Annotated in this window: 51 protein-coding genes and 5 tRNA genes (2 of these 56 only partly in view); 41 read left to right on the top strand and 15 right to left on the bottom strand. The window is 62.5% G+C overall.

The annotated features are described in order from the left end of the window. From C8C93_RS11270 to C8C93_RS11215, 12 genes are all read left to right on the top strand, one after another. Positions 1–2,549, top strand: the 3' portion of a protein-coding gene (locus C8C93_RS11270; protein ID WP_121506950.1) for an efflux RND transporter permease subunit. The gene continues 634 nt to the left of window position 1, outside the view; 2,549 of the gene's 3,183 nt are visible here — the last part of the coding sequence; its start codon lies beyond the left edge, outside the window; the stop codon is at positions 2,547–2,549. A gap of 94 nt (positions 2,550–2,643) precedes the next feature. Next, positions 2,644–2,730, top strand: a tRNA-Leu gene (locus C8C93_RS11265). Between the two features lie 75 nt (positions 2,731–2,805). Beyond that, positions 2,806–4,119 (top strand): trigger factor, encoded by a 1,314-nt coding sequence (gene tig / locus C8C93_RS11260; protein ID WP_055399519.1) that lies wholly within the window; start codon positions 2,806–2,808, stop codon positions 4,117–4,119. A gap of 127 nt (positions 4,120–4,246) precedes the next feature. Continuing rightward, entirely contained in the window at positions 4,247–4,855 is a 609-nt protein-coding gene (gene clpP, locus C8C93_RS11255) for an ATP-dependent Clp endopeptidase proteolytic subunit ClpP (RefSeq protein ID WP_055399521.1), read from the top strand. A gap of 102 nt (positions 4,856–4,957) precedes the next feature. Next, positions 4,958–6,223, top strand: coding sequence for an ATP-dependent Clp protease ATP-binding subunit ClpX (gene clpX / locus C8C93_RS11250; protein WP_010460566.1), 1,266 nt, complete (start codon positions 4,958–4,960; stop codon positions 6,221–6,223). 188 nt (positions 6,224–6,411) lie between these two features. Beyond that, positions 6,412–8,844 (top strand): endopeptidase La, encoded by a 2,433-nt coding sequence (gene lon / locus C8C93_RS11245; protein ID WP_055399523.1) that lies wholly within the window; start codon positions 6,412–6,414, stop codon positions 8,842–8,844. Positions 8,845–8,930: 86 nt separating this feature from the next. Then, positions 8,931–9,006, top strand: a tRNA-Gly gene (locus C8C93_RS11240). Between the two features lie 58 nt (positions 9,007–9,064). After that, positions 9,065–9,138, top strand: a tRNA-Cys gene (locus C8C93_RS11235). A 182-nt stretch (positions 9,139–9,320) separates the two neighbouring features. Next, a tRNA-Gly gene (locus C8C93_RS11230) sits at positions 9,321–9,396 on the top strand. A 156-nt stretch (positions 9,397–9,552) separates the two neighbouring features. Then, a tRNA-Leu gene (locus tag C8C93_RS11225) sits at positions 9,553–9,645 on the top strand. A 283-nt stretch (positions 9,646–9,928) separates the two neighbouring features. After that, positions 9,929–10,567 (top strand): DUF6806 family protein, encoded by a 639-nt coding sequence (locus C8C93_RS11220; RefSeq protein ID WP_121506949.1) that lies wholly within the window; start codon positions 9,929–9,931, stop codon positions 10,565–10,567. A gap of 163 nt (positions 10,568–10,730) precedes the next feature. Next, positions 10,731–11,267 carry a M48 family metallopeptidase gene (locus C8C93_RS11215; protein ID WP_055399527.1) on the top strand — a complete coding sequence of 179 codons (537 nt, stop codon included), beginning with the start codon at positions 10,731–10,733 and terminating at the stop codon, positions 11,265–11,267. 84 nt (positions 11,268–11,351) lie between these two features. On the opposite strand, the gene murI is transcribed toward C8C93_RS11215, so the two are convergent. The 3 genes from murI to C8C93_RS11200 all read right to left on the bottom strand — a co-directional run bounded on the left by murI (position 11,352) and on the right by C8C93_RS11200 (position 14,512). After that, positions 11,352–12,221, bottom strand: a complete 870-nt coding sequence (murI, locus tag C8C93_RS11210; RefSeq protein ID WP_121419599.1) for a glutamate racemase — start codon at positions 12,219–12,221, stop codon at positions 11,352–11,354. A gap of 167 nt (positions 12,222–12,388) precedes the next feature. Next, positions 12,389–13,954 carry a fumarate hydratase gene (locus tag C8C93_RS11205; RefSeq protein WP_121506948.1) on the bottom strand — a complete coding sequence of 522 codons (1,566 nt, stop codon included), beginning with the start codon at positions 13,952–13,954 and terminating at the stop codon, positions 12,389–12,391. A gap of 195 nt (positions 13,955–14,149) precedes the next feature. Beyond that, positions 14,150–14,512 carry a hypothetical protein gene (locus C8C93_RS11200; RefSeq protein WP_121506947.1) on the bottom strand — a complete coding sequence of 121 codons (363 nt, stop codon included), beginning with the start codon at positions 14,510–14,512 and terminating at the stop codon, positions 14,150–14,152. 336 nt (positions 14,513–14,848) lie between these two features. On the opposite strand from C8C93_RS11200, the gene fumC reads away from it, so the two are divergent. Continuing rightward, positions 14,849–16,234 (top strand): class II fumarate hydratase, encoded by a 1,386-nt coding sequence (gene fumC / locus C8C93_RS11195; RefSeq protein ID WP_121506946.1) that lies wholly within the window; start codon positions 14,849–14,851, stop codon positions 16,232–16,234. 112 nt (positions 16,235–16,346) lie between these two features. On the opposite strand, the gene C8C93_RS11190 is transcribed toward fumC, so the two are convergent. The 7 genes from C8C93_RS11190 to C8C93_RS11160 all read right to left on the bottom strand — a co-directional run bounded on the left by C8C93_RS11190 (position 16,347) and on the right by C8C93_RS11160 (position 23,092). Next, a complete protein-coding gene (locus tag C8C93_RS11190; RefSeq protein ID WP_121508750.1) occupies positions 16,347–17,120 on the bottom strand; it encodes a Crp/Fnr family transcriptional regulator in 774 nt (257 codons plus the stop codon). Between the two features lie 145 nt (positions 17,121–17,265). Next, entirely contained in the window at positions 17,266–18,441 is a 1,176-nt protein-coding gene (locus C8C93_RS11185) for a DNA topoisomerase IB (RefSeq protein ID WP_121506945.1), read from the bottom strand. Positions 18,442–18,654: 213 nt separating this feature from the next. Further along, positions 18,655–19,353, bottom strand: a complete 699-nt coding sequence (locus C8C93_RS11180) for a response regulator (protein WP_121506944.1) — start codon at positions 19,351–19,353, stop codon at positions 18,655–18,657. Continuing rightward, the gene (locus C8C93_RS11175; RefSeq protein WP_121506943.1) at positions 19,350–20,933 is read right to left on the bottom strand and encodes an ATP-binding protein; all 1,584 of its coding nucleotides are present in this window, start codon (positions 20,931–20,933) and stop codon (positions 19,350–19,352) included. Before C8C93_RS11175 ends, C8C93_RS11180 begins: the two co-directional genes overlap by 4 nt. A gap of 20 nt (positions 20,934–20,953) precedes the next feature. Continuing rightward, a complete protein-coding gene (locus C8C93_RS11170; RefSeq protein WP_233559342.1) occupies positions 20,954–21,256 on the bottom strand; it encodes a hypothetical protein in 303 nt (100 codons plus the stop codon). A gap of 165 nt (positions 21,257–21,421) precedes the next feature. Then, positions 21,422–22,282, bottom strand: a complete 861-nt coding sequence (locus tag C8C93_RS11165) for an intradiol ring-cleavage dioxygenase (RefSeq protein ID WP_121506942.1) — start codon at positions 22,280–22,282, stop codon at positions 21,422–21,424. Positions 22,283–22,483: 201 nt separating this feature from the next. Next, entirely contained in the window at positions 22,484–23,092 is a 609-nt protein-coding gene (locus C8C93_RS11160) for a TIGR00645 family protein (protein ID WP_055400484.1), read from the bottom strand. Positions 23,093–23,279: 187 nt separating this feature from the next. Between C8C93_RS11160 and acs the strand changes: the two genes are divergently transcribed. Together acs and C8C93_RS11150 are read left to right on the top strand one after the other, a co-directional pair. After that, positions 23,280–25,274, top strand: coding sequence for an acetate--CoA ligase (gene acs / locus C8C93_RS11155; protein WP_121506941.1), 1,995 nt, complete (start codon positions 23,280–23,282; stop codon positions 25,272–25,274). 269 nt (positions 25,275–25,543) lie between these two features. After that, positions 25,544–26,026: a LapA family protein gene (locus C8C93_RS11150; protein WP_121506940.1), complete on the top strand. Its 483-nt coding sequence runs from the start codon at positions 25,544–25,546 to the stop codon at positions 26,024–26,026. Between the two features lie 156 nt (positions 26,027–26,182). Here C8C93_RS11150 and C8C93_RS11145 read toward each other — a convergent pair whose 3' ends face one another. Continuing rightward, positions 26,183–26,488, bottom strand: a complete 306-nt coding sequence (locus C8C93_RS11145; RefSeq protein WP_055400490.1) for a c-type cytochrome — start codon at positions 26,486–26,488, stop codon at positions 26,183–26,185. A 113-nt stretch (positions 26,489–26,601) separates the two neighbouring features. Here C8C93_RS11145 and C8C93_RS11140 point away from each other — a divergent pair, with 113 nt between their 5' ends. The 6 genes from C8C93_RS11140 to C8C93_RS11115 are packed head-to-tail and all read left to right on the top strand — an operon-like array spanning position 26,602 to position 31,979. Continuing rightward, positions 26,602–26,844, top strand: coding sequence for a TIGR04438 family Trp-rich protein (locus C8C93_RS11140; RefSeq protein WP_055400492.1), 243 nt, complete (start codon positions 26,602–26,604; stop codon positions 26,842–26,844). A gap of 48 nt (positions 26,845–26,892) precedes the next feature. Then, a complete protein-coding gene (gmd, locus tag C8C93_RS11135; RefSeq protein ID WP_121506939.1) occupies positions 26,893–27,969 on the top strand; it encodes a GDP-mannose 4,6-dehydratase in 1,077 nt (358 codons plus the stop codon). A 49-nt stretch (positions 27,970–28,018) separates the two neighbouring features. After that, positions 28,019–29,140, top strand: coding sequence for a glycosyltransferase family 1 protein (locus C8C93_RS11130; RefSeq protein ID WP_121506938.1), 1,122 nt, complete (start codon positions 28,019–28,021; stop codon positions 29,138–29,140). A 42-nt stretch (positions 29,141–29,182) separates the two neighbouring features. Then, positions 29,183–29,980 (top strand): ABC transporter permease, encoded by a 798-nt coding sequence (locus C8C93_RS11125; RefSeq protein WP_158603267.1) that lies wholly within the window; start codon positions 29,183–29,185, stop codon positions 29,978–29,980. 26 nt (positions 29,981–30,006) lie between these two features. Then, positions 30,007–30,771, top strand: a complete 765-nt coding sequence (locus C8C93_RS11120) for an ABC transporter ATP-binding protein (protein ID WP_121506936.1) — start codon at positions 30,007–30,009, stop codon at positions 30,769–30,771. After that, positions 30,768–31,979, top strand: a complete 1,212-nt coding sequence (locus tag C8C93_RS11115) for a YncE family protein (protein ID WP_121506935.1) — start codon at positions 30,768–30,770, stop codon at positions 31,977–31,979. The genes C8C93_RS11120 and C8C93_RS11115 overlap by 4 nt, the downstream gene beginning before the upstream one ends. 103 nt (positions 31,980–32,082) lie before the next feature. Here the strand turns inward: C8C93_RS11115 and ilvD are convergent, their stop codons facing one another. Beyond that, positions 32,083–33,789, bottom strand: coding sequence for a dihydroxy-acid dehydratase (gene ilvD, locus C8C93_RS11110; RefSeq protein WP_121419613.1), 1,707 nt, complete (start codon positions 33,787–33,789; stop codon positions 32,083–32,085). A 121-nt stretch (positions 33,790–33,910) separates the two neighbouring features. On the opposite strand from ilvD, the gene C8C93_RS11105 reads away from it, so the two are divergent. The 9 genes from C8C93_RS11105 (at position 33,911) to C8C93_RS11070 (ending at position 43,771) form a co-directional block, all read left to right on the top strand. Then, the gene (locus tag C8C93_RS11105; protein WP_121506934.1) at positions 33,911–34,837 is read left to right on the top strand and encodes a LysR family transcriptional regulator; all 927 of its coding nucleotides are present in this window, start codon (positions 33,911–33,913) and stop codon (positions 34,835–34,837) included. A gap of 24 nt (positions 34,838–34,861) precedes the next feature. Next, complete coding sequence (gene lgt / locus C8C93_RS11100) at positions 34,862–35,689, top strand: prolipoprotein diacylglyceryl transferase (protein WP_121506933.1); 828 nt, start codon at positions 34,862–34,864, stop codon at positions 35,687–35,689. 368 nt (positions 35,690–36,057) lie between these two features. Further along, the gene (locus C8C93_RS11095) at positions 36,058–36,726 is read left to right on the top strand and encodes a GntR family transcriptional regulator (RefSeq protein WP_121508748.1); all 669 of its coding nucleotides are present in this window, start codon (positions 36,058–36,060) and stop codon (positions 36,724–36,726) included. Next, the gene (locus tag C8C93_RS11090) at positions 36,723–38,246 is read left to right on the top strand and encodes a malonyl-CoA decarboxylase (RefSeq protein WP_121506932.1); all 1,524 of its coding nucleotides are present in this window, start codon (positions 36,723–36,725) and stop codon (positions 38,244–38,246) included. Before C8C93_RS11095 ends, C8C93_RS11090 begins: the two co-directional genes overlap by 4 nt. A 172-nt stretch (positions 38,247–38,418) precedes the next feature. Further along, entirely contained in the window at positions 38,419–39,420 is a 1,002-nt protein-coding gene (locus tag C8C93_RS11085; RefSeq protein ID WP_055401430.1) for a tripartite tricarboxylate transporter substrate binding protein, read from the top strand. Positions 39,421–39,560: 140 nt separating this feature from the next. Then, on the top strand, positions 39,561–40,364 hold the full coding sequence (locus tag C8C93_RS11080; RefSeq protein ID WP_121506931.1) for an enoyl-CoA hydratase/isomerase family protein: 804 nt from the start codon (positions 39,561–39,563) through the stop codon (positions 40,362–40,364). Positions 40,365–40,414: 50 nt separating this feature from the next. Beyond that, entirely contained in the window at positions 40,415–41,968 is a 1,554-nt protein-coding gene (locus C8C93_RS11075) for a malonyl-CoA synthase (RefSeq protein WP_121506930.1), read from the top strand. 200 nt (positions 41,969–42,168) lie between these two features. After that, on the top strand, positions 42,169–42,828 hold the full coding sequence (locus C8C93_RS25000) for a hypothetical protein (protein ID WP_147433764.1): 660 nt from the start codon (positions 42,169–42,171) through the stop codon (positions 42,826–42,828). 127 nt (positions 42,829–42,955) lie between these two features. After that, positions 42,956–43,771 carry a hypothetical protein gene (locus C8C93_RS11070; RefSeq protein WP_121506929.1) on the top strand — a complete coding sequence of 272 codons (816 nt, stop codon included), beginning with the start codon at positions 42,956–42,958 and terminating at the stop codon, positions 43,769–43,771. A 543-nt stretch (positions 43,772–44,314) separates the two neighbouring features. Here C8C93_RS11070 and C8C93_RS11065 read toward each other — a convergent pair. Together C8C93_RS11065 and C8C93_RS11060 are read right to left on the bottom strand one after the other, a co-directional pair. Then, entirely contained in the window at positions 44,315–44,794 is a 480-nt protein-coding gene (locus tag C8C93_RS11065; protein ID WP_233559339.1) for a LysR substrate-binding domain-containing protein, read from the bottom strand. Positions 44,795–44,931: 137 nt separating this feature from the next. Next, entirely contained in the window at positions 44,932–45,375 is a 444-nt protein-coding gene (locus C8C93_RS11060; RefSeq protein WP_055395188.1) for a universal stress protein, read from the bottom strand. Positions 45,376–45,482: 107 nt separating this feature from the next. Between C8C93_RS11060 and C8C93_RS11055 the strand changes: the two genes are divergently transcribed. From C8C93_RS11055 to C8C93_RS11015, 9 genes are all read left to right on the top strand, one after another. Next, complete coding sequence (locus C8C93_RS11055) at positions 45,483–47,924, top strand: cation-translocating P-type ATPase (RefSeq protein WP_233559593.1); 2,442 nt, start codon at positions 45,483–45,485, stop codon at positions 47,922–47,924. Further along, a complete protein-coding gene (gene ccoS / locus C8C93_RS11050) occupies positions 47,924–48,061 on the top strand; it encodes a cbb3-type cytochrome oxidase assembly protein CcoS (protein ID WP_008906189.1) in 138 nt (45 codons plus the stop codon). The genes C8C93_RS11055 and ccoS overlap by 1 nt, the downstream gene beginning before the upstream one ends. A gap of 64 nt (positions 48,062–48,125) precedes the next feature. Continuing rightward, a complete protein-coding gene (gene ccoN, locus C8C93_RS11045; RefSeq protein ID WP_121506928.1) occupies positions 48,126–49,565 on the top strand; it encodes a cytochrome-c oxidase, cbb3-type subunit I in 1,440 nt (479 codons plus the stop codon). A gap of 17 nt (positions 49,566–49,582) precedes the next feature. Beyond that, positions 49,583–50,215 (top strand): cytochrome-c oxidase, cbb3-type subunit II, encoded by a 633-nt coding sequence (gene ccoO / locus C8C93_RS11040; RefSeq protein WP_055395192.1) that lies wholly within the window; start codon positions 49,583–49,585, stop codon positions 50,213–50,215. A 13-nt stretch (positions 50,216–50,228) separates the two neighbouring features. After that, entirely contained in the window at positions 50,229–50,366 is a 138-nt protein-coding gene (locus tag C8C93_RS11035; RefSeq protein ID WP_055395194.1) for a cbb3-type cytochrome c oxidase subunit 3, read from the top strand. Between the two features lie 24 nt (positions 50,367–50,390). Beyond that, complete coding sequence (ccoP, locus tag C8C93_RS11030) at positions 50,391–51,308, top strand: cytochrome-c oxidase, cbb3-type subunit III (protein WP_121506927.1); 918 nt, start codon at positions 50,391–50,393, stop codon at positions 51,306–51,308. 86 nt (positions 51,309–51,394) lie between these two features. Beyond that, positions 51,395–52,840 (top strand): cytochrome c oxidase accessory protein CcoG, encoded by a 1,446-nt coding sequence (gene ccoG / locus C8C93_RS11025; protein WP_121506926.1) that lies wholly within the window; start codon positions 51,395–51,397, stop codon positions 52,838–52,840. A 73-nt stretch (positions 52,841–52,913) separates the two neighbouring features. Further along, on the top strand, positions 52,914–53,195 hold the full coding sequence (locus tag C8C93_RS11020; RefSeq protein ID WP_055395201.1) for a FixH family protein: 282 nt from the start codon (positions 52,914–52,916) through the stop codon (positions 53,193–53,195). A 51-nt stretch (positions 53,196–53,246) separates the two neighbouring features. Next, positions 53,247–53,540, top strand: coding sequence for a hypothetical protein (locus tag C8C93_RS11015; RefSeq protein ID WP_055395203.1), 294 nt, complete (start codon positions 53,247–53,249; stop codon positions 53,538–53,540). 68 nt (positions 53,541–53,608) lie between these two features. Here C8C93_RS11015 and fnr read toward each other — a convergent pair whose 3' ends face one another. Next, positions 53,609–54,331 carry a fumarate/nitrate reduction transcriptional regulator Fnr gene (fnr, locus tag C8C93_RS11010; protein WP_121506925.1) on the bottom strand — a complete coding sequence of 241 codons (723 nt, stop codon included), beginning with the start codon at positions 54,329–54,331 and terminating at the stop codon, positions 53,609–53,611. 187 nt (positions 54,332–54,518) lie between these two features. Here fnr and hemN point away from each other — a divergent pair, with 187 nt between their 5' ends. Both hemN and C8C93_RS11000 read left to right on the top strand, forming a co-directional pair. Continuing rightward, positions 54,519–55,901 (top strand): oxygen-independent coproporphyrinogen III oxidase, encoded by a 1,383-nt coding sequence (gene hemN / locus C8C93_RS11005; RefSeq protein ID WP_121506924.1) that lies wholly within the window; start codon positions 54,519–54,521, stop codon positions 55,899–55,901. A 5-nt stretch (positions 55,902–55,906) separates the two neighbouring features. Beyond that, on the top strand, positions 55,907–56,367 hold the 5' portion of the coding sequence (locus tag C8C93_RS11000; protein ID WP_121506923.1) for a sulfite exporter TauE/SafE family protein. The gene runs 298 nt beyond the window's last position; only the first 461 of its 759 coding nucleotides appear in the window; its start codon is at positions 55,907–55,909; its stop codon lies beyond the right edge, outside the window.

The raw sequence follows: 56,367 nt of genomic DNA, 5'->3' as shown, positions 1-56,367 counted from the left end.
AGGTGCTGGCCCAGCTGGGCCAGCAAAACGCCGTGGAGAGCGCCGGAGCCATTCAGACCCCGCAAGACCAGGTGCAGGTGCGGGTGCAGGGTCAGTTCAACGCCATTGAAGACCTGCGCGCCATGCCGATCCGTGGCCCATCGGGCGCACAACTGCGCCTGGGCGATATCGCCGAGGTCAAGCGCGGCTATGTGGATCCGGCCACCGTGAAGGTGCGCCACCAGGGGCAGGAAGTGATTGCGCTGGGCGTCTCCATGGCCAAGGGCGGCGACATCATTGCGCTGGGCAAGGCGCTGCATGCTGCCACCGACCGCATCGGCGGCACGCTGCCAGCGGGAGTGAAGCTCGTTAACGTGCAAGACCAGCCCAAGGCGGTGTCCACCTCGGTGAATGAATTCGTCAAGGTGCTGATCGAGGCCGTGGTCATCGTGCTGGCGGTAAGCTTCATCGCGCTGGGCCTGCACAAGCGCCCCGGCAAGAACCCGCTGTGGAAGCGCTGGTACATCGATCCGCGCCCGGGGCTGGTGGTGGGCATCACCATTCCGCTGGTGCTTGCCGTGACCTTCCTGGCCATGTGGTACTGGGGCATCGGCCTGCACAAGATATCGCTGGGCTCGCTCATCATCGCACTGGGCCTGCTGGTGGATGACGCGATCATTGCGGTCGAAATGATGGTGCTCAAGCTTGAAGAGGGCTACGACAAGGTGCGTGCCGCTACCTTTGCGTATGAGATCACGGCCATGCCGATGCTGACGGGCACGCTGATCACGGCGGCGGGCTTTTTGCCCATCGGCCTGGCCAAGTCCACTACGGGCGAATACACCTTCGCCATTTTTGCGGTCACCGTGATCGCGCTGGTGCTCAGCTGGTTCGTGTCGGTGTACTTTGTGCCGTACCTGGGCACGCTGCTGCTCAAGGTGCCGCCGCATGTGCTGGCTGCCCAGGCCAACAAGGGCATCACCGACGATCCACACGAAGTGTTTGACAGCCCGTTCTACCGCACCTTCCGCCGCCTGGTGGACTGGTGTGTGTTGCACCGCTGGATCACCATTGGCGCCACGGTACTGACCTTTGCGCTGGGCATTGTGGGCATGGGCAAGGTGCAGCAGCAGTTCTTCCCCGATTCGAGCCGGCCTGAAATTCTGGTGGACATCTGGTTCCCCGAGGGCACCTCATTTGCAGGCAATGAAGAAGTGACCAAACGTGTGGAGCAGCGCTTGCTCTCTGAGCCTGGCGTCAGTTCTGTCAGCACCTGGGTCGGTTCCGGCGTGCCGCGTTTCTATTTGCCGCTGGATCAGGTGTTTCCCCAGAGCAACGTGTCGCAGTTCATCGTTCTGCCCCAGGATCTGAAGGTGCGTGAGTCCCTGCGCGTGAAGTTGCCTGCGCTGCTGGCTGAGGAGTTCCCGGAGGTGCGTGGTCGCGTCAAGCTGCTGCCCAATGGACCGCCGGTGCCTTACCCCGTGCAGTTCCGCGTGGTGGGGCCTGATCCGCTGGTGCTGCGTGAGCGCGCCGATGAAGTGAAAGCCCAACTGCGCAAGAACCCGGACATGCGCGGTGTGAATGACAACTGGAACGAGTCTGTAAAGGTGCTGCGTCTGGAAGTGGACCAGGCCAAGGCGCGCGCTCTGGGTGTCACCAGCCAGTCGATTGCCCAGGCGTCCAAGACTATCCTGTCGGGTACGCAGGTGGGCCAGTACCGCGAGGGTGACAAGCTCATCGACATTCTGCTGCGCCAGCCGCTGGACGAGCGCAACGCCATCACCGACATCGCCAACGCCTACCTGCCCACGGCCTCGGGCAAGTCGATCCCGCTCACGCAGATCGCAAAGCCGGTCTTCACCTGGGAGCCCGGTGTGATGTGGCGCGAGAACCGCGACTACGCCATCACCGTGCAGGGGGATGTGACCGAGGGGCTGCAGGGGGCCACGGTGACGGCGGCGCTGCTGCCTGCTCTCAAGGACATTGAGGCGAAGTGGCGCGCTGCCGGGCAGACCGGCTACCGCATCGAAGTGGCGGGTGCTGTGGAGGAAAGCTCTAAGGGCTCGGCGTCGATTGCAGCCGGCATTCCGGTCATGTTGTTCATCACCTTCACGCTGCTGATGCTGCAACTGCACAGCTTCAGCCGCGCGATGCTGGTGTTCCTGACCGGGCCGTTGGGCCTGGCAGGGGTGGCTGCGGCGCTGATTCTGCTCAACCGTCCGTTCGGCTTCGTGGCGTTGCTGGGGGTGATTGCACTCATGGGCATGATCCAGCGCAACTCGGTGATCCTGATCGACCAGATCGAACAGGACCGCGCGAGGGGTGTGCCTGCGTGGGATGCGATTGTTGAATCGGCAGTGCGCCGCCTGCGTCCTATCGTGCTGACGGCTGCGGCTGCGGTGCTGGCCATGATCCCGCTGTCACGCAGCGTGTTCTGGGGCCCGATGGCCGTGGCCATCATGGGCGGACTGGTGGTGGCCACCGTGCTGACGCTGCTGGCGCTGCCCGCGATGTATGCCGCGTGGTTCCGTGTGAAAAGGCCTGCGCCGGAGGTCCTTGGAGGGGTTTGATTCCCACCCCGCCCGCATCAGGGTAAAATAGAAGGTTGACCGATTTCACACAGGCGGCAGCTGAGGTTGCCGCCTGTTTGTTTGTTGTAGAACCGCGCGGGTGGCGAAATTGGTAGACGCACCAGGTTTAGGTCCTGACGCCAGCAATGGTGTGGGGGTTCGAGTCCCCCCCCGCGCACCACCCATGTGAGACTTTGCGGAACACGGCGCTGCTGCGCTGCAGCCAGCACGATCCACATTCATAAGAGGAATAGCCATGGCCGTTACTGTTGAAACCCTTGAGAAGCTCGAGCGCAAGATTACGCTGAGCGTGCCCGTCACCCTGATCCAGTCCGAAGTCGACACGCGCCTCAAGCGCCTGGCCCGCACGGTCAAGATGGACGGTTTCCGTCCCGGCAAGGTGCCCATGAACGTGGTGGCCCAGCGTTACGGCTACTCGGTGCAGTACGAAGTGCTGAACGACAAGGTGGGTGAAGCCTTTGCCGTGGCAGCCAACGAAGCCAACCTGCGTGTTGCTGGCCAGCCCCGCATCACCGAAAAGGAAGGCGCTCCTGAAGGCCAGGTCACTTTCGATGCCATTTTCGAAGTGTTCCCAGAAGTCAAGATTGCCGATCTGTCTGATGCCGAAGTCGAAAAGCTGTCGGCTGAAGTGACGGACGCCGCCATCGACAAGACCATCGACATCCTGCGCAAGCAGCGCCGCAGCTTCGCCCAGCGCGCCATGGATGCTGCTGCGCAAGACGGCGACCGCGTGACGGTCGATTTTGAAGGCAAGATCGATGGCGAGCCGTTTGAAGGCGGCAAGGCCGAAGACTTCCAGTTCCTGGTGGGCGAAGGCCAGATGCTCAAGGAGTTCGAAGACGCCGTGCGTGGCATGAAGTCTGGCGAAAGCAAGACCTTCCCCCTGGCATTCCCTGCGGAGTACCACGGCAAGGATGTGGCTGGCAAGACCGCTGACTTCCTGGTGACCATCAAGAAGATCGAAGCTGCCCACCTGCCCGAAGTGAACGATGCCCTGGCCAAGTCGCTCGGTATTGCCGATGGCTCCGTGGAAGGCCTGCGCGCCGACATCAAGAAGAACCTGGAGCGTGAAGTCAAGTTCCGTCTGCTGGCCCGCAACAAGCAAGCCGTGATGGACGCCCTGGTGGCCAAGGCTGAGCTGGACCTGCCCAACTCCAGCGTGCAGGCTGAAATCGCCCGCCTGCTGGAAGGTGCCCGCGCTGAACTCAAGCAACGCGGCATCAAGGACGCCGACAAGGCCGAGATCCCTGAAGATGTGTTCCGCCCCCAGGCTGAGCGCCGCGTGCGCCTGGGCCTGGTGCTGGCCGAGCTGGTGCGTGCCAATGAGCTGCAGGCCAAGCCCGAACAGCTCAAGGCCCACATCGATGAGCTGGCTGCCAGCTACGAGAAGCCTGAAGATGTGGTGCGCTGGTACTTCGGTGACCGCCAGCGCCTGGCGGAAGTCGAAGCCGTTGTGATCGAAAACAACGTGACCGAATTTGTGCTGTCCAAGGCCAAGGTGGTCGAGAAGGCCGTGTCGTTTGACGAACTGATGGCCCAACAAGGCTGATAGGCTGTCGACTGGGCGGCTTGTTATCGAATTGCCCGGTTGTTGCCGTTACATACAGGGGCTTGTGCTTTCGTGCACAAGCCCCAATTCATTTCTGGGTACAGTACCTGCTTGTCTGGAGAAAAACATGAGCGCATTGGAAACACAAGGCCTGGGCATGGTTCCCATGGTTATCGAGCAGTCGGGCCGTGGCGAACGGTCCTACGACATCTACTCGCGCCTGCTCAAGGAGCGCGTGATTTTTCTGGTGGGTCCGGTCAACGACCAGACCGCCAACCTGGTGGTGGCTCAGCTGCTGTTCCTGGAGAGTGAAAACCCCGACAAGGACATTTCGTTCTACATCAACTCCCCAGGTGGCTCGGTAAGCGCCGGCATGGCGATCTTTGACACCATGAACTTCATCAAGCCTGATGTCTCGACCCTGTGCACCGGCATGGCCGCCAGCATGGGCGCCTTCCTGCTGGCCGCAGGAGCCAAGGGCAAGCGTTTTGCGCTACCCAACTCCAAGGTCATGATCCACCAGCCTCTGGGCGGCATGCAGGGCCAGGCAACCGAGATTGAGATCCACGCCCGCGAAATCCTCAAGACCCGCGAGCAGCTCAACAAGATCCTTGCCGAGCGCACGGGCCAGCCGCTGGAAAAGATCCAGCGCGACACCGAGCGTGACTATTTCCTGTCGGCTGATGAGTCCAAGGAATACGGTTTGGTCGATCAGGTGATCAGCAAGCGCTCCTGATAGCCAGAGGGTCAAACAGCGGCGTTTTCCTTTGGGGAAGACGCCGTTTTTTATTTGGTTATCATCCCGACAACTTTCCGTAACAAGCAAGGCATTGCCCCCATGGCCGAGAAAAAAGGCTCTTCCAGCGAAAAAACCCTTTACTGCTCTTTCTGCGGCAAAAGCCAGCATGAAGTGAAGAAGCTGATCGCCGGTCCGTCGGTCTTTATCTGCGACGAGTGCATTGACCTGTGCAACGAGATCATTCGCGATGAGCTCCCGGCTGGCGACCTGGCGCGCGAAGGCCGCAGTGACCTGCCCACCCCCGTAGAGATCAAGACCAACCTCGACAACTATGTGATTGGTCAGGACGTGGCCAAGCGCACGCTGGCGGTGGCGGTGTACAACCACTACAAGCGCCTGCGCCACAAGGACAAGGCCCACAAAGACGATGTGGAGCTGTCCAAGAGCAACATTTTGCTGATTGGGCCCACGGGTTCGGGCAAGACGCTGCTGGCGCAGACCCTGGCGCGCATGCTGGACGTTCCCTTTGTGATGGCCGACGCCACCACGCTGACGGAAGCCGGTTATGTGGGCGAAGATGTGGAGAACATCGTCCAGAAGCTGCTGCAAAGCTGCAACTATGAGGTGGAGCGCGCGCAGCGCGGCATCGTCTACATCGACGAGATCGACAAGATCTCGCGCAAGTCGGACAACCCCAGCATCACGCGTGACGTTTCGGGCGAGGGCGTCCAGCAGGCGCTGCTCAAGCTCATCGAAGGCACGATGGCCAGCGTGCCGCCGCAGGGCGGACGCAAGCACCCGAATCAGGACTTCCTGCAGATCGACACGACCAACATTCTGTTTATCTGTGGCGGTGCGTTTGCGGGACTGGAAAAGGTCATCGAGAACCGCACCGAAGCCTCGGGCATCGGGTTTGGCGCATCGGTCAAGAGCAAGAAGCAGCGTTCGCTGACAGAGGTGTTCACCGAGATCGAACCCGAAGATCTGATCAAGTTCGGCCTGATTCCTGAACTCGTGGGGCGCATGCCCGTGGTGACGGCTCTGGCTGAACTCAGCGAGGATGCGCTGGTGCAGATCCTGACGGAGCCCAAGAACGCGCTGGTCAAGCAATACAGCAAGCTCCTGGCCATGGAAGGTGTGGACCTCGAAATCCGTCCTGCCGCGCTTAAGGCCATCGCTCGCAAGGCCTTGGCCCGCAAGACCGGAGCCCGCGGCCTGCGCTCAATCCTGGAGCAATCGCTGATTGGCACGATGTTCGACTTGCCCAATACGAGCAACGTTGAAAAAGTGGTGGTGGACGAGTCCACCATCGAAGAAAACAAGCCGCCGCTGCTCGTTTATCGCGAAGCGGCCAAGAAGGCCTGAGAAGGCGTGAAGGAGTCTGCGATGCCCGCATGGACACGCCGGAATCCTTCACGCCGTCTGAGATGACCGGAGCGGGCGCATTGGTGTCGCCCATTGAACCATCAACCCTTGTGCCAGCGCGGCTTGCGCGTAAGGGTTGAAAATCCCCACATGTGGACCCATTTCCACAGAGCACTTTGAGGATTTCCATGTCCGGACATACCCCCCTGCCAGCCACCCCTATCGATCTACCGCTGTTGCCTTTGCGTGACGTGGTGGTGTTTCCCCACATGGTCATCCCGCTTTTTGTGGGGCGTCCCAAGAGCATCAAGGCGCTTGAGTTGGCCATGGAGGCCGACCGTCGCATCATGCTGGTGGCACAGAAAGCTGCAGCCAAGGACGAGCCTTCGGTGTCGGACATGTTCGATGTCGGCTGCGTCTCCACCATCCTGCAGATGCTCAAGTTGCCTGACGGCACCGTGAAGGTGCTGGTCGAAGGCCAGCAGCGCGCTCTGGTGACGTCCATCGAGGACGCTGAGACCCATTTCACGGCCACCGTCACGCCGGTAGAAGCCACACCCGAGGCCAACAAGCCCAGTGAGATTGAAGCGCTGCGCCGTGCTGTGATGCAGCAGTTTGACCAGTACGTCAAACTCAACAAAAAAATTCCCCCGGAGATCCTCACATCGATCTCCAGCATCGACGATCCAGGCCGTCTGGCCGACACCATCGCCGCGCACCTGCCGCTCAAGCTCGAGAACAAGCAGGTGGTGCTGGACCTGTCGGATGTGAAGGCGCGCCTTGAAAACCTGTTCGAGCAGCTTGACCGCGAGGTGGACATCCTCAACGTGGACAAGAAGATCCGTGGGCGTGTGAAGCGCCAGATGGAGAAGAACCAGCGCGACTTCTACTTGAACGAGCAGGTCAAGGCCATCCAGAAGGAGTTGGGCGAAGGCGACGAAGGCGCGGACATCGAGGAGATCGAGAAAAAGATCAAGCTCGCCAAGATGCCTGCCGAGGCGCGCAAGAAGGCTGATGCAGAACTCAAGAAGCTCAAGCTGATGTCGCCCATGTCGGCCGAGGCCACCGTGGTGCGTAACTACATTGACGTGCTCACGGCGCTGCCTTGGAGCAAAAAGACCAAGATCAAGCACGACCTGGTCAATGCCGAAGGCGTGCTCAACGAAGACCACTTTGGCCTGGACAAGGTAAAGGACCGCATCCTTGAATATCTTGCGGTGCAGCAGCGCGTGGACAAGGTGAAGGCTCCCATCCTGTGCCTGGTGGGGCCACCTGGCGTGGGCAAGACCTCGTTGGGGCAATCCATTGCCAAGGCCACGGGCCGCAAGTACGTGCGCATGGCCTTGGGTGGCATGCGCGACGAAGCTGAAATCCGTGGGCACCGCCGCACGTACATCGGCGCGCTGCCTGGCAAGGTGCTGCAGAGCCTGTCGAAGGTGGGCACGCGCAATCCGCTGTTTCTGCTGGACGAAATCGACAAGCTGGGCACGGACTTCCGAGGCGACCCGTCGAGTGCGCTGCTGGAGGTGCTGGACCCCGAGCAGAACCACACTTTTGGCGATCACTACGTCGAAGTGGACTTCGACCTGAGCGACGTGATGTTCGTCGCCACGTCGAATTCGATGAACATTCCGCCGGCCCTGCTCGACCGCATGGAAGTGATCCGCCTGTCGGGTTACACCGAGGACGAGAAGACCAGCATCGCCATGAAATACTTGCTGCCCAAGCAGCTCAAGAACAATGGCGTGAAGGACGAAGAACTGCTGATCACCGAGCCCGCCGTGCGCGACATGGTGCGCTACTACACGCGGGAAGCCGGCGTGCGTTCGCTGGAGCGCGAGTTGTCCAAGATCTGCCGCAAGGTGGTCAAGGGTCTGCAGCTCAAGAAGCTCGAACCCCAGGTCGTTGTCACCGCCGACAACCTGCCTGACTTCCTGGGCGTGCGCAAGTACACCTACGGCCGTGCCGAGGCGCAGAACCAAGTGGGCCAGGTGGTCGGTCTGGCCTGGACCGAGGTGGGTGGCGATCTGCTGACCATCGAAGCCGCCGCCATGCCCGGCAAGGGTGTGATCACGCGCACCGGTTCTTTGGGTGATGTGATGAAGGAGTCGGTGGAGGCTGCCCGCACGGTGGTGCGCAGCCGCTCGCGCATTCTGGGCATCAAGGACGAAGCGTTTGAGAAGCGCGACATCCACATCCATGTGCCAGACGGGGCAACCCCTAAGGATGGTCCGAGTGCGGGCGCTGCGATGACGACGGCGTTTGTTTCGGCCCTCACGGGTATTCCCGTGCGCGGTGATGTTGCCATGACCGGTGAGATCACATTGCGCGGTGAAGTTACCGCCATTGGTGGCCTCAAGGAAAAGCTGCTGGCGGCTCTGCGCGGCGGCATCAAGACGGTGCTGATCCCCGAAGAGAACGTCAAAGACCTGGCCGAGATTCCGGACAACGTGAAGAGTGGACTTGAGATCGTGCCTGTGCGCTGGATCGACAAGGTACTGGAAGTGGCCTTGGAAACCAAGCCTGTGCCCCTGACGGATGAGGAAGTGGCGGTCGTGGCTGCTCCCTCGACGGACAAGGCCGTTGCAGCGTCGTCCGCGACAGATGGCCTGAAACATTGACGCAAATTTTTTTGAGAACCCCAAAAAATGCGCTACAATTCATTCCATCGCAGCAAACGTTGTACAATGTGAGGCTTCGGTAAAATGCGGGAATAGCTCAGTTGGTAGAGCGCAACCTTGCCAAGGTTGAGGTCGAGAGTTCGAGACTCTTTTCCCGCTCCAATTTCCACAAAAAGGGAAGCAAATGCTTCCCTTTTTTGTCAGAGAAATGTGAATTTCTGGCGCGGTAGCAAAGCGGTTATGCCCCGGATTGCAAATCCGGTTAGTCCGGTTCGACTCCGGACCGCGCCTCCAGATACGGTCTGTGTCTTGATGTCTGAAGATCTTCTGTGATCGTCGTAATCAAGATGACTGTTGAAGGATGGATGGTGATTGGTTGATTTTTTGGTTTGCAATCGAATAGAGCCAAAAAATAGCGATATAATTTGAGGCTTGCTGATTGGCTCTGATGGAAACGTCGGGCGCAGTAAGCAAATGCGGGAATAGCTCAGTTGGTAGAGCGCAACCTTGCCAAGGTTGAGGTCGAGAGTTCGAGACTCTTTTCCCGCTCCATATTTGTAAGGGAAGCTTCGGCTTCCCTTTTTTCTTGGTGGTGCAAGGCGGGCGGCTCGGCGGGGCGTCGGCCCTGTGACCAGAGATACGACAGGGCATTGCGCGCATGCGCTGCCCGGGTTACGCTGCGGCGCAGGAGTGCGTTGGGCAGCCGGCGCCCCGATGGTGAAATTGGTAGACACTGCGGACTTAAAATCCGCCGCTTTCCTGAAAAGGGGCGTGCCGGTTCGACCCCGGCTCGGGGCACCACGAAGAGCCTGTTCAATGTCCTTTTGGAGATCGCATTGGAGTGCAATCGGGATGAGTGGATGCGCCGGCTGCGCAGTATGGGCTCATGCCCATGCAAGCAGCCGGGGCGTCCAGTCGCCCGATTTCACTCCAACCCTTTGGGCAAGTGCCTTGCCGGGCGGTCTGCGGCGTTGCGGCGCTTGTTGATAGCCGGCTATCAACTGCGCACCGCGCCTAGCAGCCCATCCCGGTAAGGTACTTGTGCGACTCCAAAAGGACATTGAACAGGCTCTAGGATTCAATCATGTCAAGTTACAACGCTCCCTTCGAAATCCACGTCCACGGACAAGTCCAGCTGCGCGCTGATGTGAGCTTTGACCAACTCCAGGAGGCGCTCAAACCCTTGTGGAAGTACGCCGGAGCCCGCTCGCTGGCTGATGGCGCAGCCAGCGCCTACGAAGAAGAGCCCGGCATCAAATACGACGCGCAGGAACACTTGCTGCAGATGTGCTGGACGGTGCGGGGGGATGAAGACTTTCGCCAAGTTCTGGACGAAATGTGCATGAGCCTCAATGAGCTTGCCGAGCAAGGTGCTGCCATCGAAGTCACGTTCTACGACGCAGATTTCGACGAGGACGAGGAAGAGCAGGGTGCGGAGTCGCGCGACGATTTCGTCATGCTGTTTGTCGGCCCCACGCCCGCCGCCATCATGCAGGTGCAGCGTGATTTGCTGGTGCAGGACGTTGTCAACATGATGGAGCGCCACTTTGATGGTGCCGAACTGGGCGGCGTGGTGTCCGAGATCGACAAACTGTTCAGCCAGCGCTTTGATGCACTGGTGAACTCGCTGGAGATCGGAAAACCGCCGCGTGGCCCTGGTGGGGGCGGCTCCGGCAGTGGTCATGGTGGCGGTGGTGGTCGCCGTCCGCGCCACCTGCACTGATTCTTTCATTCAACTTCACACTGGTGTCCCCGTGTGGGGTTGCCTTGCATGTGCTGGTGACGAAAGTTGATCGGCAGGCTGTGGCAATGACTTGTGCCCGTGTGCGTTGTATTCAATGCGGTCCTGCGCAGTTCTGTGATCTCTTCGAACTGTCGTGCTTTCCATGACCTCTGATCTACCGTATCTGCGTTCCTATCCGGTGTCTTTGCAGGACCAGGCGCGTGATCTGCTTGCGCAGGGGCGGCTGGGGGGCATGTTGCAGCGCAAGTATCCCCAGGCCCATGCGGTGCGCAGCGACAAGGCGCTGTATGACTACGCGCAGGAACTCAAGGCGCGGTACCTGCGCAATGCGGGCACGGTCAACAAGGTCCTTTTTGACAACAAGATCCACGTGGTGCGCCATGCCTTGGGGTTGCACACGGCGGTCTCGCGCGTGCAGGGCAACCGGCTGGCGGCCAAGCATGAGATCCGCATTGCGTCGATGTTCAAACAGGCACCCGACGAGTTTCTGCGCATGATTGTGGTCCACGAGCTGGCCCATCTGCGTGAGAAGGACCACGGCAAGGCTTTTTACCAACTGTGTACCCACATGGAGCCGCAGTACCACCAATACGAGTTCGACCTGCGCCTGTACCTCACCCATGTGGAGCATGCGGGTGAACGGCTGTGGAGCGCTGCTGCTGAAACTAGTTCTGGGTAGAAGAAAAGTTGAACACCACTTTGTTGATGGCACTTTGCAATTTGCGCTTGCTGGCAAAGCGCCAGGCCCTAACACAGCGGTTGGTCAAGGCACAGACACCGTTTCACAGCAGTCTGCTGGCAAACCCAGCCAGCGCTCTGCAGCCGCCTGAAGCATGGCCACCGGCCCGGTGGTCAACAGGCGGGTGCGTGGTGCATCCGTGGCCACGGCACCATCGGGCGCGGCCTTTAGCCCCGCAGTCTCCAGCAAGCGCCGCGTCTGGCGGGCGACGGGCTCACCCGTCTCGATGAACTGCACGCCCGGCCCGACCAGTGCGCGCAGCTCGTGCGCCACAAAGATGTAGTGCGTGCAGCCCAGAACCAGCGTGTCCATCTGCCCCGGGGCGGTGCCAAAACTACCCATGGCTTGGACATAACGCGCGCACAGCGCCCCGGTCTCCGTGGCATGGGCGGGGCTGCCTTGGTCGGCCACTGGCAGCGCCACACTGCGCTCGATGGCATGGGCCAGGCCGTCACAGGGTTGCACCACAAAATGCGCCTGATCAGCCAGCGAGGCCATGAGCTTGCCGAACTTCGCACTGGTCAGCGTGCCCCGGGTGCCGATCACGCCCACGTGGCCTGTCTTTGTCACCGCGAGGGCGGGCTTGATGGCGGGCTCCAGGCCCACGAGGGGTAATTCCGGGTGGCTGCTGCGCACTTCGTGGATGGCCGCTGCCGTGGCGGTATTGCAGGCTACCACCAGCGCCTTGATGTGGTGCTGCTCGCGCAGGTACTCGGTGATGGCGTGGGTGCGGGCGGCCACAAAGGCATCGCCGCGCTCGCCATAGGGGGCGTTGGCGCTGTCTGCCAGGTACACGAAACGTTCGTGGGGCATGGCGGCCAGCAGGGCGCGCAGCACGCTCAGCCCACCGACGCCACTGTCAAAAACACCGATGGGAGAAGAGGCCTGCGGCATCGAGGAACCAAGCTCTGGCAGTTGGAGGAAAGCGTGGATTGTAGGAAAGGCGCAGCCTTCGTGCCGGAGTGGGCGAGTCCCAAGAAAAAACCGCCCGAAGGCGGTTGGGAGAGCGATTGCCCTGGTACCAGCGTCGAGTCTGCCGCCAGGGCGACGCCGAGTGGGCCTCAGGCCGCGGCGACCCCGATGCCCTTGAACTCGCCCGAGGCGATGCGCTTTTGCCACTCGGCCGGGCCCGTGATGTGGGCGCTGGTGCCACCGGCGTCCACGGCCACGGTCACGGGCATGTCCACCACGTCGAATTCGTAGATCGCTTCCATGCCCAGGTCTTCAAAGCCCACGACCTTGGCGGTCTTGATGGCCTTGGAGACCAGGTAGGCGGCGCCGCCCACGGCCATGAGGTAGGCGCTTTGGTGCTTCTTGATGGCCTCGATGGCGACCGGGCCGCGCTCGGCCTTGCCCACCATGGCGATCAGGCCCGTCTGGGCCAGCATCATCTCGGTGAAGCCGTCCATGCGCGTGGCGGTGGTGGGGCCTGCAGGGCCGACGGCTTCGCCCTTCACGGGGTCCACCGGGCCCACGTAGTAGATGACGCGGTTGGTGAAGTCCACGGGCAGCTTCTCGCCCTTGGCCAGCATGTCCTGGATGCGCTTGTGTGCGGCATCGCGGCCCGTCAGCATCCTGCCGTTGAGCAGCAGCGTGTCGCCGGGCTTCCAGCTGGCGACTTCTTCCTTGGTCAGCGTGTCGAGGTTGACCTTCTTGCTCTTGTTGTAGTCGGGCGCCCAGTTCACGTTGGGCCACAGGTCCAGGCTCGGGGGCGTGAGGTACACGGGACCCGAGCCGTCCATCACGAAGTGCGCGTGGCGCGTGGCTGCGCAGTTGGGGATCATCGCAATCGGCTTGCTGGCCGCGTGCGTGGGGTACATCTTGATCTTGACGTCCAGCACCGTGGTCAGGCCGCCCAGCCCTTGGGCGCCGATGCCCAGGGCGTTGACCTTTTCAAACAGCTCCAGGCGCAGCTCTTCGACCTTGTCGAGCGCGGGGCCGCCGGTCTTGGCGGCTTCGGCCTTGGCCTGCAGTTCATACATGTCCAGGTCGTCCATCAGGCTTTCCTTGGCCATGAGCACGGCCTTTTCGGCCGTACCGCCAATGCCGATGCCCAGCATGCCGGGCGGGCACCAGCCAGCGCCCATGGTGGGTACGGTCTTGAGCACCCAGTCCACCACGTTGTCGCCGGGGTTGAGCATGTACATCTTGGACTTGTTCTCCGAGCCGCCGCCCTTGGCTGCCACGGTGATGTCCACGGTGTTGCCGGGCACGATCTCGGTGAAGATCACGGCAGGGGTGTTGTCCTTGGTGTTCTTGCGGGCGAACTGCGGGTCGGCCACGACCGAGGCGCGCAGCGTGTTGTCGGGGTGGTTGTAGCCCCGGCGCACGCCTTCGTTGATGGCGTCGTCCAGGCTGCCCGTGAAGCCTTCCCAGCGCACGTCCATGCCCACTTTCAGGAACACGTTGACGATGCCGGTGTCCTGGCAGATGGGGCGCTGGCCGGTGGCGCTCATCTTGCTGTTGGTCAGGATCTGGGCTATCGCGTCCTTGGCTGCCGGGCTCTGCTCGCGCTCGTAGGCACGGGCCAGGTGGGCGATGTAGTCGGTGGGGTGGTAGTAGCTGATGTACTGCAGCGCGGCAGCAATGGACTCGACGAGGTCGTCGTATTGGATTGTGGTGGTCATCGTGGTTCTGTCGTGAGGCGGGAACGAACGCATGCCGGGGCACGCAGCCCGCAATTATCCCACCCCCGTGCTGACACGGCGCTGGCGCGGCCTTGGCGCAGACTACCTGTGGACAACGCGACTATCTCAGTCTGGCCCGCCTCTCAAAGCTCAGCAGCCCCAACAGCAGACTGGCTGGAGGCCCCGCCGTGCTTTTTACGCTTCGGCACCCTCGCCGGAGTCCGGATCCAGCTCCGGGTCGTCCGCCGGGTCATCGTCCGGATACTGGTCGGCCCCCGCCCGCACATCGCCGTTTTCAGTGGTGTCGTCGTCGGTGTCCATCGACTCCAGATGGTCGGGCAGGATGTCGCGCGACTCCAGTTGCAGTTCGGGCTCCACGCTCGCGCGTTCGCCGGTGCCGTAACGGTCGGTGTCGTTGTCGGGGTCGGTGCCATACAGCCCGGTGCTGTCGCTGCCCGAGTCGGACGCGTCGCTGGGGCCCAGGCTGTCGTTGCCCTTGGCGCTGTGAAGGGGAGAAAGGTTGTCGGCATCGATGCCAAGCAGGCTGCTTTTGGCCATGGTGGTCTCCGTGGATTCGCGGCGAGGAAAGTTGCTGCACCGCCATGGTGTGCCCACTGGCGCCCGTGCGGTGTAAGAACAAGCCGACGATTGAGCGCGAGAAGGTGTGGGGCCTTGTCAAGACCTCACAGCGGGCCGAAGCGACGCCCCCACCGGCAGTGATGACGGCACCGCTTTTTGCGCTCTCCAGCGGGGCTTGCCACACACTGACGAGCGCATGCTTGCGCACCAGCAGTGCAGGGCATTAAATGAGAATGGTTATTTTTTGCATTATTCTGCCGGGAGCGGCCCCGTTGCCAGGTCGCACCTGTTGTTTCACTTGGAGAACCGCTGTCCATGACCACCCGCACCGAACGCGACACCTTTGGCCCCATCGAAGTCCCGGCCGACAAACTCTGGGGCGCGCAGACGCAGCGCTCGCTGCAGAACTTCGACATCTCTGGCGAGCAGCAGCCGCGCGAGATCATCAAGGCGCTGGCCCAGGTCAAGCGCGCCTCGGCCGTTGTCAACCAGGCGCTGGGCCTGCAGGACGCGAAGAAGACCGAGGCCATCGTGGTCGCTGCTGACGAGGTGATTGCTGGCAAACATCCCGGTGAGTTTCCGCTGGTGGTCTGGCAGACGGGCTCGGGCACGCAGACCAACATGAACGTCAATGAAGTGCTGGCCAACCGCGCCAGCGAACTCCTGGGTGGCGAGCGCGGCGAAGGCCGCCTGGTGCACCCCAACGATGACGTAAACCGCAGCCAGTCGAGCAACGACGTGTTCCCCACCGCCATGCACGTGGCCGCCGTGGAAGCCCTCACGCACCGCCTGCTGCCCGCCATTGCCAAGCTGCGCGCCACGCTGGCGAAGAAGGCGCAGGACTTCGACGGCATCGTCAAGATCGGCCGCACCCATCTGCAGGACGCCACCCCGCTCACGCTGGGCCAGGAGTTCTCGGGCTACGTGGCCCAGCTCGACCATGGCGAGCGCCATGTGCGCGCGGCGCTGCCCCACCTGTACGAGCTGGCGCTGGGCGGCACCGCCGTAGGTACGGGGCTGAACGCGCCCAAGGGCTATGCCGAGCAGGCCGCCGCCGAGCTGGCGCGCCTGACGGGTCTGCCCTTCGTCACCGCGCCTAACAAGTTCGAGGCCCTGGCCTCGGTGGATGGCCTGGTGTTTGCCCACGGCGCGCTCAAGACCCTCGCCGCCAGCATGATGAAGATCGCCAACGACGTGCGCTGGCTCGCCAGCGGCCCGCGCAGCGGCATTGGTGAACTCAGCATCCCCGAGAACGAACCCGGCTCCTCGATCATGCCCGGCAAGGTCAATCCCACCCAGAGCGAGGCGGTGACGATGCTGGCCGCCCAGGTGTTCGGCAACGACGTGGCCATCAACTTCGGCGGCGCCTCGGGCAACTTCGAGCTCAATGTCTTCCGCCCCATGGTGGCCCACAACTTTCTGCAGAGCGTGCGCCTGCTGGCCGACGGGATGGTGAGCTTCAACGACCAGTGCGCCGTGGGTATCGAGCCCAACCGCGAGCGCATTACCGAACTGGTGGATCGCTCGCTGATGCTGGTGACCGCGCTCAACACCCACATCGGCTACGACAAGGCCGCTTTCATCGCCAAGAAGGCGCACAAGGAAGGCACCAGCCTGCGCGAAGCGGCCGTGGCCTCGGGCCATGTGACGGGCGAGCAGTTCGACCAGTGGGTGGTGCCGGGCAATATGGTGGGGCGCTGAGGGTCAGCGCGGTGTGGTGTGGGTCAAAAGTTCAAGAAAAAATGACCGCCAGCGCTTGTCCAATAAGCGTAAGGTGCTATTGTTTTTGATTGGCTGGTCGCAAGGCGGCGCGCTATTCCTGCTGCGCCAGCGCTTCGAGTTGGTCTTGCTGGTAGACGACGATGCTGCGCTGGTGGATGCCGATGATGCCTTCGCGCTCCATCCACTTGAGCTCCACATTGATGCGCTGGCGTGAGCCGCCCAGCAGTTGTGCCAGCTCGTCCTGCACCAGTGCCAGCCCGATGGCCCCGCGCTGGCCGGGCACGGCCGCACGCTCGCCAAAACGTCGCAGCACGTGCAGCAGCTGCTTGGCCAGCCGCGCGCGCAGGGGCAGGGTGGCCATGTCTTCCATCATCCAGTACAGGTAGCGCATGCGGCGCGCCTGCAGCGTGAGCAGGGCCTCGCCGAACTCGGGGTGTTCGCGCAGCAACTGGCGGAACACGCCCTCGGCCACGCTCAGCACCGTGGTGGGGCCGTGGGCGTGCGCGTCGTAGGTGTTGGGCCCCCGGTGCAGCACCTCGGCCTCGCCCACCCAGATGCCGGGCTCCACATAGGCCAGCGTCACCTGCTTGCCCGACGGCGTGGTGCGCCGAAACCGGATGGCACCACTGGCACAGGCAAACCAGTCCTGCGCCAGATCACCCTGCTCCACGATCATCTGGCCGTGTGTGTAGCGCGTGATGCGGCCCAGCCGGAAGATGTCATGCCGCAGCGACGGCGTAAGTGCCGCGAACCAACGGCCCCGGTTGATGGCTTCACGCTCCGTCTGGCTGAGGAACGGGCGCTGCAGGTGGTGGTCGGCCAGGGAATGGGCGGACTCTGGCAAGGCAATGGTGGCGGTGGGCATGGCGGCAGGCTGGAGTTGGGGGGCCGGCCTGTACGCGGGGCCGGGCTGAAAGACGGTGACAAGGCGCAGCATGCCAGTTTAGCGAGACAGCGCTCACTGCGATGGCCCTGCACGGCACTTGTGCGACACCCCAGCGGCACCATGCTTACGCTTTGGTGGTGGGGCGCGCCTTGTGCAGCTTTTGCGGCTTGCGCAGAAACGCCAGCAATCGGCGCTCCGCCGCGCTCAAGCCCCGTGGCGATGTGGTACCGCCAATGTGATTCCACACCGCCTGCAGGCCGGGCCCCGCGTCAGATGCCAATCGTGTGCCCAGCTCCAGCACAGCCGGGTGCACGTACGACTTCTTGCACACGGCGGGCGTGTTGCCCAGCTGGCGCGCCACCTCGGCCAGAATGGCCTTGGCGTTGTAGCGCGCGTTTTTATCGGCGGCTGTGGGGGTTACTGATTGCGTACAGGCCAGGCGCGTCAGCTCCAGCGCCTGCGTGGTGCCGTGCCAGGTGCGAAAGTCCTTGGCAGTGAAATGATCACCTTCTGAGTCTGCCGCGCCGTGCGTGATCTCGCGCAGATAGTCGTTCACGTCGCCCGAGCCTACGGTGCGCAAACTACCGTCTTCGTCCTCGTATTGAAAGAGTTCCTGCCCCGGCAGTTGTTGGCAGCGTCGCACCACGCGGGCCACGCGCGGGTCGTCCAGCTCGACCTCTTGCAACACGCCGCTCTTGCCGCGAAATCGCAGCTTGAGCTGACTGCCTTTCAGTTGCACATGCCGCGTGCGCAGCGTGGTCAGGCCATACGAGCGGTTGGTGGCGGCGTATTCCTCATTGCCCACGCGCAGGTAGGTGATGTCCAGCAGGCGCACCAGCGTGGCCAGCACCAGCGTGCGAGTCAGAGGCTGGCCGTTGCGGTGCGCTGCAAGGTCGCGCGCCACGCGGCTGCGCAGGCGCGGGAGCACGCGGCCAAACGCCTGCATGTGTTCGAACTTGCCCTCGTCGCGCTGCGCGCGCCACTGCGGGTGGTAACGGTATTGGCGCCGTCCGCGCGCGTCCAGCCCCGTGGCCTGCAGGTGCCCGTGGGGCAGGGGGCAAATCCACACGTCGGTATAAGCCGGTGGGATAGCCAGGCGTTTGATGCGGGCGACCTCGTCCGGGTCTTGCAGCCACTGGCCATCGGGCAAACGGTAGCGGAAAGCCTTGGCACCGCTGCGCACGCGGGTAAGGCCGGGCATGGCGGGTGTGACGTACACCAGGCCTCCGGGGAGCTTCTGGGGGCGGCTGGTGGGCCGGGGTGGTGCTGGTGCGCGGGGCGATGGGGGCAGGGCGGGCATCGGGGCGAACAGGTAAAAGTGGCCAGGGTGTGGCCCCGATCACACCCGTGCCCGGGAGGAGGTGGTGTAGGTGCGCTGCGTGCGTTGGGGTGAGACAGGGGCCGAATAGGCGGCCCGCCACACCACTGTCTCGTGGTTAAAAATGGCCCTTGCTCATATTGGATAAGCATCAACAGCTATTAAAAATGTAGCAATCTGCCCATCGGGCCAGGCTCACTCGGCCGCCGTCGGGTCCAGCGCAAAACCCACGCCGTACACCGAACGAATCCAGTCGCTGCCATCCGCGCTGGCGGTCTTGAGTTTTTTGCGCAGATTCTTGATATGGCTGTCGATCGCGCGCTCGTTCACATCGAGGGTGTCTTCATAGGCCTGGTCCAGAAGCTGCGCGCGCGAGAAGATGCGCCCCTGCTGGCGTGCCAGCACTTGCAGCAGGCGGAACTCGCGCCGCGTCAGACCCAGTGGCGTACCGTGCAACGTGGCCTGCCAGTGCGATTCGTCCAGCATCAGCGCTGCCACCGTAGTGGTGGCTGCCTGTAGCTCCTGCGCGGCGGCGGTGCGGCGCAGCACGGCCTTGACACGGGCCACCACCTCGCGCGGCGAAAACGGCTTGCAGATGTAGTCGTCCGCGCCCAGCTCCAGGCCGATGAGGCGGTCTACCTCTTCGACGCGGGCGGTCAGCATGATGATGGGGTGCTGGGTGTGGCGGCGCGCCTGGCGCAGGATTTCAAGCCCATCCAGCCCGGGCAGCATGATGTCCAGCAGCGTGAGGTCCGGCGGCGCGGCCAGCATGCTGGCGAGCGCCGCGCGGCCCTCGGCCTGGTGTTCTACGGTGTAGCCTGCGTGGCGCAGGTAGTCCACCACGATGGCGGCGATGTCGGGTTCGTCTTCGATGACGAGGATGCGGTGGCTCATGAGGGGTTGTCCAGCAATGGCAGTTGCAGCGTGATGCGCAGGCCGCCCAGGGGTGAGGTGTCGGCCGTCAGCGTGCCGCCGTGCGCGAGCACGATGGCGCGGCAGATCGCCAGGCCCAGGCCAGAGCCGCCATGGTCGCGGTTGCGCGAGGTTTCCGCGCGGTACAGGCGGTCAAAGATGCGTGGCAGCTCGTGCGCGGGCACGCCGGGCGCGCTGTCGTCCAGCTGCACCTGCAGTTGGGCGGCCCCATCGGCCGGTGGCAACAGGCGTGCCGAGAGGCGCAGCAGGCCGCCCGCGTCGGTGTAACGCAGGCTGTTTTCCAGCAAGTTCAAGAACACCTGGTGCAGTTGCTGCGCATCGCCCCGCACCAGGGGTGCAGGCTGCGCCGGAACCTGCGCGGTCAGGGCGTCCAGGCCGGTGGTGTCCACGTCGATGCCCGCCTGCGCCAAGCGCGGGCGCATGGATGCGAGCGCCTCGTTCAGCAGCGATAGCGGGCGCACGGGCACCTGGGCCGAGGGCGCACTGGTGCCCGCCGCGTCCAGGCTGGCGCGCAGGTCGCCCACCAGCTGGATCAGGCGCATCACCTGCCGGTGCAGGCGCAGCGCGGTCTTGTCGTCAAACGGGCGGATGCCGTCCTGCACGGCCTCGATTTCGGCGCGCATGGCGGCCAGGGGGGTGCGCAGCTCGTGGGCTACGTCGCCCAGCCACTGGCGGCGGCTGGCCTCAATGCTGCTCAGTTGTTCGGCCATGGTGTTGAAGGTGCGGGCCAGCTGGGCCAGTTCGTCGTTGCCGTGCACGGGCACGCGGGTGTGCAGGTGGCCCTGCGCAATGCCGCGTGCGCCGTTGGCCAGGGCCTCGACGGGGGCCAGCCAGCGCCGTGCCAGCCAGCCCGACAGCAGCAGTGCCAGTGCCAGCCCGGCCAGGCCTGTCCATGCCACAAAGCCCAGGTGTTGCGCCAGAAAGGCCTGGTCGGCTTCGCTGCGCACACCCTGTGGAGGTGCCAGCACCAGCTGGCCGATGGTCTTGCCGTCGGCGCCGGTCAGGGCCAGGCGCGCGCCACCCGGCTGGGGCGCCGTGCCAGCCACCAGGTGTTGCTGTGCGTCCACCAGACCCAGGCGGGGGAACAGGTCGTCGGGGTGACGTTGTGGGCCACCCGCGCCGCGCTCGCCCGGGGGCGGGCCGCCATCGGGGGGCGGTGGTGGGGGCTGCTGCTTGCTGCGGTCCGCTGCCGGGTTGCCGTTCGCCAGTTCGGGGGGCATGCCGGGCGAACCGCTTCGGTCGGTGGGGGGGGGGCCTTCTGCGCCTTGGGTGTTTGATCGGCGCAGGCCGCTGCCAGGGTGGCTGAGCTGGCCCCAGAGGCGGGGCTGGTTGCGCAGGGTCTCCCAACCGCCCGTCTGCGTGTGGTGGGCCTGCAGGCGCTCGGCCAGCCAGTCCATGCGGGCCAGTTCGATCTCTGCCACATACGGCCCCAGGCCCCGCTGCAAGCCCAGCCGCGAAAAGCCTGCAAAGATCAACAACAAGGCCACCAGCAGGGCTGCCAGGGCGATGAAGGCTTTGCGGTGAAGGGTCAGGTGGGGCATCGATAGGGCTGCAGGACGGTCTAGCGGGCGGGGGGCGGGCCGCCTGCACCGCCGGGGCCGCCAGGCCCGCCTGCGGGCATGGCCACCAGGGTGCCACCCATTGTGCGGCATGTGCCTGCGAGCGATTTGCCGTCGGGCATGGTCAGCGTCACGCTGGCGCCTTCGGTCTTGCCCTTGCAGGCGGCATAGGCTTCGGGCGGCGGAGCGGGCGGCTCTTGCCGGCCCTGCGATTGCGCCAGCACGGGGGCGGCGGATGTGGCTGCCAGTACGGTCGCGAGGGTCATGCGGGCCAGCAGGTGGAGGCGAAGAGAGTGCAAAGTCATGGTTTTTTCCGTCGGTATGGTGGAGAAAAGCGTTCAACGAGTGGATTCGCCGCCAGAAACCGGCGCGGCCCAGGCCAGTGCACCCGTAGAACCGGCTTTGGCGGGCCACCGGGTGCGTCCCCCTCCGGGGGATGGCGCCGAAGGCGACTCAAGGAGGGCTTTCAGTCAAGCCGCAATCGAGATCGTGATGCTGGCCGAGTACCCGCCGCCGCTGTTGGCCTGCATCGAGGTCATCTCCAGCGTGGTGCCATCGCTGAAGACGTTGTCGGTGGCAAAGGTGATGGAAGCCAGGTTGCGCACGCTGGCGCTGTAGCCGGAATTGGCGCTGTAGATGCTGCTGAGCAGCTCGGTGGGGAAGGCCAGCTGCGTGGTCTTGACCTTGTTGCGCGCATTGTTGGCCGACGCGAGTGTGGGGTAGATCTCCATGTGCATGTGCGGCATGCGGCCCGCATAACAGCCGGGCACGATGGTGGTGAAGGTCACGGTGCCGCTGGCATCCGTGGCCTGCACGCCGCGCAGGTAGTTGTCGGCAATGTTGTTCGAGCTGTAGACCGAGTAGTTGCCGTCCTGCGTGCAGTGCCACAGGTAGATGGCGTAGCCTGATAGCGCTGCGCAGCTGGCGCTCGTGTTCGTCAGCGTGATGGTGATCGTCAGCGGCACGCCGCTGACCTGCGTGGACGAGCCGATGGAGCTGCGGATGTCCGATCGCACGATGCCGCTGAGCGCCAGCACGTTGTAGGTGTTGTTGCTGGCCGTGGAGCCATCGGCGGGGTAGGGGCCTGCGGTTTCTTCGGGGACAACCGAGCAGGTGGTTGTGGTGCCTGTACCCGTGCCTGTCCCCGTTCCGGTGCCTGTACCTGTGGTGTCGGTCGTGTCCGTAGTTTCGGTGTCTCCGCCCCCGCAGCCGAACAGGGTGGCCACGCCCAGGGAACCCAGGGCGTTCAGGGCAAAACGGCGGTTGGTGGGGGCCTGCGTGGCGGTGGCGAGGGGGGCGACGATGGCTTGGGCGGCTGTGCTGCGGTCCATGGATTTCTCCTGCAAGTGGGTATGGCCTGCACTGTGCCGCCCGATTGGGGAGAAATTTGGGAGCAGATGTCGATCTAATTTGCTACATTTTTTGTAGCTATAAATTAATGCCAGTTAAGCGATGGAACTATTTCCACTCAAGAAAAAGCAAAGAGGCCGCAATGGGCGGCCTCTTTCGGGTGCAGATGGGGGAGGGCGCCGTCAGTGGCGCGCGGGCGGTGTGGAATGCGCCATCAGGCGGTCTGTCAGGGCAATGGCCAACGCGCTGAGGAGGAACACCACATGAATGATGGTCTGCCACATCAGCACCTTGATGTCGTAGTTGGCGGCGTTGATGAAGGTCTTGAGCAGGTGGATCGAGCTGATGCCGATGATGGCGGTGGCCAGCTTGACCTTGAGTACCGAGGCGTTCACATGGCTCAGCCACTCGGGCTGGTCGGGGTGGTCTTCCAAGTGCAGGCGCGAGACGAAGGTTTCATAGCCCCCCACGATCACCATGATCAGCAGGTTCGAGATCATCACCACGTCGATCAGCGCCAGCACCACCAGCATGATGATGGTTTCGTTGAGCGAGGTCACCTCGAAGTCGCTCTTGTAGCCAATGCTGGAGACTAGGCTCTTGAGCGCGGTGGTGTTGCCAAAAGCGGCCTCGATCAGATGCACCAGCTCCACCCAGAAGTGGAAAACGTACACCGCCTGGGCCAGGATCAGGCCCAGGTACAGGGGCAGCTGCAGCCACCGGCTGGCAAAAATCAGCGAGGGCAGGGGACGCATGGGCGCCGGGGGGACGGGTTTTTTGGGGAGGGACATGAAATGAAGGGTGGGTCTTGGGTCGCGCGATTTTAGGGGTGCCGCGTGACACCCCTCATCCGCAAGCGCTCTTCCTCCTGGTTGCAGTTGGCCTATTCTGTAAGCTTCGTGCCAGTCAGTGGCTTGTAAGTGCCACGGCCGACAGTACCGCCCAATTCCAATTCCATCAGACCCAGGAGACAACACCATGAGTGCGCCCACATCCGCCATCGAGTCCGTATTGGTTGAGAACCGCGTGTTCCCTCCCTCCGATGCGATCGTCAAAGCCGCCCGCGTGTCAGGCATGGCGGGCTACGATGCGCTGTGTGCCGAAGCCGACAAGGACTTCGAAGGCTTCTGGGCGCGCCTGGCGCGCGAGAACGTGCAGTGGTCCAAGCCGTTCACGCGCACGCTGGATGAATCCAACGCACCGTTTTACCAGTGGTTTGCCGACGGCGAACTCAATGCCTCGGCCAACTGCCTGGACCGCCACATCGGCACGCCCACCGAGAACAAGACCGCCATCCTCTTTGAGACCGACGATGGCACGGTCACCAAGATCACCTACAAAGAGTTGCTGGCCCGTGTGAGCCAGTTTGCCAACGCCCTCAAGGCCCATGGCGTGAGCAAGGGCGACCGGGTGCTGATCTATATGCCGATGACCATCGAAGGCGTGGTGGCGATGCAGGCCTGTGCCCGCATTGGCGCCACGCACAGCGTGGTGTTTGGCGGCTTCAGCGCCAAGGCGGTGCACGAGCGCATCATTGACGCGGGTGCCGTGGCCGTGATCACCGCCAATTACCAGATGCGGGGTGGCAAAGAGCTGCCGCTCAAGGCTATCATCGACGAAGCCCTGGCCATGGGCGGCTGCGACACCCTCCGCAATGTGTTTGTCTACCAGCGCACGGCCACGGCCTGCAACATGGTGGCCGGGCGCGACAAGACCTTTGCCGAAGCACTGGCAGGACAAAGCACCGAATGCGCGCCGGTGGCCGTGGGTGCCGAGCATCCGCTGTTCATCCTCTACACCAGCGGCTCTACCGGCAAGCCCAAAGGCGTGCAGCACAGCACCGGCGGCTACCTGCTGTGGGCCAAGATGACCATGGACTGGACGTTCGACCTGCGCGCCGACGATGTGTTCTGGTGCACGGCCGACATCGGCTGGATCACGGGCCACACCTACGTCGCCTATGGCCCGCTGGCAGCAGGCGCCACGCAGATCATCTTTGAAGGCATTCCCACCTTCCCGAATGCCGGCCGCTTCTGGCAGATGATCGAGCGCCACAAGTGCACCATCTTCTACACAGCACCTACGGCCATCCGTTCGCTCATCAAGGCTGCGGAAGCTGACGAGGCGGTACACCCTGCACGCTCGGACCTGTCGAGCCTGCGCATCCTGGGCAGCGTGGGCGAGCCCATCAACCCCGAAGCCTGGATGTGGTACCACAAGAACGTGGGCGGCGAGCGTTGCCCCATCGTGGACACTTTCTGGCAGACCGAAACGGGCGGCCATGTCATCACGCCGCTGCCTGGCGCCACGCCGCTGGTGCCTGGCAGCTGCACGCTGCCCCTGCCCGGCATTACCGCTGCCATCGTGGACGAAATGGGCAACGACGTGCCCAACGGCTCGGGCGGCATCCTCGTCATCAAGCGCCCCTGGCCCAGCATGATCCGCACCATCTGGAACGACCCCGAGCGTTTCAAGAAGAGCTACTTCCCCGAAGAACTCAAGGGCTACTACTTGGCGGGGGATGGTGCGGTGCGCAGCGCCGATCGGGGCTACTTCCGCATCACTGGCCGCATCGATGACGTGCTGAACGTCTCGGGCCACCGCATGGGCACGATGGAGATCGAATCGGCCCTGGTCTCCAAGACCGACCTCGTCGCCGAGGCCGCTGTGGTGGGCCGCCCCGACGATGTGACCGGTGAAGCCATCTGCGCCTTCGTGGTGCTCAAGCGTTCCCGCCCCACGGGCGAAGAAGCCAAGCAGATTGCCAACGAACTGCGCAACTGGGTCGCCAAGGAAATCGGCCCTATCGCCAAGCCCAAGGACATCCGCTTTGGCGATAACCTGCCCAAGACCCGCAGCGGCAAGATCATGCGTCGGTTGCTGCGCAGCATCGCGAAGGGCGAGGCCATCACGCAGGACACCAGCACGTTGGAAAACCCCGCAATCCTGGATCAGTTGGCGCAGACCAACTAGATCCAGAAGGTGCCGTGTAACGGCGCCAGCGCGCAGCGCTTGCGGGGTTTGGGGACACTCACATTGCGTAGCGATGTGAAGTGGCCACACAATCCCGTCGCTGGTCCACCGCACTTGTGAGGCGCCCTAGGGCTCCGCGCCTCCCTAGTTCTCTTTGTAGGACACCGCCTGAAATCTCCCGCCTGCTGTCGGTGACGGCCCGTGCATGCGTTACAACGGCGCATGGCGCTTGCGAATCTTCGCCTGGGCGCTGCCTACAGGAGGTCTTCATGCATCTGCGTTCCATCGTTCTTTGGGTGACGGTTTTAGCCATTGCTGCACTCGCCGCCCTCAATTGGCCCACTCTGGCCGCACCGTCCCTGGTGTCGCTCGGCATTGTGGTCTTTGAGGCTCCGCTGGGGCTCATCATGTTGGGCCTTACGGGCTTGCTGGGCATCTTTTTTATCGTCTATGTCTTGTCGCTCCAGGGTTCGGTATTGATGGAGACGCGACGTCATACCAAGGAAATGCAGGTCCAGCGCGAACTGGCGGACAAGGCGGAAGCCTCGCGTTTTACGGAGTTGCGGGCTTTTCTGGATGCTCAGCACCAGCAGGCGCACGCCACGGTGTTGGCGCGGCTGGACGAATTGGAAGCGCACCTGGCAGCGCGTGCCACTGAGTCCGACAACTCCACCGCAGCGTATGTGGGGCAGCTTGAGCACCAGCTGCGAACGCGCGGGCTGGAGGCGGTGCCGGTCGTTTCTCGGGTGTGATCAGAGGGGCCCGCAGCTTTTCGTTGCTGTGTCCTGCAATTTGCCAGCGCCCTGAAAAGCAAAACAGGTTCTAGAAACTATAAAGGCCGCGTCACAGTGCGTGGCGCGGCCTTTCACCAAGGGGCTATGCCGCCCCCGGGGTGAGGCTGAGGCGATTTACTTCTGCGTCAGCACCCACGCAGCCAGCTTCTTGGCTTCTGCATCGTTGACCTGGGCGTTGGCAGGCATCGGAACTGGACCCCACACCCCCGCGCCGCCCTTGACGATCTTGGCGGCCAGCTTGTCCACAGCATCTTTCTGACCGGAGTATTTGGCAGCCACATCCTTGTACGAAGGGCCCACCAGCTTTTTGTCCACAGCGTGGCAAGCCATGCAGTTCTTCGAGGTTGCCAAGGCCAGATCGGCCATGGCGGGTGCCGCAACCGACAGCGTCATGGCAAGGGTGATCAGGGTACGCTTCATGGTGGGAATTCCTGTGGTTGAGTTACAGTTCTTTAATGGAATTGTAGTGGCTTGGGTTGACAGGGATTTGTCCGGGGTCAACCGGGCGGTTTCGGCCTTTTCTGGAGATCGCGATGTACCTGCTGGGTCTTTCACTGTTGCTTCTGGCATTGAAGTATTTCGAGGTTGGACCCGTGGCCGCCTGGTCCTGGTGGTGGGTGCTGGCGCCTTTTGGTGCCACGGCCTTATGGTGGGCCTGGGCTGATTCCACGGGATATACGAAACGTAAAGCCATGGAAAAGATGGAGCAACGCAAGCAGGATCGGATCAACAAGAACAAGGAAGCCCTGGGCATGCGCCCGCGCAAGCCTCGTTGACTCCAAGACTCTGCAGCCGCCGGTCTTCGCTCCGATCCTCGGGCGGGTATGGCAAGGTTGTGTTACAGAAAAGAGCCCATCATCGCTGCACGTGGCAAGACGGCCATCATTACGGGTGTCACCGGGCAGGATGGCGCCTATCTGGCAGCGTTTCTGCTGAACAAGGGTTACCAGGTCATAGGCACCCATCGACGCACCAGCAGTGTGAATACCTGGCGCCTTCACGAACTGGGCGTGGTGGGCCATCCCCATTTGCTGCTGGTTGATTTTGATCTGACGGACCCCGGCTCTGCCATTGCACTTCTGCAAAAATTCCGTCCGGACGAGTTGTACAACCTGGCGGCACAGAGCTTTGTGGGAGCGAGTTTTGACGCTCCGACCACTACGGCGCTGGTCAATGGCCAAGGTGCATTGAATCTGCTGGAAGCTGTCCGGCTGGTGGACCCCCACATACGCTACTACCAGGCCAGTTCCTCAGAGATGTTCGGTGGGGTGGGTCAAACGCCGCAGTGCGAGTCCACCCCCTTTTGTCCGCGCAGCCCTTATGCGGTGTCCAAGCTGTTTGCCCACTGGATGACCATCAACTACCGGGAAGCTTATGGCATGTATGCCGTCAGCGGCATTCTGTTCAACCATGAAAGCCCCCTTCGGGGAAGTGAATTTGTGACACGCAAGATATCGAATGCGGTGGCCCGCATGGCCCATGGCGAAAGGGGGGTGCTCGAATTGGGCAACCTGGATGCGCGTCGCGACTGGGGTTTTGCGGCCGAGTACGTCGAAGGCATGTGGCAGATGATGCAGGCAGACAGGCCTGGTACCTACGTGCTGGCAACCGGCCGCCAGCAGACCGTGCGCGACTTTGTGCGTATGGCGTTCTCGGTTACTGGCATATCCCTGGAGTTTGCGGGTGCCGCTGCTTCGGAAGTGGCCGTGGATGTGGGGACGGGGCGCGTTGTGGCGAGCGTGGATCCCGGTTTCTTTCGCCCTGCAGAGGTGGATATCCTGGTGGGCGACGCCTCCCGGGCCCGGGCCGAACTGGGTTGGGAGGCGCGCACCTCCGTAGAGCAGATCTGTCGAATGATGGTGGAAGCAGACTTGCGGCGCACTTATCCCGGGGCCCGATGATGGTGAACCACTACTGTGCGCCCTGCTGGCTGCTGTGTGAGGTGGCCCGATGAGGGTAGCTTTTGGCGTCAGCGTGCTGACACGTACTGTCCAGCAGGGTGGTGTGGATGGCATTGGTACCTACACCCGGGAGCTGATGGCTGCCATGCCGCCGTCAGCGCAACTGCAGCCGTATCTGTTCGATGCTCCGGCGAGCCTCTGGCAGGGCGCGACACCTGCGATGTCCTTTGGACCTTTTGCGCGGCAGGCCCTGGCCGCCACGCTGCCGGGGGTGGACTTTGGCAGGGTGCGCCGCGCGCTCTGCTCGGGGATTGATGTCATCCATGCCACCGACCATCTGGTCCCGCGCTTGCGTGGAACGCCGGTGGTGGCGACGATTTTTGATGCGATCCCGCTCTCTCACCCCGAGTGGGTCCGATACCGGTTCAAGGGCCTGAAAAACGAATTGTGGCGGCGTACTGCGTTCTGGGCGCAGCAGGTCATCACGATTTCCAATTACTCCCGCCAGGAGATCGCTACGCACTTCCGCCTGCCCGAAGAGCGGATCACTGCCATTCCTCTGGGTGTAGGTTCGCAGTGGTTTGCTCCGGTCGATGAGTCCGTGGAAAAAGCCGTGCGGGATCGGCATGCATTGCCAGACCGCTATTTTGTGAGCGTCGGTACCCTGCAGCCGCGCAAGAACATCAGCCGCCTGCTTTTGGCCCACGCCAGCCTGCCCGAGCCTCTGCAGCGGCAGTTTCCGTTGGTGGTGGTCGGCAAACCGGGCTGGGGGTGCGAAGACGTTGTCGCCCAATTCACCGGGGGCGCGCTCAAACATGTCCGCTGGCTGCAGCACTTGCCGGATGCCGATCTTCAGGTGGTTATCAAGCGTGCAACGGCCTTGGTGTTCCCGTCGCTCCACGAGGGATTCGGACTGCCGGTTCTGGAAGCCTTTGCGGCGGGGGTGCCGGTGGTGGCGTCCAACACGACCTCCATCCCGGAGGTTGCGGGGGATGCTGCCTTGCTGATTGATCCTCTGCGCATCGACGAACTTGCGGACGCGATGCGCCGAGTTGCCGAGAACTCAGAACTGGCGGGCCAACTGGTTGCGCGCGGGCGTGATCGCGTGCGTGCTTTTACCTGGCAAGCGTGCGCAGAAAAAACCTTGCGCGTCTACGAGTCGATGGTCTGACTACTCGCGATGGCAACTTCAACCACCAATCCCACCGTATCCGTGCGTCAGAGGCAAGTTCAATTGTTGGGGCTTGACATCTGGAGCGCCATGGTGGCGTGGCGCTTCTGGTGTTTTATGGGCTGGAACGATGTCGCCAAGCAGTATCGGCGGACCTTTCTGGGGCCTGTCTGGATTACGCTGCACACGGCCATTTTCATCGTTGCATTTGGCTTGATCGGCGCCCAACTGTTCAAGTACCCGGCCGAGTGGTACCTGCCGTATTTTTGTGCTGGGCATGTGTTGTTCGGGTATTTCAGTGCGCTGATCAACGAGGGCTGCTTGACCTATATCGGCTCGGACGCGTTTTTGAAGCAGACGCCTTACCCCAAGATGGCGTTTGTGTTCCGCACCGTGTTTCGATGCTCCATCCTGATGCTGCACAGCGCGGTCATTGTGTTGGCCGTCTTGTGGTGGGCGGGGCGGCTGGGGGCTGTGCAGTGGGGGGCGCTGCTTGGTGCCACCGCCCTGACTTTGCTGGCTGCCAGTTTTGTGGTTGCCATTCTGGGGGGCCTTGCGGCCCGATTTCGTGACGTGACGGTGGCCCTGGGCAGCCTGATGCAGGTCAGTTTTTTTGTGACCCCCGTGCTCTGGGTGCCTGACCAGCTGACCGAACGTGCACAGTGGGTGGTACGCCTGAATCCATTGGCGCTTTTCCTGGACCTGACGCGCAGCCCCCTGATGGGAGAGATCCCCAGCCTGCAGACCTGGGGTGCTGCAGTGGGGGTGGTCTTGCTGTTGGGTTTGATTTTCTTTTGGCAGTACGTCGCGAGTCGGCGGCGGATTGTGTACTGGCTGTAGGCGCCGCCACCCTTCGGTATCCCAAGATGGCCCATATCCAGTTGTCCAACGTATCCATCGACTTTCCCGTGTTCACTACGCGGTCACGGGGCCTGCTCAATACGGTGCTAGGGCTTCCTATGCGTGACAAGGCCCGTGTGGAGGCCAGCGGTTTGCGGCAGGTCAGCGTGCATGCGTTGCGTGATGTGAGCCTGTTGCTGCGTCCGGGGGATCGGGTCGGCCTGATTGGTTCGAACGGCGCTGGCAAAACCACGCTGCTGCGAGTGCTCTCGGGCGTCTATGAGCCCATGCAAGGCGAGCTGTCCTTCAGTGGCCGGATTGCAGCGCTCACAGACATCATGCTGGGCATGGATGTCGATGCCACTGGGTACGACAACATCATCATGCGGGGCATCGTGATGGGTCTGACGCGCAAGCAGGCGATGGGCCTCATACCCTCGGTAGAGGCATTCACACAGCTGGGCGAGCATCTTCAGTTGCCGGTCAGGACGTACTCACAGGGCATGCTGCTGCGCCTGGCGTTTGCCGTTTCCACGAGCGTGGTTCCCGATATTCTGCTCATGGACGAGATGATTGGTGCTGGTGATGCGAAGTTTTTCAGCCAGGCCAAGGAGCGCATCAACGGGCTGATCGAGCAGGTCTCCATTCTGGTGCTGGCATCCCATAACGAGGTCATTCTCAAGAGCTTTTGCAACAGAGCGTTGGTCCTTAAAGATGGATGCGTGGTGATGGATGGCAGTGTGGACGATGCCTTGGCGTTTCACAACATCCAGCAAGGAGTTTCGCCATGAGACTGGCATGCATCGGCCCCGCAGAGGTGTTGGACGCCATTGCGTCCATGGGGCGAACCGAAGATGTGAGCTGGTCGCCCGACGGACGCCGTGTGGCGCTTGCTGCCATCACCCTCGACAGGGTGCTGGTCGTGGGGATGGACTGCCAGTTTGAAAACGGGCAGAAGGTGCTCTACCTGACGGATGCCGTGGAGGTTGCGTCCACCAGCCTCCAGCGCCCTCATGGCCTGTGCTGGATAAGCAACAGCATCATCGCGGTCGCGAGCCGGGAGGGCAATGTATCGCTGTTCGACATTCCCCCGGCGGATGGTCTGACCGCGTTGCACACGTTGGAGCCCCTGTCCGTGATCGGCAAGCAGGAGACGGAGCTCCTGAGCACCCCAGGAAGCCTGTGCGCACGGGATCTGGGCGCAGGCTTGCACGAGCTGTGGGTGTGCAACGGCTTTTCCCATTACGTGACCCATCACCTGCTGAACGCTGCTGCAGGTTTTTCCCATCTGGATGCGCAGCTTCTCATGCAGCACGGGCTGGAGGTTCCGGATGGTGTGGCGCTGGACCCCAATGCTGAATGGGTGGCGGTCAGCAACCACGACCGCCAGATTGTCGCGCTCTACCGCAACGATGAGTTTCTTGCGCCTGGCAACGCGCCTGCGGCACAACTGCGTGGCGTCAGCTACCCCCATGGGCTGTGTTTCCTGGCGGGCGGGCGCATTCTGCTGGTGGCGGATGCTGGCGCCCCCCATGTGGCCGTGTTTCACCGAGATCCTTCCGGGTGGTGCAGTCTGGCCGAGCCGAATGCCGTGTTCCGCGTGCTGGATGACGCTGTGTTTGAGCGGGGGCACCACAACCCGCGCGAGGGCGGCCCCAAGGGCATCGATGTGCATGAGCCCTGGGGCCTGATGGTGACCACCTGTGCAGAGCAGCCCCTGGCCTTTTTCGACATCCGCGACATCGCGGCGGGTGTGGAAGTCTCGGCGCCAGAAGATGCGGTGAACCCCGGCTCGCCCAGTGCCTCACCTGCAGACCGTACACGGGTGACCGTACTTCGGCTGGTGCGGGATGTAGCGGCCCGTGAGGCTGCCGTGACGGCGGCCGTGCGAAAGGAAGTGGGATTGATGCGCGCGAGCTGGTCCTGGCGTGTGACCGCACCATTGAGAGCTTTGGCGGGCGGCTGGATCCGGTGGCGGTCGAGGCGGCGCGGGTTTTAAGACGCAAGTCACGCGGGGGCACACAACGCGGATGCCATGGTCTTGGCAGCAAAAAAAAGCCCGCCGGGAGCGGCGGGCTTTTGCTTTTTGAAAGCGCTGGACGTCAATACGCGTCGAGCACCGCACCCTTGCTGGCGCTCGATGCATTGAACGCGAACTTGGCCTGCACCCCGCGCGTATAGCGCGGTGCGGGGGCCGTCCAGGCAGCGCGGCGCTTGGCGATCTCTTCTTCGCTCACGTTCAGCTCCAGCAGCAGTTGGCGTGCGTCGATGGTGATGCTGTCGCCTTCGTTCACGAAAGCGATGGTGCCACCGGCTGCCGCTTCGGGCGCCACGTGGCCGACCACCATGCCCCAGGTGCCGCCCGAGAAGCGGCCGTCGGTGATCAGGCCCACGCTCTCGCCCAGCCCGGCGCCGATGAGCGCGCCAGTGGGTGCCAGCATTTCGGGCATGCCGGGGCCGCCCTTGGGGCCCAGATAGCGCAGCACCATCACGTCCCCCGCCTTGATCTTGCCGGCCAGGATGGCTTCCAGCGCCGATTGTTCGTCGTCAAACACGCGGGCCGGTCCGGTGATCACGGGGTTCTTCAGGCCCGTGATCTTGGCCACAGCGCCCTCGGGGCTGAGGTTGCCTTTGAGGATGGCCAGGTGGCCTTGGGCGTACATCGGGTTGCTGATGGGGCGGATCACGTCCTGGTCGGCGCGCGGCTCGTCTGGCACATCCTTGAGCACTTCGGCAATTGTCTTGCCTTCGATGGTGATGCAGTCGCCATGCAGCAGGCCTGCGTTCAGCAAGATCTTCATGACCTGCGGGATGCCGCCTGCGCGGTGCAGGTCCACGGCCAGGTATTTGCCGCTGGGCTTAAGGTCGCACAGCACGGGGGTCTTCACGCGCACGCGTTCGAAGTCGTCAATGGTCCATTCCACGCCCGCTGCGTGGGCAATGGCCAGGAAGTGCAGTACCGCGTTGGTGGAGCCACCCGTGGCCATGATGACGGCCACGGCGTTCTCGATGGACTTCTTGGTCACGATGTCGCGCGGCTTCAGGTCCATCTTGATGGCCTCGATCAGCACCTTGGCCGATTCCTTGGCCGAGTTCATCTTTTCGTCGTGCGGGTTGGCCATGGTGGACGAGTAGGGCAGGCTGATGCCCAGGGCCTCGAACGCGCTGGACATGGTGTTCGCGGTGTACATGCCGCCGCACGAGCCGGTGCCGGGGATGGCGCGCTTCTCGATTTCCTTCAGGTCAAAGTCGCTCATCTTGCCGGCGGCGTTCTCGCCCACGGCCTCGAACACGCTGACGATGTTCAGGTCCTTGCCCTGGTAGTGGCCAGGCAGGATGGTGCCGCCATACACGTAGATGGCGGGCACATTGGCGCGCAGCATGCCCATCAGGCCGCCCGGCATGTTCTTGTCGCAGCCACCCACCACCAGCACGCCGTCCATCCACTGGCCGCCCACGCAGGTTTCGATGCAGTCGCTGATGACCTCGCGGCTCACCAGGCTGTACTTCATGCCTTCGGTGCCCATGGCCATGCCGTCGCTGATGGTGGGCGTGCCGAACACCTGGGCGTTGCCGCCCGCTTCTTCAATGCCAGCGATGGCCGCATCGGCCAGCTTTTGCAGGCCGCTGTTGCAGGGCGTGATGGTGCTGTGGCCATTGGCCACGCCCACCATGGGTTTCACGAAGTCGCCTTCCTCGTAGCCCATGGCGTAGTACATGGAGCGGTTGGGTGCGCGCGACTTGCCTTGCGTGATGTTGGCGCTGCGGCGGTTGATGGGCTGGATCGGGATGACTTTGTTGTCTGCCATGGTGTGTTTTCCTTCGTGGAGCGATTCTTGTGGGTGGGGAAACTTTTCGCAGCCGCGAGTATGCGGCGATTGGTGGGCGCCATCCAATCCATTTGTACAGGGCGATTAATATGTACAGCATATGAAAGAGCCATTCATTGATATGCGTTTGTGGCGGCAGTTTGCCGCTGTGGCTGAGGAACTGCACTTTGGCCGCGCGGCGCAGCGCCTGCACATGACACAACCGCCGCTCACGCAGGCCATCGCCGGGCTGGAGCGCACGCTGGGCCTTCAACTGTTCGACCGCACCAAACGCAGCGTGCAGCTCACTCCAGCCGGGGCTGCCCTGTTGCCGCAGGTGTTGGATTTGCTCGACCGCGCCCAGGCGCTCCCCGCACAGGCGCGCGCAGCAGCGGCGGGGGAGGTGGGGCGGCTGCGTCTGGCGTTTGTCTCGACCGTGGGTTTTGGGATGCTGCCGCAGTGGGTGCGAGCCTTCCGGGCCCAGTGGCCCGGGGTGCGGCTTGAATTGATCGAGGCGACGGGCGACGTGCAACTTCAGGCGCTGGAGCGGGGGGAGATTGATGCCGGGCTGCTTTTGCACACGCCCGGCCAGGCGCCACCTGCCCTGCGAAGCCTGTGTGTGGCGCAAGAGCCGCTGGTGCTTGCGCTGCCTGAGCTTCACCCGCTGGCGCGCACGCCCACCGTCCGGTTCTCTGACCTGCTGCGGGAGCCTCTGGTGATTTTCCCCCGCCCGATCCTGCCATCGCTGTACGACGCGATCGTGGCGCTGTACCACGCAGCGGGGCAGGTGCCGCAGGTGGCCCAGGAGGCCATCCAGATGCAGACCATCGTCAACCTGGTGTCGGCCGACCTGGGGCTGGCCTGGGTGCCTGCCAGCGTGCAACAGTTTCAGCGGCCGGGCGTTGTCTACCGGCAGCTGGGCGGCAAGTCTCCCCTGGCGCCCGTGTGCGAAACCAGCCTGGTCTGGGGCGCCACTGTGCCGCCCGCACTGGCCCGGTGGATCGACTTTGTGGCCCATGAGGTGCAGGCCAGCGCCCTGAAAGGGTAGTGCTGCGCGTGCACAATCGCCCCCATGCTGACTTATCCCCACATCGACCCTGTCGCCCTGCAGATCGGCCCGCTGGCCATCCACTGGTACGGCCTGACCTATCTTGCGGCTTTTGGCCTGTTCATGCTGCTGGGCATCCGGCGCCTGCGGCACGAACCGTTTGCCTCCATCACCGGCCCTGGCGCATGGTCGCGCAAGGACGTGGAAGACATCCTGTTCCTGGGGGTGGCGGGTGTGGTGGTGGGGGGGCGCCTGGGGTATTGCCTGTTCTACAAACCTGCGTATTACCTGAGTCACCCCCTGGAAATCTTTGCCGTGTGGCAAGGGGGTATGGCCTTTCACGGTGGCTTGCTGGGCGTGATCGTGGCCATGCTGTGGTTTGCGCATTCCCGCCAGCGCCCCTGGCTGCAGGTGGCCGACTTTGTGGCGCCCTGCGTGCCCACGGGTTTGGCCGCAGGGCGGGTGGGAAATTTCATCAACGGCGAACTGTGGGGCCGTTTTGCCAGCCCGGACCTGCCGTGGGGCATGGTGTTTGCACACAGCGGTTCCCTGCAGCCACGCCATCCGTCGCAGGTTTACCAGTTCCTCTTGGAGGGCTTGCTGCTGTTCATCCTGCTGTGGCTGTATGCGCGCAAAGAACGTCGCCAGGGCCAGGTGGCCGCCGCATTCCTGGTGGGTTATGGCACCTTCCGCTTTATTGCCGAATACTTTCGCGAGCCCGATGCGTTCCTCGGCATCCTGTCCTTGGGTATGAGCATGGGCCAGTGGCTGTGCGTGCCGATGATCGCCGCGGGCGTGGGCCTGTGGGTGTGGGCACAGCGCCAGCCCGCGGTGGCGCAAAAAATCAGTTGAAATTGGCCTCTAGCGCTTAACTGGTAAGCGCTAGCAGCTATAAAAATAGCAGCGCTTGCCATTGCAAGGTAAGTGCTCTGCCGGTGGGTGAGGCGGGACGATGTGTTGACCCGCCTCCGCCGCGCTTCCCGTGCGGCTTTTTACCGAAATAAAACGGCCCTCGTGTTGCATCTCTGCACCATGGGTGCACCGTTTGTCGCCCCATCAGCACATTTCCGGGTTTTCCTCTTGTGATTTTGCGTAATTATGAGAAATTACGAACTATTCAGAGTGATGTTGACGTTTGGCGGCATTTGAAGCCGCGTTGGCAGCAAAAGATGCAGGCGTTTTGCCTGCGCACCCTGACACCCTGGAGTTTTCCCCGCACCATGCGCCCGGTTCCCAACTCACTGCACGACGAAGCCGCCTCGCGCTTGCGCGAGCAAATCTTTGCGGGCGCCTTGCCCCCCGGGAGTTTTCTGGACGAAGCGGCCTTGTGCGAGCGGCTCGCTATTTCGCGCACGCCGCTGCGCGAGGCGCTCAAGGTGCTGGTGGCGGAGGGCTTGCTGCGCCACGAACCGCGCCGCGGCTGCTTTGTGGCTGAGATCACCGAGCGCGACCTGGACGATCTTTTTCCCGTGATCGCGCTGCTGGAGGGGCGGGCGGCCCACGAGGCCACGCGCAAGGCGGTGGCGGCAGACATTGCCGCGCTCGACGTGTTGCACCAGCGGCTGCAGCAATTTGCGTCCGAAGGCCTGATCGCCGACTACTACGAAGCCAACTACGCCATTCACGAGGCCTTCATCACACTGGCGGACAACCGCTGGCTGGCCCAGGTGATTGGCGATCTGCGAAAGATCCTGCGGCTGGCGCGAGCACAAACGCTGCATGTGCCGGGCCGCCTGCAGCAAAGCCTGGCCGAGCACCTGGCGGTGTTCGCCGCGCTCAAGGCGCGCGACTGCGATGCCGCTGAAGAGGCCATGCGCAACCATCTGTTGCGCCAGCGCGATGCGCTGCGCGACGTAGCCCGCAACCAGCAATCGAGGCTGACCCCATGATCAACAGCACCCCCGAATGGATCACCCGCAGCGTGTCGCGCCTGCGCACGGCAGCGCCCGCCGTAGACAAGCCCGCTGACAAAACCGGCGAGAAGGCCAGCGAGAAGGCGGCCGACAAACCGGCCCGCGCCGGGCTCGACAAATCGGTGACCGATGTGGTAGCCAAGGTCGCCGTGCCACGTTCCACCAACGAGCGGCTGCAGGCCACGCTGCGGCGCGGGCAGGAGGCTCTGTCGCCCCGCGCGCTGCGCCGCCTGCTGGCCGACCTGCAGGAGGTGGTGGCCCCGCAGGTGAGCGAGATCGAAGGCGGCCGCCGCGCCCAGGCCGTGGCCGAGTGGTATGCCAAGGCCGAGCCCGAAGAGCGCCGCGACATGTGGCTGCTGATGTGCGAGCAGTTCGCCCCCGACGCCACGCGCTTCAAATCGGCCCGCCAGCGCTACGAAGCGGCGGCTGGCACGGCCGAAGAAGGCCAGGCCGAGATCAGCCTGCGCCGCGCACTGGTGTCGCCGCGCACGCGGCTGCTGCAGCGTTTTTCTGCGTTCCCTGAAGGCATGCGGTTCTTGCTGGACATGCGTGCCGAGCTGCTGCCCCTGCTCAAGTCCGACAAGCGCCTGTTGGCGCTGGATGCGGAGCTGGAGCACCTGTTCTCGACCTGGTTTGACGTGGCCTTTCTGGAGCTACGCCGCCTGTCGTGGGACTCGCCCGCTTCGCTGATTGAAAAGCTCATCAAGTACGAGGCCGTGCATGACATCCGCAGCTGGGCCGATCTGAAAAACCGGCTCGACAGCGACCGCCGCTGCTACGGCTTCTTTCATCCGCGTTTGCCCAACGAGCCGCTGATCTTTGTGGAGGTGGCGCTGGTGGACAAAATCTCGTCCAGCATCACGCCTTTGCTCGACGAAGCGGCGGCACCCGCTGACATCGGGCGGGCTACCACGGCGATTTTCTATTCGATCAGCAACACCCAGACCGGGCTGCGCGGTGTGAGCTTTGGCGATTCACTCATCAAGCATGTGGTGGAGACCCTCACGGCCGAATTTCCCCGGTTGCGCACCTTTGCCACGTTGTCGCCGATTCCGGGTTTCCGCGCTTGGCTGGGCAAGCATGCCGGTGCGATGCTGGAGCGCCTGGATGACAAGCGCCGCACCGAGCTGGGCCGGGCCGTGGGCTTTGAACCCCCGCAGGCCACTCATCTGCTGGCTGCGCTCGACAAGGCCACCGACCTCGATGCCCGATCGCCCGTGCGCCAGATGCTGATGGAGTGCGCCGCACGCTACCTGGCCCGTGAGCTGCAGGACGGAAAGCCAGTGGACCCGGTGGCCCGCTTCCACCTGGGCAACGGAGCGCGGGTGGAACGCCTGAACTGGGCGGGAGACCCGTCCAGCAAAGGACTGAAACAATCGTACGGGCTGATGGTGAATTACCTGTACGACCTCAAGCGCATCGACAAGCACCGCAGCTTGCTCGCGCAAGGCAAGGTGCCGGTGTCGGGGGACATCGACAGCCTGTGCCGTGACTGACCGCAGGCCCCGGTGCCGCGCAATGCCATCATCGTCATCATCGGCGCAGACAATGGCCGATGGATCCCCTCAGAGGGGAGCCAGCCGATGGTGGCAAGTGCCTGGCACGGTTTTGAACGGTGGGGCACCGTAGGCCTGCTTTCCTTTTTACAACGACGACAGGAGACAAGGAATGAAAGACATGCGAATTCAGCGCCGCGAGGTGCTGCTGGGGGCTGCTGCCACAGGTTTGGGGCTGGCCACGGGCACGGTGCCTGCATGGGCCCAGGCATCTGCCTGGCCCACCAAGCCGGTGAACCTGGTGGTGCCGTTCCCTGCGGGCGGCGGCACCGATGCCTTTGCGCGCCCCTTGGCAGCGCAGTTCTCCAAGGCCACCGGCAAGACGCTGGTGATCGACAACCGAGGGGGCGCGGGCGGCACCGTGGGGGCCAGCTTTGCCTCCAAGGCCGCACCAGACGGCTACACGCTCTTCATGGGGGCCGTGCACCACGCGATCGCCCCGTCGATGTACCCCAAGCTCGACTACGACCTGGAGAAGGACTTCATTCCGCTGTTCTTGCTGGCCAACGTGCCCCAGGTGGTGGTGGTCAACCCCAAGAACGTGCCGGTCAATAACTTTCAGCAGTTCATGGACTATGTGAAGCGCAACCCCGCCAAGCTCAATTACGGCTCTGCGGGCGCTGGCACGTCGCACCACCTGGCGGGCGAGCTGTTCAAGCAGCAGACGGGCACCTTCATCACCCACATCCCCTACCGGGGTGCCGGCCCCGCGCTGCAGGACCTGATTGGTGGGCAGGTGGACATGATGTTTGACGGGCTGGGTTCCTCGGCGTCCCACATCAAAGGTGGGCGTATCAAGGCGCTCATGGTGTCGGGCCCCAAGCGCAATGCCGCGTTCCCAGACGTACCCTGCGCCGCCGAAGTTGGCCTGCCCGACTACACCGTCACCACCTGGTACGGCCTGTGGGCACCCAAGGGCACCCCCGCCGATGTGCAGGCGCGCATCGTGGACGAGGTGCGCAAGCTGGGCAGCGCCGACGAACTCAAAACGATCTGGGCCAACAACGGCGCCGAATACGGCGGCATGACCCAGCAGCAGTTTGCGGGCATGGTCAGCAGCGAGGTCAAGCGCTGGGCGGCGGTGGTGAAGGCCTCTGGCGCAAAGCTTGATTAACCCCTGTGGCGCTTTGCGCCTTCCCCCTGAAGGGGGACGCCACCCGTGGCCTGGCAAAGCCGGTTCCACGGTGGCACTCGCGATGGTGTAGCGCGGGCTTTCAGGGCTGAGTAATGTGCATAACTTGATAGGTTGCCGAGATGTCGGGTGAAGTGTTGATGGAATCGGGTGAGCGTGGAGTGGCGCACGTCACCCTGCGCCACTCCGGGCGGCTGAACGCCATGTCGCGTGGCATGTGGCGGCAGCTGCGTGTGGTGTTTGAAGACATCCAGCAGCGCAGCGATGTGCGCTGCGTGCTCATTGCGGGGGAGGGCGATGCCTTCTGTGCGGGCGGTGACATTTCGGAGTACCCCGGCTTTCGGTTTGACGCCGCTGCCTTGCGGGACTTTCATGAGAACGATGTCTGGGGTGGGCTCAACGCCATGCTCCAGTGCGACGTGCCCATCGTGGCGCAGATCCGTGGCGCCTGCATGGGTGCCGGGGTGGAGATTGCCAGCTGCTGCGACATCCGCGTGGCGGGCAGTGGTGCGCGTTTTGGCGCTCCGATTGCCAAGCTCGGTTTCCCGATGGCCCCGCGCGAGGCGCAGCTGGTGGCGGGTGCTGTAGGTGACGTGACCGCACGCCAGATGCTGCTGGAGGCCGCCACCTTCAGCGCCCCTGACATGCTGGCACGCGGCTTTCTGAGCCGTGTGGTGGCCGACGACATGGTGGCCACCGAGGCCCTGGGCAGCGCACAGCGCATCGCCGCACTGGCGCCGCAGGCAGCCCGCATGAACAAGCAGACATTTCGGGCATTAAAAATGCCTCTGGCGCTTGATGGTAAAGCGCAAGAAGCTATGAAAAATATAGTAAACGGGGCGCCTGACCCCTATGCCTACGCGGACAGCGCCGAGCACCGCGAAGGCATCACCGCGTTCCTAGAAAAACGCGCGCCGTTGTTTTGACGGGCCCCGCCCGCCTTGTTGATCCAAACCTTTAAAACCGTCCAACTGCCATGAGCCAAAACAACCTCTTCAGCGCCCTGCGCGCAGCCTTCCCGTCTGACCTGGACAGCACCGCCGTCGAGACCATGGCGGCAGACGGCACCCCGCTGTTCTACACCTGGCGCGACCTGGACCGCGCCAGCGCCCGCATCGCCAACCTGCTCGCATCGCTCAAGCTGCCCCAAGGCAGCCGCGTGGCCGTGCAGGTGGAAAAGTCCGTCGAAGCCATGGCCCTGTACCTGGCCACGCTGCGCGCGGGCTACGTGTTCCTGCCACTCAACACCGCCTACCAAAGCGCCGAGATCGAATACTTCATCGGCAACGCCGAGCCCGCGGTGGTGGTGTGCTCGCCCGGCAACTTCGGCTGGGTCAGCAAGATTGCCTTCACGCTGGGCACGCAGCATGTGTTCACCCTGGGCGACGACCGCGCCGGCAGCCTGCTCGAGCGCGCCACCCACCACAGCGATGAGCACCAGGCCGTGGCCCGCAGTGCCGACGACCTGGCCGCCATCCTCTACACCAGCGGCACCACCGGCCGCAGCAAGGGCGCCATGCTCACGCACGGCAACATGCTCAGCAACGCCGTGATGCTGAAGGATTACTGGGGCTGGAAGAAGGGCGATGTGCTCATCCACGCGCTGCCCATCTTCCACGTCCACGGCCTGTTCGTCGCCATCCACGGTGCGCTCATCAACGGCAGCAAGATGATCTGGATGGCCAAGTTCGACCCCAAGGCCGTCATCGCCGCCATGCCCCGCGCCACCGTGTTCATGGGCGTGCCCACGCTCTACGTGCGCATGCTGGCAGAGCCCGGCCTGACCAAAGAGGCCGTGAAGAACATGCGCCTGTTCATCGCGGGCTCTGCACCGCTGCTCATCGAAACCTTCAAGGAATGGCAGCAACGCACCGGCCACACCATTCTGGAGCGTTACGGCATGAGCGAAACCATCATGCTCACCAGCAACCCCTACAGCGCCGACAAGCGCTACAAGGGCCAGGATGAGCGCCGGGGTGGCACCGTCGGCTTCCCCCTGCCGGGCGTGAGCCTGCGCGTGCAGGGCGAGGACGGCAAAGACCTGCCTGTGGGCGAGATCGGCGGCATCCAGGTCAAGGGCCCCAACGTGTTCAAGGGCTACTGGCGCATGCCCGAGAAGACGGCCGAAGAGTTCACGAAGGACGGCTACTTCAAAACCGGCGACGTGGGCAAGGTGGATGAACGCGGCTACGTGCACATCGTGGGCCGCAGCAAAGACCTCATCATCAGCGGCGGCTACAACGTCTACCCCGCAGAGATCGAGGGCTACATCAACGACATGCCCGGCGTGGCCGAAAGCGCCCTGGTCGGCGTGCCGCACCCCGACTTTGGCGAAGTGGGCGTGGCCGTGGTGATTGCCAAGCCGGGCGCCAAGCTGGATGCCGATGCCATCGTGGCCCAGCTCAAGTCGCAGCTGGCCAACTTCAAGATTCCGAAGAAGTGTTTTGTGGTGGCGGAGTTGCCGCGCAACACGATGGGGAAGGTGCAGAAGAATTTGCTGCGGGATCAGTACAAGGGGTTGTTTGTGTGATGGGTTGAGGTCGGCATCTAAGCCCGCCTTGGCGGGCCCGAGCAGCGCAAGCATCGGAATGCGTCCATCCGCAAAACTTTAGGTTTGCCTAAAAGGCGAGGGGATGCATACTGCCAGCGAAATAACAGTGTCGAAATGCGTTATCAGACTTCTGTTGATTTGATTGTTGTCGTCTAAATCTAGTTAGTCTTGGAAAAACTATGCACCTGCGTCTCGAATATCCAGAAGATGACGAATATTGGCTTGCAATCTTTCGTGACGGAATCGTTAAGCCGGAGAGCTGGATTAATGTAGCTACTGACTTGGTGCGTTCAATGTTATTTCTCCGACGCCCTGCCATTGAATTTTTCAAGGCCGCAATAGGTGCCGGCGATCGGCTTCCTGTAGAGCAACGTGTTCATGGCGTTTACCTAATGCTTGCGGCGTATGCAGCTGAAAATTTGCTCAAGGCACTTATTATTAAAAAAATTGAGTTCAAGGCTGACCTAAATATCGATTCCATACCTAAAGCAATAAAGTCGCACAACCTTGTTTCATTGGCTAGTTCTGCAGGTGTGACTATAACTGATGCTGGCACGGAATTGCTGATGCGATTGGCACACTATTCGGTTTTGGCGGCGCGATACCCGGCACCCACTGCGCTGGATGGGATTAAACCCAAGGAAATTACCGGTTCTGAATCAAATACATTGAATTTTTTCCGTGGTTCCGATATTCGTTCAGTCGATCAACTCCTTAACCATTGTTTTGCCGCTCTTGGTGTGCCGCAAGCAATTGATCCTCTCTCTTGCGGGTACACAGAGAAATTCGAGGACTGGGAAAGAGTTGTAATGCAAGAAGGTGTTACGCCATGGAAATAGATTCGCACCAGCTTTTGAAGAGGCCTAACCTTGCGCTCCAGCGGACGGCTTCGCCACCCGCTGAGCTAAATCGTTAGCCGCTATGCCGTGGTGTCCTTACACTGACCTTGAATTGCCCGAAGAGGCAATGAACTCCGAGCACATCATTCCACTTTCGCTCGGAGGATCGAACCAGTTCTGCATTCCCGTGGAGAAGAATTTCAATGCGAAGGTTGGTTCAAAGGTCGATGGAGTGTTGGCAAACGACTTCCTTACGCTGATGCGCCGTCATGAGTTTGACGCAAGAGGGCACAGCAATACGACGCCGACGGTGTTATTGAAAAAGTCGCATCTGGGCGACGAAAAGCGGCCCATTCAAGTTACCTTGCGTGGCAAAGAGGGCATACTCGTTTGGGATGCAATGACTAAGCGCCACCTTGAACCACGTGAAATCGGTGGAACCACGATTTCGTCGCAATTTAATATAGACGCTCACGGCCGCAAGCGTTTCGTTGCTAAGGTTGCGCTGTCTGCCGGTTACTTCATCTACGGCGAGCTATTCCGTACCCATGTTCAGCATAATGAGCTGCGCGCACTAATGAACTTCAGCTCAGAATCAAAGCGCGAGGACTTTGAAAACTTCGGTTTGCGAGGATATGACGAATTTTCCCCAGCCGAAAAAGCGGATAAAGAGCAGAACGAATTGTTGAGCCTTTTTTGTCAGTTGATTAAGGGCTCGTGTGTAATCGCGGGGTTGGGCCCATCTAACATTGTCATTTCCGTCGGAATTCTAGGTAAATGGATCGGCTCGCTAAATATCCCGGCCGTTACGGATTCCTTTCCGTTGGAAGGTGAGCACGATCTGGGCCATGTCGTTGCACTATGCGATGGAAAGATGGCAACACTCTCATACAGGCAGCTAGCCAAAGACGTCCATGAAATACTTGAGCGAAAACGCGGCTAACCTGGCAGTCAACCGGACCTGCGCGAAAAGCCGCGCAGGCCGGTTACTTCTACGTGCAATGATTGGGGTCAGGTCTTGCCTTTTGCTAGATGGAGGAAGTGTGGAGCGCAGATGGCATGTTCAGTACCGCTGCCTTCTTCAACATGGTTCGCAACGGGGCCAATCCTTTTGTGAAGTCGTAATGCAAAATTGCTATTTAATTGATAGCTGCTTGCGCGGGATCTATAAGCGCTAGAGCCCTATTTGTCATAAAGCGGTCTGTTCGTGCAAAAACCGGGGCTAGCTATCTGCGCGAGCCGGTCCACCACGCGCTGGCGGCATCAACCCGCTGTGGCTGCGGCAGTGGTGACTGCGTTAGCACCACCCACCACTTGCTGTGGCCCGCAAAAGATACAGCCCGCCCCGACCTCTGCAGTCACAGGCGCAGCCGCAGCCACCCCTTCCCCATGGTTGCAGCAGTGCTCCAGCCACCCGGCTACCAGCCGGTACACCGACAGGTTGGTGCGAGCCGTCGGCGCACAAAGGTAGTAGCCAAGCGGGCTGTCAAAACGGTCTTTCAGGGGTGCCTGCCTGCAATTCGTCTTCCACCAGGCACGTGGGCACGATGCCCACGCCAAAGCCTGAGACTGCCGCGCGGATGATGAGCGAGTAGAGGTTGAAGCCCGGCCCGAAGCGGCTGGCGCTGGTGTCCAGGCCGTTAGCCTCCATCCAGTCTTGCCAGGCCAGGGGTACTTCGATGTGTTGCAGCAGCGTGGCGTGCATTAGGTCTTGCGGGGTGCGTAAGGGCAGGGCGTCGCGCAGTTGGGGGCTGCAGACGATGCTGGTCTCTTTGCCGATCAGGTAGCGCGCATTGGCGCTGGGCCAGTTGCCGTAGCTGTACTGGATGGCAGCGTCGAACTCGTGCGGCGTCGCAAAGTCGTGCGCGTGCTGGTAGCGCACAAAGTTCAGCGACACCTGCGGCAATGTGCGCTTGAAGTGGCCCAGGCGCGGAAACAGCCACGGCACCCCAAATTGGGCAAGCACGAGGCGCCGAACATTTGGACGGGAATGAAAAAACACCGAGCGGGCGTCTAGCCTTTTCGGTGCTTTGCTATGTATTTAATAGCTTTTAGCGCTTTGTGGATAAGCGCTAAAGCCTGTTTTGATGCTTGAATTTATGCTTAACGCAGCACAAGCACAGGGATGTGCGAGTGCGTCAGCACATGCTGCGTCTCACTGCCCAGCAACAGGCGCTTGAGGCCCTTGCGGCCGTGCGATGCCATCACGATCAGGTCGCACTTGTGCTTCTTGGCGGCCGAGATGATGGCTTCGGCCACGAGGTCGGACTTGGCGATGACGGCCTTGACTGCCACGCCTTGGGCGTCGCCCTGGGCCTTCACTCCATCGACCATGGCCTGTGCCGCATCGCCCCATTGGGTTTCGATGCGCTTGACGTCGTTGGTATCGACGGGCATGCCGCCCTCGAAGTAACTGCGGGGGTAGCGGGGCACCACCTTGAGGGCCACGGCAGAGGCGCCGGTGAGCGCGGCCAGCGACAGTCCGTGTTCCACGGCCTTGTCGGAAAGGGGTGAGCCGTCCGTGGCGATCAGGATGCGTTTGTACATAAAGGTCTCCTCAAAGTGATGGAACAAGCTTAGGATGAATCATGTTCTGGGACTTGATGCAGGTCAATGTACCTGTCATGTCCGAACGATAGGCTTGAACCATGTCAATGTTTCGACCCGGTGCGCCGGCCTCCTCCCCGGCACATCCGCCCGATGGTGTTTCCAATGCGGAGCCCGCCGCGCAAGCCGTGCTGCTGGACGACCCGCAGGAGTGGTCGGCGTTCGGTCGGCCTGTGGGGCCAACGGGCCAGGCTGCCGAAGATCCCGCCAGCTGTGCCTGGGACTCCCAGGTGGTGCTGGAAGGCATGCACTGCGCGGCCTGTGCCCTCACCATCGAAGATGCCCTGCGCAGCGTGCCCGGCGTGCTGCAGGCGGATGTGAGCGCTGCCACGCGCCGTGCGCGCGTGGTGTGGCAGCCTTCGCAAGTGCAGCCCTCGCAGTGGATGGACGCCGTGCACAAGGCAGGCTATCGCGCCATGCCCGCCATGGATGCCTTTGCGCGCGAGCAGCGCCAGCGTGAGAACCGCCGTGCCCTGTGGCGCTGGCTGGTGGCAGGCTTTTGCATGATGCAGGTGATGATGTACGCGTGGCCCGCGTACGTGGCGCAACCTGGCGACCTGACGGGCGAGATGGAGCAGTTGCTGCGCTGGGCCTCGTGGGTCATCACGCTGCCCATGGTGGTGTTCTCGTGTGGGCCGTTCTTCAGCAGTGCCCTGCGCGATATTCGCCTGCGCCGCGTCAGCATGGACCTGCCCGTGGCGCTGGGCATGGCCATCACCTTTGTGGTGAGCACGGCGGGCACCTTCGACCCTGCAGGCATCTTCGGCAAGGAGGTGTACTACGACTCGCTGACGATGTTTGTTTTCTTCCTGCTCACGGGCCGCTGGCTGGAGCTGCGCCTGCGCGACCGCACCGCCGGTGCGCTGGAAGCTGTGATGAACCGCCTGCCTGACAGCGTAGAGCGGCGCACTGCCGATGGCGGCTTTGTGCGCGTGGCCACGCGCCGCGTGGTGGCGGGCGACACCATTCGTGTGCTGCCGGGCGAGGCGTTCCCAGTCGATGGGCGCATCACGCTGGGCAGCACGCACGCCGATGAGTCCCTGCTGACGGGCGAGTCCACCCCCGTGGCACGCCCCGTGGGCAGTACGGTCACGGCGGGCAGCTACAACCTGCAGGCGCCGGTGGAGGTGCATGTGGAAGGCACGGGCGGGCAGACCCGCTTCGCCCAGATCGTGGCGCTGATGGAAAGTGCGTCGCTGCAAAAGCCACGCCTTGCCCAATTGGCGGATCGCATTGCGCGGCCGTTTCTGGTGGCGGTGCTCGTGGCAGCGGGCCTGGCTGCGGTGTACTGGTGGCCGTCCGACCCGGGGCATGCCCTGATGGTGGCGGTGGCTGTGCTCATCGTCACCTGCCCCTGTGCGCTGTCGCTGGCCACGCCGGTGGCCATGCTCACCGCCGCTGGCACGCTGGCGCGCCATGGTGTGCTGGTGCGCAACCTGCAGGGGCTGGAGGCACTGGCCCATGTGGACACCGTGGTGTTCGATAAGACCGGCACGCTCACGCGGGACGGCATGGCCTTGCAGGCCGTACACACCGCCCATGGGTGGAGCGCGGAAGAGGTGTTGGCTCTGGCGGCGTCTCTGGCGCGCCACTCGATGCACCCTGCATCGCGTGCCGTGGTGGCTGCGGCTGCTGCGCTGGACGATGGTCGCTGGGCGGTGACCGATCTGCAGGAAGAAGCCGGGCAGGGCTTGGTGGCCAGGGTGCACGTCAGATTGGGGGCCGGACAGCCCGCGCGCCAGGTCCGGCTGGGGTCTGCGCACCATGCAGGCGTGGCGCCGGAAGACGCGGGGTCGGCGCTGCAGGTGGTGCTGTCGGAGCAGCATGTCAGCGGCGCAGTGTCCGAGCTGGCCCGCTTTGATCTGGTGGAAGACCTGCGCGCTGAGGCACCCGCTGTAGTGACTGCTCTGGAGCAGGGCTGCGTGGCGGTGCAACTGCTGTCGGGCGACCGCGTGGGCGCGGTGCAACGTGTGGCGGCGCAAGCGGGCATTGCCCAGGCGGCGGGCGAGTGCACGCCCCAGGGCAAGCTGGCTGCGTTGCAGGCCTTGCAGGCGGGTGGCCACCAGGTGGCCATGGTGGGCGATGGGCTGAACGATGGCCCCGTGCTGGCCGGGGCCCATGTGTCGTTTGCATTTGGCCGTGCGGTGCCGCTGGCGCAGTCGCAGGCCGATTTTGTGGTGCTGGGCGACAGCCTGGCACTGGTGCCCCAGACTGTGCTGCTGGCGCGCCGTACCTTGCGTGTGGTGCGCCAGAACCTGTGGTGGGCTGCGGGCTACAACGCGTTGTGTGTTCCGCTGGCGGTGGTGGGCTGGATGCCGGCCTGGCTGGCCGGGCTGGGCATGGCGCTCAGCTCGCTGCTGGTGGTGCTCAACGCCGCGCGCCTTGCGCGCGACCTGCCGGCTTTGCCTGCGCAAGGCGAAGACCTGCGGCCACAACAGGGCGCTGTGCCCATTGATATCTCAAAAACAAGCTGGCTGGAGGCTGCCTGATGGACATTCTTTATCTGCTGATTCCACTGTCCGTGGTGCTGGTGCTGATGATTCTGGCGGGCCTGTGGTGGGCGGTCTACCACGGCCAGTTCGAGAGTGTCGAGCAAGAGGGCGAGCGGATTCTCCGAGACGGTTGACTTGTGTCAATGCCCAAAAAAGCTGACTGCAACAAACTCTTACTGCATTACAAAGAGGTGCCCGATGGATTCTCCAAAAACAAATGCTGCGCACTACAACGATACGGTGGTGCGGCAGTTCTCTATCCTGGCCGTGGTTGTGGGGGTGGTTGGCATGCTGGTGGGCGTCATCATCGCCGCCCAGCTTGCCTGGCCTGAACTCAACTTTGGCATTCCGTGGCTCAGTTATGGCCGCTTGCGACCCTTGCACACCAATGCGGTGATCTTTGGGTTTGGTGGCAGTGCGCTGTTCGCCACCAGTTACTACGTGGTGCAGCGCACCTGCCAGGTTCGCCTGTTTGCCGGGCCACTGGCTGCCTTCACCTTCTGGGGATGGGTGCTGGTCATCGCCGGGGCCGTCATCAGCCTGCCAATGGGCTACACCCAGGGCAAGGAATACGCTGAACTCGAATGGCCGATTGACATCCTGATCACGCTGGTCTGGGTGTCCTATGCCATCGTGTTCTTTGGCACCATTGGTGTGCGCAAGGTCAAGCACATCTATGTGGCCAACTGGTTCTTTGGTGCCTTCATCCTGGCGGTGGCATTGCTGCACGTGGTAAACAGCGCTGCGATCCCGGCCGATTACATGAAGAGCTACTCGGCCTACGCCGGTGTGCAGGATGCCATGGTGCAGTGGTGGTATGGCCACAACGCCGTGGGCTTCTTCCTGACCGCAGGCTTCCTGGGCATGATGTACTACTTCATCCCCAAGCAGGCTGGCCGCCCCGTGTACTCGTATCGCCTGTCGATCGTGCACTTCTGGGCCTTGATCTTCACCTACATGTGGGCCGGTCCACACCACCTGCACTACACCGCGCTGCCTGACTGGACGCAATCGGTGGGCATGGTGTTCTCGCTGATCCTGCTGGCTCCCAGCTGGGGCGGCATGATCAACGGCATCATGACCCTGTCGGGTGCCTGGCACAAGCTGCGTGACGACCCCATCCTGCGTTTCCTGATCGTGTCACTGTCGTTCTACGGCATGTCCACGTTCGAAGGTCCGATGATGTCCATCAAGACCGTCAATGCCCTGAGTCACTACACCGACTGGACCGTGGGCCACGTGCACTCTGGCGCGTTGGGCTGGGTGGGTCTGATCTCGATGGGATCGCTGTACTACCTGGTGCCCCGACTGTTTGGCCGCGAAAAGATGCACTCCATCAAGGCCATTGAGCTGCACTTCTGGATGGCCACCATTGGCATCGTGCTGTACATCGCCGCGATGTGGATTGCCGGTGTGATGCAAGGCCTGATGTGGCGCGCCATCAACCCCGACGGCACGCTCACCTACACCTTTGTGGAAAGCGTGAAGGCGACCTATCCGTTCTATGTGATCCGCGTGGCCGGTGGCCTGCTGTATCTGGGTGGCATGTTGGTCATGGCCTGGAACGTGTGGATGACAGCGATCTCGGGCCGTTCGGTCAAGGTGGCGATCCCTGCCGTGAATGCGGCCCACGCCTGAGCCGAAGGAGATAACTCATGTCTAACAACAACCCATCGAATTCGACCGGCTTCTCCCATGAAAAGGTGGAAACCAACAATTTCCTGATGATCGTGCTGATCCTGCTGGTCATCGCCATCGGCGGCCTGGTAGAGATCGTGCCACTGTTCTTCCAGAAGTCCACAACCGAGGCGGTCAAGGGCGTGGAGCCTTACAACGCCATGCAACTGGTGGGCCGCGACGTCTACATCCGTGAAGGTTGCTACAACTGCCACTCGCAGATGATCCGCCCCTTCCGCGCAGAAACGCTGCGCTATGGGCACTATTCGGTGGCGGGTGAGTTTGTGTACGACCACCCCTTCCAGTGGGGCAGCAAGCGCACAGGCCCCGACCTGCACCGCGTGGGAGGCAAGTACAGCGACGAATGGCACCGCATCCACCTGAACAACCCGCGTGATGTGGTGCCCGAATCGAACATGCCTGCCTACCCCTGGCTGGAGAAGAACGCCGTGGACCCCGCCAGCGTGGCGCCGCGCATGAAGGCCCTGCGCACTGTGGGTGTGCCGTACACCGACGAACAGATCGCTGCGTCTGCCGCTGATGTCAAGGGCAAGACGGAGATGGAAGCGCTGATTGCGTACCTGCAAGTCATGGGCCGCGCGCTCAAGTAAAGGAGATATCCCCATGGACATCACCACCATGCGCATTGTGGCCACGCTGGCTTCAATGGCCTGTTTCATTGGCATCTGGGTCTGGGCCTACCGAGGCCGCAACAAGGCCCGGTTCGACGAGGCCGCCCAGCTGCCTTTCGAGCAAGATTGACCTTCACCAGAACGAGAACACCCCATGAGTGACTTCACCAGCAATTTCTGGTCGGTCTTTGTGACCACGCTGACCCTGGTCGGCATCATCGCCTGCGGCATTCTGCTTTGGATGGCAGGCCGCAAGAAGGTGATGGCCACGTCCGACAACACCACCGGCCACGTCTGGGACGAAGATCTGGTCGAGATGAACAACCCCCTGCCACGCTGGTGGGTGTGGCTGTTTGTCATCACCATCATCTTCGGCCTGGGCTACCTGGCCGCCTATCCAGGCCTGGGCAGCTTTTCCGGCAAGCTCAACTGGACACAGAAGGGTGAATACGAGGCTGAGATGGCCAAGGCCAAGGCCGAGCTGGAGCCGCTGTATGCCCGGTTTGCCTCGATGAAGCCGGAAGACATTGCCAAGGATCCTCAGGCCCAGGCCATTGGCGAGCGCCTGTTCATGAACAACTGCGCGCAGTGCCATGGCTCGGACGCCCGGGGTAGCAAGGGTTTCCCCAATCTGGCTGATGGCGATTGGTTGCATGGCGGTGCACCCGAGAAGATCCGTGAAACCATCGAGAAGGGCCGTATCGGCAACATGCCTCCCATGGCTGCCGCAGTGGGCTCCCCCGAAGATGTGCGCAATCTTTCGCACTATGTGCTGAGTCTTTCGGGCAGCCCGCATGACTCGCTGCGTGCTTCGTTGGGCAAGTCCAAGTTCACGGCGTGTGCAGCCTGCCACGGAATGGACGGCAAGGGTAATCAGGCACTGGGTGCACCCAACCTGACCGACGACATCTGGCTGCATGGCTGGGGAGAGGCGGCCATCACTGCCATGGTCAACAACGGCAAGGTCAACCAGATGCCCGCACAGGCGGACAAGCTGACAGAAGCGCAGATCGGTGTGCTGTCGGCCTATGTCTGGGGCTTGTCGAACGGCGCCCAGGCCGCTGCACGCTGAGCCTTGGCCACTTGGAGCAGTGCCCAGGCACTGCTCCTGGGGGCAGAGCAAACTGAGAACCACGAAGCAAACGGACCGATACCATCATGAACCCACCCAGCGAGCCTGCTCGCAAGGTCATCCCGATAGCGCCGGTTGCGTCCGATGCCTCATCGCAGGGCGAGATTGTTTCCCTGTACGAAGCGCAAAAGAAGATCTACCCGCGTTCCATCAGTGGCCTGTTCGCGCGTTGGCGCTGGGGTATGGTGTTCCTCACGCAGATCGTTTTCTACGGGCTGCCCTGGTTTGAATGGGGGCAGCGCCAGATGGTGCTGTTTGACCTGGGGGCTCGGCGGTTCTACATCTTCGGCCTGGTTCTGTACCCCCAGGATTTCATCTATCTCACGGGCCTGCTCATTATCTCGGCGTTATCGCTGTTCCTGTTTACGGCGGTGGCGGGGCGGCTTTGGTGTGGATTTGCGTGCCCGCAAACGGTCTACACCGAAATGTTCATGTGGATCGAGCACAAGATCGAAGGTGATCGCAGTGCGCGGCTTCGGCTGGACAATGGGCCCTGGACCTTCGAGAAGGTTCGCAAGAAGTTTTTCAAGCAGGTCATCTGGATTGCCGTGGCGTTGTGGACGGGGTTCACGTTCGTGGGCTACTTCGTGCCCATCCGCGAACTCGGGGCAGAGCTGCTGGCGGTGCACGGTGGCTGGCAGATTTTCTGGGTACTGTTCTATGGCTTTGCCACCTATGGCAATGCCGGCTATATGCGCGAACAGGTGTGCAAATACATGTGTCCCTATGCGCGCTTTCAGAGCGCCATGTTCGACAAGGACACGCTGATCGTTACCTACGACCCAGAACGCGGCGAGCAGCGTGGGCCGCGCAAGAAGAACATCGACTACAAGGCCCAGGGGTTGGGCGATTGCATTGACTGCTCGCTGTGTGTGCAGGTGTGCCCCGTGGGCATCGACATTCGCAAGGGCTTGCAGTACGAATGCATCGGCTGCGGCCTGTGCGTGGACGCCTGCAATACCGTGATGGACAAGATGCAGTATCCGCGCGGGCTCATCCGGTTTTCTACGCAGAACGGCGTGGCCAAACGGTGGAGTCAGTCGCAGATCCTGCGCCGTGTGCTGCGGCCACGTGTGCTGATATACAGCGCGGTCCTGGTGGCCCTGTGCGTGGGCATGATGGCCAGCCTTGTCACACGCACGCCTTTGAAGGTGGATGTGGTGCGTGATCGGGCGGCGCTGTCGCGCATCGTGGCGGGTGGAAAGCTGGAGAACATCTACCGTCTGCAGATCATGAACGCCACTGAAGGCCCCCAGCGCTATCGCATCAGTGTGCGTGGCCTTGAAGGGCTGGAAGTCGCTTCTAATGCCGAGGTGGACATCGGTGCGGCGGAGTCCCGGTGGGTGGCCGTCCGTCTGCAGATACCGTATGGATCAGCCCCTTCGGGATCACATGCCGTGCAGTTCGATGTGCAAGCCTTGGGCGCGGACGCCCATGTGAGCGAGAAATCCGTGTTTCTGGTGCCGCGATAACGCAGCGCGCGCCCGGGTGCAAGACCTTCGCGGGTCTTGCTTTGAGCAAGATAATTTTTGAGGAGTAAGCACCATGCCATCCAGTTCCGCCCTCGGCACTGCCCCTTCTGCCGCTGCACCCTGGTGGAGGTTCGGCCATGTGTGGCTGATCATCGCCGGTCCCGTGATCGTGATCATTGCAGGGTTTGTGACCCTGTGGCTCGCGATATCGCGCCCCGACCCTGTGGTCGCGGAAGATTATTACCGCCAGGGCATCGAGATCAACAAGACACTGGCTACCCCAGAAAAAAGCCTGTTGCCAGCCATGAAGGGCCGCAACCACGCTGCCACCCCGGTCCAGGACCAGCCGCGCTGAACCCACCTGGCCGGGCGGCATGCCTGCACGGCCTTACCAGGAGACAAACCAATGTGGATGCAACGCGTGATGTGGATTGCCTGGCCGGCCTTTTTGATGGCCGGTGTGATGGAAATGCTGGTTTTTGCGATGGTGGATCCGCAAGACCTGCACTGGTTTGGGCAGCCGTTGGCATTGTCACGGCAGGGCGTGTACACGCTGGCCTTTTTTGCGTTCTGGATGATCACGATGGCATCCAGCGCGTTGACCACGCTGCTGGCCATGTCACCGTTTGAACTTAACCGTTGCCCGGTTCCCGAAGGCGAGCGTCCCGATGACTGCCGCAAGACATCATCGTGCCCTTGAGCGGTAGTGCCACCTATTGGCAAAGGTCAATGTGGTAAGGACTGCCAGGATGGCAGACGACAGCAGGTTCAGTGGCAGGCTTGCTGGTTGTTCACGATGCGCTTGAGGGCCTCGGTCTCCAGGATGCGCACATGGCGCTGCTTGACCTCGACAATGCCTTCTTCCACGAACTTCGAGAAGGTGCGGCTCACGGTTTCGAGCTTGAGGCCCAGGTAGCTACCGATCTCTTCGCGGGTCATGCGCAGCACGAGCTCGGACTGCGAGAACCCCCGGGCGTGCAGGCGCTGAACCAGGTTGAGCAGGAACGCGGCCAGGCGCTCCTCAGCGCGCATGCTGCCCAGGAGCAGCATCACGCCATGCTCGCGGACAATCTCGCGGCTCATGATCTTGTGCACATGGTGCTGCAATGCGGTGACTTCGCGGGACAGTTCTTCGATGCGGTCAAACGGCATGACGCAGACTTCCGCGTCTTCCAGGGCCACCGCATCGCAGGTGTGGTGGTCATTCACGATGCCATCAAGGCCGATGATCTCGCCTGCCATCTGAAAACCCGTGACCTGGTCACGCCCGTCTTCGGTGGCTACACATGTTTTGAAGAAGCCGGTTCGAATGGCATAGAGCGAGGTGAAGGATTCGCCGTTGCGGAAAAGGGTTCCACCGCGTTTGATCTTGCGGCGAACGGCAACGACCTCGTCAATGCGTTGCAGCTGTTCCTCGTTCAGCCCCACCGGCATGCACAGCTCGCGCAGGTTGCAGTTGGAGCAGGCGACTTTGATGGTGAGCGGGTTCATAGGAACAGAGGCTGGGTAAGGTTTGAGCATATCGCCCCATATGCCTAACAGGCTGGGCCTTTGGGTGCGGGTGGGCGACTGATGTGCATCAAATTGTCGCTCTTCGTCCCGGCCCATCACTTGATGCAGGTCAAGGACATGGAGTGCAGCTTACGGCACAGTCGAAGTGTACGCAAGGAATTTGCCCATGACCGCTGTTTCGCCCGAGCTGCTGCGCCGTTTCGACGTGCCAGGGCCCCGTTATACCTCTTACCCAACAGCTGACCGTTTCGTCGAGGCCTTTGGGCAGGACGACTACGCGCTTGCCTTGGAGCAGCGCAGGCTGGGCTCCATGACGAAGGCCTTGCCGCTGTCTTTGTACGTGCACATCCCCTTTTGCGAGTCCCTTTGTTACTACTGCGCCTGCAACAAGATCATCACCAAACACCATGATCGGGCAGAGGTGTATTTGCGGTATTTGAGCCGCGAGATTGACTTGCACACAGCACACTGCGGCACGGGGCAGGTTGTGAGTCAGCTTCACCTGGGTGGTGGCACGCCCACTTTTCTATCGGACGAGGGCTTGCGGGAGCTGATGGGCATGCTCAAACGCAGCTTTTCGTTGGCGCCGGGCGGGGAGTATTCGATTGAGGTGGACCCTCGCACCGTCAATGCGGACCGCCTTGCAGTGCTGGCGGAACTGGGGTTCAACCGACTGAGCTTTGGGGTGCAGGATTTCGATCCCGAGGTTCAAAAGGCCGTTCACCGCATACAGCCTGCCGAGCAGGTGTTTTCGCTGGTGGAGTCCGCACGTTCGCTGGGTTTTGAATCCATCAATGTGGATTTGATCTACGGCCTGCCTCGGCAGACGCCAGAGTCGTTTGACCGCACGCTGGCCCAGGTTACGCAGCTGCGGCCTGACCGTATCGCGTTGTACGCGTATGCCCATCTGCCAGAACGTTTCAAGCCTCAGCGCCGTATTGTTTCGGCCGAGTTGCCAGCGGCTGCAGGCAAGGTGTCGATGCTCTCCCGTTCGCTGGACTCCTTCATGGATGCTGGGTACGTGTATGTGGGCATGGACCACTTTGCATTGCCTGAGGATGCATTGGCAGTCGCCAAGCGCCAGGGGCGTCTGCACCGCAACTTCCAGGGCTACAGTACGCAACCTGATTGCGACCTGATCGGCCTGGGGGTGTCTGCGATTGGCCGGGTCGGAGCCACCTACAGCCAAAATGCCAAGACCCTGGATGAGTATTACGATTTTCTGAATCAGGGGCGCCTGCCCGTCGTTCGTGGGTTGGCCCTGACGCGCGACGATCTCGTGCGCCGCGCGGTCATCATGGCCCTGATGTGCCAAGGCGAGCTGTTGTTTGAGCCTATGGAGCAAGCGTGGTTGATCGACTTTCGCCACTACTTCTCTGCCGAGCTGGCGCAACTGGAAACCATGGCCGAGCAGGGGCTTGTGGTGGTGCGGCCCGATGGGGTCGAGGTCACTGCCATGGGCTGGTTCTTTGTGCGCGGCATTGCCATGGTCTTTGACCGTTACCTGCAGGCTGACCGCAACCGCGCCCGTTTTTCGCGCATCATCTGATTCTCATGATTGCTACGGTCGCCTCAACCGCCTTGCTGATGGGACTCGTGGGCGGGTCCCATTGTTTGGCCATGTGTTCTGCGCCTTGTGGGGCATTGATCGGGCAGGGCGGTGGGGGCATGGCGTCCACAGCCGGTGGCGATATGCAGCCCCTGGCAACTCCCCAGACGGTGCAGACAGTGCAGTGGGTGCCCCGTGGCGGTGTCATTCGGCGCGCCGTCGCTTTTCATGCTGGCCGCTTGGCCGGGTACGCTTTGGCGGGTGGCTTGGCTGCATGGGCCATGGACAGCCTGGCATGGGTGACCCAGCAGACCGTGGCACTTCGCCCTGCGTGGACCCTGATGCATGTTGCGGTGATGGCGTGGGGTTTGATGATGGTGATCCAGGCGCGCCAGCCCCTGTGGGTAGAGCAGGCGGGCCGTACCGTATGGGCGCGTGTGCGGCCTCTGGTCAGTGCACCAGGCGG

The organism is Acidovorax sp. 93, assembly GCF_003633835.1.
GTDB lineage: Bacteria > Pseudomonadota > Gammaproteobacteria > Burkholderiales > Burkholderiaceae_C > Acidovorax > Acidovorax facilis.
The sequence above is the reverse complement of the archived record's forward strand: the minus strand, read 5'-3'. Positions and strand labels throughout refer to the sequence as shown.

What these genes read in the sequence shown, in the direction of transcription:
- fnr (WP_121506925.1), bottom strand. Translation starts at nt 54,331, where the DNA reads ATGAACCCGCTCACCATCAAAGTCGCCTGCTCCAACTGCAACCTGCGC.
- ccoG (WP_121506926.1), top strand. Translation starts at nt 51,395, where the DNA reads ATGAACCCACCCAGCGAGCCTGCTCGCAAGGTCATCCCGATAGCGCCG.
- lgt (WP_121506933.1), top strand. Translation starts at nt 34,862, where the DNA reads ATGCTGACTTATCCCCACATCGACCCTGTCGCCCTGCAGATCGGCCCG.
- acs (WP_121506941.1), top strand. Translation starts at nt 23,280, where the DNA reads ATGAGTGCGCCCACATCCGCCATCGAGTCCGTATTGGTTGAGAACCGC.
- C8C93_RS11115 (WP_121506935.1), top strand. Translation starts at nt 30,768, where the DNA reads ATGAGACTGGCATGCATCGGCCCCGCAGAGGTGTTGGACGCCATTGCG.
- C8C93_RS11095 (WP_121508748.1), top strand. Translation starts at nt 36,058, where the DNA reads ATGCGCCCGGTTCCCAACTCACTGCACGACGAAGCCGCCTCGCGCTTG.
- C8C93_RS11085 (WP_055401430.1), top strand. Translation starts at nt 38,419, where the DNA reads ATGAAAGACATGCGAATTCAGCGCCGCGAGGTGCTGCTGGGGGCTGCT.
- C8C93_RS11015 (WP_055395203.1), top strand. Translation starts at nt 53,247, where the DNA reads ATGTGGATGCAACGCGTGATGTGGATTGCCTGGCCGGCCTTTTTGATG.
- C8C93_RS11070 (WP_121506929.1), top strand. Translation starts at nt 42,956, where the DNA reads ATGAACTCCGAGCACATCATTCCACTTTCGCTCGGAGGATCGAACCAG.
- C8C93_RS25000 (WP_147433764.1), top strand. Translation starts at nt 42,169, where the DNA reads ATGCACCTGCGTCTCGAATATCCAGAAGATGACGAATATTGGCTTGCA.
- C8C93_RS11150 (WP_121506940.1), top strand. Translation starts at nt 25,544, where the DNA reads ATGCATCTGCGTTCCATCGTTCTTTGGGTGACGGTTTTAGCCATTGCT.
- C8C93_RS11020 (WP_055395201.1), top strand. Translation starts at nt 52,914, where the DNA reads ATGCCATCCAGTTCCGCCCTCGGCACTGCCCCTTCTGCCGCTGCACCC.
- murI (WP_121419599.1), bottom strand. Translation starts at nt 12,221, where the DNA reads ATGCCGCAGGCCTCTTCTCCCATCGGTGTTTTTGACAGTGGCGTCGGT.
- clpP (WP_055399521.1), top strand. Translation starts at nt 4,247, where the DNA reads ATGAGCGCATTGGAAACACAAGGCCTGGGCATGGTTCCCATGGTTATC.
- hemN (WP_121506924.1), top strand. Translation starts at nt 54,519, where the DNA reads ATGACCGCTGTTTCGCCCGAGCTGCTGCGCCGTTTCGACGTGCCAGGG.
- C8C93_RS11090 (WP_121506932.1), top strand. Translation starts at nt 36,723, where the DNA reads ATGATCAACAGCACCCCCGAATGGATCACCCGCAGCGTGTCGCGCCTG.
- tig (WP_055399519.1), top strand. Translation starts at nt 2,806, where the DNA reads ATGGCCGTTACTGTTGAAACCCTTGAGAAGCTCGAGCGCAAGATTACG.
- ccoS (WP_008906189.1), top strand. Translation starts at nt 47,924, where the DNA reads ATGGACATTCTTTATCTGCTGATTCCACTGTCCGTGGTGCTGGTGCTG.
- C8C93_RS11175 (WP_121506943.1), bottom strand. Translation starts at nt 20,933, where the DNA reads ATGCCCCACCTGACCCTTCACCGCAAAGCCTTCATCGCCCTGGCAGCC.
- C8C93_RS11140 (WP_055400492.1), top strand. Translation starts at nt 26,602, where the DNA reads ATGTACCTGCTGGGTCTTTCACTGTTGCTTCTGGCATTGAAGTATTTC.
- C8C93_RS11080 (WP_121506931.1), top strand. Translation starts at nt 39,561, where the DNA reads ATGTCGGGTGAAGTGTTGATGGAATCGGGTGAGCGTGGAGTGGCGCAC.
- C8C93_RS11035 (WP_055395194.1), top strand. Translation starts at nt 50,229, where the DNA reads ATGGACATCACCACCATGCGCATTGTGGCCACGCTGGCTTCAATGGCC.
- C8C93_RS11105 (WP_121506934.1), top strand. Translation starts at nt 33,911, where the DNA reads ATGAAAGAGCCATTCATTGATATGCGTTTGTGGCGGCAGTTTGCCGCT.
- C8C93_RS11060 (WP_055395188.1), bottom strand. Translation starts at nt 45,375, where the DNA reads ATGTACAAACGCATCCTGATCGCCACGGACGGCTCACCCCTTTCCGAC.
- C8C93_RS11185 (WP_121506945.1), bottom strand. Translation starts at nt 18,441, where the DNA reads ATGCCCGCCCTGCCCCCATCGCCCCGCGCACCAGCACCACCCCGGCCC.
- C8C93_RS11170 (WP_233559342.1), bottom strand. Translation starts at nt 21,256, where the DNA reads ATGACTTTGCACTCTCTTCGCCTCCACCTGCTGGCCCGCATGACCCTC.
- C8C93_RS11130 (WP_121506938.1), top strand. Translation starts at nt 28,019, where the DNA reads ATGAGGGTAGCTTTTGGCGTCAGCGTGCTGACACGTACTGTCCAGCAG.
- ccoO (WP_055395192.1), top strand. Translation starts at nt 49,583, where the DNA reads ATGTCTAACAACAACCCATCGAATTCGACCGGCTTCTCCCATGAAAAG.
- C8C93_RS11215 (WP_055399527.1), top strand. Translation starts at nt 10,731, where the DNA reads ATGACCTCTGATCTACCGTATCTGCGTTCCTATCCGGTGTCTTTGCAG.
- C8C93_RS11180 (WP_121506944.1), bottom strand. Translation starts at nt 19,353, where the DNA reads ATGAGCCACCGCATCCTCGTCATCGAAGACGAACCCGACATCGCCGCC.
- C8C93_RS11145 (WP_055400490.1), bottom strand. Translation starts at nt 26,488, where the DNA reads ATGAAGCGTACCCTGATCACCCTTGCCATGACGCTGTCGGTTGCGGCA.
- lon (WP_055399523.1), top strand. Translation starts at nt 6,412, where the DNA reads ATGTCCGGACATACCCCCCTGCCAGCCACCCCTATCGATCTACCGCTG.
- clpX (WP_010460566.1), top strand. Translation starts at nt 4,958, where the DNA reads ATGGCCGAGAAAAAAGGCTCTTCCAGCGAAAAAACCCTTTACTGCTCT.
- C8C93_RS11190 (WP_121508750.1), bottom strand. Translation starts at nt 17,120, where the DNA reads ATGCCCACCGCCACCATTGCCTTGCCAGAGTCCGCCCATTCCCTGGCC.
- C8C93_RS11160 (WP_055400484.1), bottom strand. Translation starts at nt 23,092, where the DNA reads ATGTCCCTCCCCAAAAAACCCGTCCCCCCGGCGCCCATGCGTCCCCTG.
- C8C93_RS11075 (WP_121506930.1), top strand. Translation starts at nt 40,415, where the DNA reads ATGAGCCAAAACAACCTCTTCAGCGCCCTGCGCGCAGCCTTCCCGTCT.
- C8C93_RS11165 (WP_121506942.1), bottom strand. Translation starts at nt 22,282, where the DNA reads ATGGACCGCAGCACAGCCGCCCAAGCCATCGTCGCCCCCCTCGCCACC.
- C8C93_RS11205 (WP_121506948.1), bottom strand. Translation starts at nt 13,954, where the DNA reads ATGACCACCACAATCCAATACGACGACCTCGTCGAGTCCATTGCTGCC.
- ilvD (WP_121419613.1), bottom strand. Translation starts at nt 33,789, where the DNA reads ATGGCAGACAACAAAGTCATCCCGATCCAGCCCATCAACCGCCGCAGC.
- C8C93_RS11220 (WP_121506949.1), top strand. Translation starts at nt 9,929, where the DNA reads ATGTCAAGTTACAACGCTCCCTTCGAAATCCACGTCCACGGACAAGTC.
- gmd (WP_121506939.1), top strand. Translation starts at nt 26,893, where the DNA reads ATGGCAAGGTTGTGTTACAGAAAAGAGCCCATCATCGCTGCACGTGGC.
- ccoP (WP_121506927.1), top strand. Translation starts at nt 50,391, where the DNA reads ATGAGTGACTTCACCAGCAATTTCTGGTCGGTCTTTGTGACCACGCTG.
- C8C93_RS11120 (WP_121506936.1), top strand. Translation starts at nt 30,007, where the DNA reads ATGGCCCATATCCAGTTGTCCAACGTATCCATCGACTTTCCCGTGTTC.
- fumC (WP_121506946.1), top strand. Translation starts at nt 14,849, where the DNA reads ATGACCACCCGCACCGAACGCGACACCTTTGGCCCCATCGAAGTCCCG.
- C8C93_RS11200 (WP_121506947.1), bottom strand. Translation starts at nt 14,512, where the DNA reads ATGGCCAAAAGCAGCCTGCTTGGCATCGATGCCGACAACCTTTCTCCC.
- ccoN (WP_121506928.1), top strand. Translation starts at nt 48,126, where the DNA reads ATGGATTCTCCAAAAACAAATGCTGCGCACTACAACGATACGGTGGTG.
- C8C93_RS11055 (WP_233559593.1), top strand. Translation starts at nt 45,483, where the DNA reads ATGTTTCGACCCGGTGCGCCGGCCTCCTCCCCGGCACATCCGCCCGAT.